The sequence below is a fragment of the Methyloparacoccus murrellii genome (assembly GCF_054657115.1).
Genome location: NZ_BAAHXD010000026.1, coordinates 1 through 46209 on the forward strand (window position 1 = coordinate 1; position 46209 = coordinate 46209).

The following is a 46209-nucleotide window of genomic DNA, read 5'->3' on the forward strand; positions in this document are numbered from 1 at the left end:
GTTAACCTTTCTGTGACCGATTCTGGAAACGACCGTGAAGGTGGTCGGCAAAGCCGGTTGCGTGGCATCGCAACGCGCGCCGGGCGCATTGGAATCGCACAGCTTTTTCGAGAATGACACAAGGCGATTGAGGGGCGCCGCGGGTGCGGTTCCCGGGGACAGGCTACCCAACAGGAGGCTGCTGGCGATTATGGCTTTTGCGGCAATGCGGTGGCTTGGCATGAGGTTCTCCTTTGTGTATGGCGGCATGATGATTGCCGTTCTTGGATGGCCCGCCCATGCGGCTGTGGGCGAGCGCTTCCGGCAAACGAATTCCCTGCTGAAATGGCGCGATGATTCTCCTTCGGGGTTACGGACAGGTAATGCGCCGCAGATGGGCGGGCGGGTATGGCGTGTCTGCTGGCGGCGATGCTCCCGTTTCTCCCGCATCCCGGCTTGTCCCCGTGGGCGGCGACCGTGGGGTCGATTGCCGGGCCACAGACCCGCCTGGCATCGGCATTGCCGGGAACGGCGGATGCTTCATGCCACGACCGGATGACGATTCGCTGCGGTCGGCACGGGATCCTTGGCATGGGGTTCGCGGAAATTTCGGCGGCATGGGCCTGGGGCTGGCTCAGTTCTGCGTGTCCCCTATTCTAGACTGTGGTCATTGATGTTCAATGAAGGTTCTTATGCAAAAAGCGGAACCGTTTATGCGGAAAGTGACGTCCCCCGGCATCGCCGTTTCGCGGCCACGGTACCGCGCGGGGAGTCCGTGACGGCGCAGATGAACATCCGCTGGCTCAGCGAACCGGGTAGCGAGCCGATGCTGATCAAGGCAGGCCGGAAGGAACCGCGCAGAACCGAGTTGCCGTTCCGGCAAGGCGAGGGGCACGGCTGGGTCGAAATGCTGGACCTGCCGTTCGGGATTCACCTGTGCCGGGTTGTGCATCATTTCGAGCCGGGGGAGGCGGCAGGCCTGCGGCCGGTGTCGGAAGTGGTGACCGAGTTCAGCGAGCCGGTGCTGTTCGTGCAGACGGCTCGGCAGGGCCGGGGGTACTGCATGACCGCCGGCTGGATGTCTGGCTGGCACACGATCCCGGCGCGTGCGTCTTTCAGCACATGGACCGCATCGATCACCAGCACTGGGCGGATACGTCGACGACAGTGGAGGTGGGGGTGAGGGCGTCCAGGCTGCGGCGTTACCTGGGGCAGCCAACCGTGGGGAACCTGTTGGCGAGCCTGGGCCTGGGCCAGCCCCCGCCGGCCAGCGTGCGCACTGTGCCGAAATACATCACGGCGATACTGCAATCCTGCTTCGCCGATCATCTGGCCGGCAACTTGCGCAAACTGCATGCCCAGGCCAGGGTGCTGGACTTCATCGTGGCGTTGGCCGACCATCTGGCCCGCGATACCGGGCGGGAAGCGCGCAGGATCCGGGTCGTCAGGCGGCTGCGCGAGGAACTGGACCGGCTGGAGGGGGCGGTGCCGTGTCTGGACGCGCTGGCCAGGCGTTATGGCCTGTCGGAGCGGTCGATGAACGCGCTGTTCAGGCAGCAATACGGGCAGTCGATCCATGCCTACGCTACCGGCCAGCGGCTGGAGGCGGCGCATGCGGCCTTGCGGGGCAGCGACACGCGGTTAAAGGTGCTGGCGGCCCGCTTGGGCTATTCCAGCGTCAGTCATTTCAGCAATGCCTTCACCAGGAAGTACGGCTATCGCCCGGGGAGCCTGAGGCGGGAGAAATCCCGCAACTAGGTGCCGACGGGTCGCCGGGACCGGCCGGCCGGGCCGAAGGCATTCTTGCCAGGTCAAAGACGACCGGATCGATAGCGCCCCAGGACAATGGTGAGTTGCTGGATGTCCAGCGGCTTGGTGAGGAAATCGTCCATGCCGGCGGCCAGGGCGGCGTCGCGCTCCTCGGGTAGCACTCCGGCGGTGAGGGCGATGACGGGCAGATGGGTCAGGGCGTCGTGCTGGCGTATGGCGCGGGTCGCCGCCAGGCCGTCCATGACCGGCATCTGGATGTCCATCAGCACCATGTCGAAGGCCTCCGGATTCGCCCGCAGGTGTTCCAGCGCCTCCTCGCCGTTGACGGCCAGCATCACGTCCGCGCCGGTCAGGGCCAGGGCACGCTCGGCCAGCAGGCGATTGGTGCGGTTGTCGTCCACGGCCAGGATCCGCAATCCCCGCAGCTGGCCTTCCGGCGACGGCAGTGCCGGGTGATCGGGCGCGGCGCTTGCCGCCGCGGTCCGGTGGCGGGCAAACGGCAGCTCGAACCAGAAGGTGCTGCCGCGTCCCAGTTCGCTCTCGACACCCAGCTGCCCGCCCATCAGCTCGACCAGCCGCTTGCTGATCGACAGTCCCAGGCCGGTGCCGCCGAAGCGCCGGGTGATGCTGGCGTCGGCCTGGGTGAACGGCTGGAACAGCCGTGCCAGCACCTCGGCGGGAATGCCGATGCCAGTATCGCGGACCTCGAAGCGCAGCCGCGTCTGGCCGGCGTTGTTGTCGAGGGTGACGACAGTCAGGCTGATCGCGCCGCGCTCGGTGAACTTGACGGCATTGCTGGTCAGGTTGATCAGGATCTGCTCCAGTCGCAAGGGGTCGCCTTCCAGGCTGTCGTGGGCGGCGATATCGCCCTGCACCCGCAGCTCCAGTCCCTTGGCCTCGGCCTGCTGGCGCAGCAGCTGCATGACCCGATTCAGCAGCGATGACAGGCTGAAGTGCTGCGAATCGATGCGGAGCTCGCCAGCCTCGATCTTCGAGAAATCGAGGATGTCGTTGATGATGTTGAGCAGAATGTCGCCGGCCTGGCGCATCTTCGTCACCAGCTTGCGCTGCCCGGGCGCCAGGCCGTCCTGCTCGAGGATCTGGGCGAAACCGAGGATCGCATTCATGGGCGTGCGGATCTCATGGCTCATGTGCGCCAGGAACTGGCTCTTGGCGGCGCTGGCGGCGGCCAACTGGGCGGTGCGTTCCTCCACCTTGCGCTCCAGGTTGGCATTGAGGTCGCGGATGGCCTGCTCGGCGCGCTTGCGTTCGGTGATGTCGCTGCTGATGCCTTCCAGGCGCAGCGGGCTGCTCTGCTCGTCGTAGATCACCCGGCCGGTCGAGGCCAGCCAGCGTTCGCTGCCATCGGGCCAGTACAGGCGATATTCCTGCGACAGGTCGGTGCCGCTGGCAATGGCCCGGTCCAGCGCCTGGCGCAGGCGCGTGGCGTCCTCGGGATGGATGCGCGCCCACCATGCCGCGCGGCTGGGCTGCGAGCCGGGCGTGAAACCCGCGAGCGCCAGGGCGGTTGGCGACCATTCGATGACGTCGCTGGACATGTCCCAGTGCCAGGCGCCCAGATGGGCGCCGTCGAGCGCCAGCCGCAGCCGCTCCTCGCTGACCTGCAGCCGCTGCTGGCTGCGGGCCAGTTCGGCGGTCCGCTGCTCGACACGGTTTTCCAGCTCCTGGTTGAGGGTCTGCAAGGCCTTTTCCGCGGCCTTGCGCTGGGTGATGTCGCGGATGAAGGCGCAGTTGTATTCCTCGCCCTGAAAGACGAAGTAGTTGGCGTTGACTTCGACCGGGATCAGCCGTCCTTCCCGGGTTCTGTGCACCGACTCGAAGGTCAGCGAACCCGCCTGCTTGAGGGCCGCCCAGTGCTCTCCCCAGCTGGCGTTGCCGTAGTTGCCGTCGATATCCGGCACCGTCATCCGTTGCAGCTCGTCCAGCCGGTAGCCCAGCAGGCGGCAGCCGGACTGGTTGATATAGGCGATGCTGCTGTCGGGACGTACCCAGCCGATGAGGTCGGAGGCGCTTTCCAGGGCAAACTGGCTGAGCTTCTGTTGCAGGTCCTGGTGCTTGCGCTCGGTGATGTCCTCCGCCACGCCCGCCAGGAGTCTTACCCGACCGTCGGCCTCGACGACCGGATAGCCGCGATCGCGGATCCAGCGGATGCTGCCATCGGGGCGGACGATGCGGTATTCGTGATCGAACGGTTCCGGCTGGGGCCTGGCTAGCACGGCCTCGACGATGGCCCGGTCGTCCGGGTGAATGGCGGTGATCAGGTCTGCCGGATTCCGGCAGACCTGATGCATGGGGCGCTGCCAGATGGTTTCGAAGGCGGGGCTGACGAAGAGCACCCGGGTGAACGGGTAATCGGTCATCCAGAACACCTCGGCAATGGTGTCCATCACCACCTGCAGGGTCTGCTCCCGCTCCCGCAGCGCGTCCTCCATGCGCTTGCGCTCGGTGATGTCACGCAGGATCACGAAACAGCGGTCCGGCGCGAATACCTTGATGTCGATCTCGCTGAGGAAGGTGGCGCCATCCGGGCGGCGATGCTCGCACTCCAGGTGGTGCGAGGCGCCGGGCTGGAAGGATTCGACCGCCGCTGGCAGATTGCCGGGTGCCAGCTGCGGCAGGAGTTCGGGCAGCCGGAGCGACTGCAACGCTGCCTGCGACTGGTCCAGCATCCTGCGCGCGGCGGGGTTGGCATCCAGGAAGCGCTGGTCGCCATCCAGCAGCAGGATGCCGTCCGGGCTCTGTTCGAACAGGGTCTGGAACTGGGCGAGGCTGCGCAGCTTGTCCATTTCCGCGCCCCGCAGGACCGCTAGATGGCGCTTGCTGCGGCATTGCCAGGCCAGCAGGGCGAGGCAGGCCACCAGGGCGACCGCGGTGACCAGCAGGCTGGCGAGGTACAGGGCCTCCCGCCGTCCCTGGGCGTCGACCTCTGCCCGGTCCATCTTCGCGCCCAGTATCCACGATGAATCGGGCACGGGCAGGCTGGCGCTGATCACCGGGATGCCCCGGTAGTCCAGTTCCTTGGCCGCCGCATCCCTTTCGGACGCAGCACCGCTGCCGGCGCTCCCGGTCGCCGGCAGCCGCACGCCGAGCGCCGCGCCGGGCCGGTGCCTGGGGTCATTCAGATACAGCAGCTGGTCGCCGTCGCGGCGGACCAGCAGCGATTCGCCACTCTGGCTGGGCGTCGGCCAGCTGTCGACCAGCGGAAAGAGGTTCCGCCGCGCGTCGATGAGGAAGATGACCGCGCCGACCGGATCCTGGCGATCGAAGACCGGCGCCACCAGGGCCAGATGCGGTTGCGGGTAGGCATCGCTGAGATGAATGTCGGACAGCGTGGCGCGACGATGCTGCCAGGCTTCCCGCACGGCCGCCTCGATTTCTCCGGTCAGCCGGTCGACGGCCGTGGCGCCGGCGCGGAAGTGGATGGAGCCGCCGGTATCGACAACCAGCACGTCATGGTAGCCATGCTGCTGGATCAGCGCCTCGAAATAGCCGCGGAGTTCCTCCAGCAGCCGGTTGTCGCGGGTGCCCTGCAGGCAGTGGCGCAGCTTTTCCATCACCGGCGCGTGCGCGCGCATGACCTCGGCGTCGGCCAGGCGATCGCGGCGCCAGCGCACCAGATGCTCGACCTTCAGGCGCACGATCCCCTGGAGCAGATGCCGGGTTCGGCCGCGCGCCTGGTCGAGATGGGCGTCGAAAATCTCGAACGTGCTCCACGACAGGGCGGCCAGCAGCAGGATCGCGGTCAGTAGCTTGCTCATGTTCCGCCGCAATGGCCTGGAGGCCGCAGGAGTCCGGTAGCAGGAAGGAAAGGGTGCGGACGATGGTCCGTCCCGGGCGAGGCAGGCGCCGAACCGGTCGACGCGGTGTCGCCGCCCGGTTCGTCCATGGGGTCAGAGCGTCTTGTGGGTTCCGTCGCAGAGTGCGCCTTTATGGCTGTGCTTGCAGCCGCAAAACCAGACCTTGCCGGTCTGCTCGGGTACGAACTGGACCGGCGCGAAGGCCGACCCCTTGTGGCTGCCGTCGCAGAAGGGCTGTTTGGCGCTCTTGCCACAGGCGCACCAGTAATAGGTTTTGCCGGCCTCGACGTCGACGGGGCAGGGGGCTTTCTGCGCGATGGTGGGTTCGTCGGTCATGGGATTTTCTCCTTGCTCGGTGGGGATCAAGACGGTTGCCGCCCGGCGGCGGGATCGGCTCAGGGCCGGATGTTCACGTAAATCGGCAGGAAGGCCTCGCAGCCCTCCCGGCTTCTGGCGCGCAGGGTGATGCGAACCCGGCCGGCGGTCGCGATCGGTGATGCCGGCCGAAATTCGATCCGCGTGTCGCCCGAGCGCTGCGGCGTGATGGTGGGCTGTACCTTATCACCATTGACGCGCAGGTCGAGGCTGGCGAGGTCGGTGTTCTCGGACGCGCTGATGCTGAACTCGGTCAGCGCCGTTACCACGGCGTCGTTGGCGGGCGTGGCGCGGAAAAACTGCGGCTCGGGGCAGCTGTCGCCACCGCCACCGCCGCCACCATAGGCGAGCAGGGCGGAGCTGATGCCGCCAAGCAGCAGCGCAAGCGACCAGCAGCGAATCGTTTTCATCGGATGTCCTCCCGGTGAAGTTTGAGGGTGTGATCGGGTCGGCGGTCTGGGCGGCGGCCGTGCCGGATGTCGGCAGCGACTATAGCGCACAAAAAACCCGGCGCGGGGACCGGGTTTTCTGTGACTCGAGAGAGGAGCTTACGAACCCTTCGACTGCCCATGTCGCAACAGGTTCCGTGGTGTGCACCGGAAGTTGCGGCAAATTCCGGGACGCGGCGCTGTTGTTGCCGCGCCATGGGGCGGCATCCCGGAGGATGCGCAACGGCGAACGGAAGCGATGGTTCCCGCTCGCCATTGGGTCGGTGGTGTCGGCGGACGGCCGGTCAGATCAGAACGACTTTTCCGCGGCTTTCAGGTGGGTGGCCGCGGCGTCGGCAGCCTCGCCGGCGATGTCGGCGTGCCCCATCTTGGCATGCTCGATGGCATCGTTGAGGTTCTTGATGCCGGCATCGAGGTGCGCGTTGGGCTTCTCGGCCTGCGCCGCCTCGGCATGGGTCTTCGCCGCGGCGGCGTGCTCGCCAACGGCGGCCGCATCGCCCTTCTTGCCGCTCTCGGCGGCGGCCAGGGCATGCTTGGTGGCCTCGGCCTTGTGGTCTTCGGCCAGGACCTGGGTGGTGCCCAGCAGGCCGGCAATGAAACCGGCGGTCAGCAGGGACAACAGTTGCTTCCTCATGACATTCTCCTGTGCGGTGAGGTGGACATGGCGCCGGTACCACCTGTCGGACCGGCGCTCGGTTATGGCGAGCCGGCAGGGCTCGCACCCCGCGGGCAGCGGTAGGACCCCGGGCGGGCGCAAAGGTTGCCCGGAGGCCGGCCGCCGGCGCGTGGATCTCAACGTCCCAGCAGCACGATCCCGAGCATGGCGAGCACGCCCTTGAGCTTCTGCCAGGGTTTCAGGTCCGGCCGGATGGGATCGACGCCGGGCAACTTCAATCCCCAGGCCAGACGACGCAGCTTCTGCTTGACCGGCGGTTCCAGCTTGCCGTCCGCGGCCAGTTCCATGAACAGGGCCTTGACGTTGCCGAGGTCGAAGAAGTCCTTCTGCCAGGCCCATTGATAATCGCCGCCATAGCGGAACCAGCTGCCGCCCAGGCCGGCCACCTCATAATCACTGCCGTCGTCGCGCTTGACCGGCGCGACCTGCCGCCAGATGCCGATGACCTCGCCGCGCTGTTCGTCGATCAGGATGCTGTCGTAGGGATAGCGCCACTTCTCGAAGCCCTCCATGTGCGCGCCCAGCGCCCATTCCTCGATCTGCCGGCGGCCGCGGGCGACGAACTCGCGGTTGGGGCCCATGTTCCAGCTGTATTCGGCGTCCTCGGCATACATCTGGCCCAGGCTTTTCACCCAGTCGCCGGCACGTTCGGAGTCGCGATTGGCGGCGAGCCAGCGTTCGACCATGGCTTCGAGTTCTTGGCGGGGATAGGCGGGCATGGCGGTTTATCCTGCGGAGACTGAGAGGCGGGCATGTTACACCAGCCGCCGGCGGGTTCCCGCTGTCATCGGCCCCGGGTTTATTGCTTGATGGCGCCGTAGCCCTGTTCCGCTTCCTGCATGATGCGCCGGCCTTCATCGATCAGGCGCCGGCCCTCGGCGATCTGCTGGTTGGCCTGCTCGATGAGCTTCTCGCCCTCCTGCGCCATGCTTTCCCCTTCCTTGTAGCGCTGGCCCAGCTGGGCCATGCCCTGGCTCTCGCGCAGGATCTGCTCGCCGGACAGGGGTTTGGGCGCCTGGGGTGGAGGCAGGGGCTTGTCGCTGGCGCAGCCCGCCAGGAGGGCGGCGAAAGCCAGGCAACAGAGGGGCATGATGGTCGGGTGGCGCATGATGGACTCCTGATTGTGTGTGCCGTTGTCGAAAAGAACAGGGAACGGGACCGGCCCCGCCCCCGCCCCGCCAGGGAAACCCGCTCCGGGGCACCCTGTCGGGCGGGGTGGCCGGCGGGACGGTGTACATTATCCTTCAGCCGGGTGGCGGGCAGGCATGTCGCCGCTCCGGCATGGATGATGTCGCTGGCCTGGCGGCCGGCTTTCACACACGATCCGCAATGCACCAGGAGGCCTGACATGGCGACGCGAGCAGACTTTTCCACCGCCGAATGGCGCACCGTCCGCAATGCGCCGCACTGGGTCGTGGCGGCCGCGACCACCGCCTCCGGCAGCGGTCTGCTCGGGACCCTGAAGGAGACCATCGCCCCGGCCGGTGCCCTGGTCGAGGCGCTCAAGGGCAACAATCCCTTGCTGCGGGCGATCTGCGACCAGGAAGAGATGCGGGCGGCCGTGGAGGAGGTCCGGCAGGACGCGCAGTCGATCGATGCCGGGGAAATGCCGGCGTATCTCCAGCAGCAGGCGGTCGGCAAGAGCCGCGCGGCCTTGGCCATCGTGCAGGCCAGGCGTGGCACCGACGACGCCAAGGCCTACGCCGGATTCCTGATGGATTTGGCGCAGCGCGTGACCCGGGCTGCCAGCGAGGGCGGCATCCTGGGGTTTGGTGGCGAGCGCGTCAGCGAGGGCGAGCGGGTGTTCCTGAGCGAACTGACCGAGGCGCTCGGCTGGCCCGGCGAGCGCACCTTCGCCGCTTGAGTCCGGGCCGACGGCGCGGATGCGGGTCGCTCACGGGAGCCGTGGCTCGCCGATCCAATAACCCTGCAGGCCATCCACGTTGAGCGCCTTCAGCTGGCGTTCTTGCTCCGCCGTTTCCACCGCCTCGGCGATCAGTCGCGCGCCCATGGCATGGGCCAGCCCGGCCAGCGCCTGGATCAGCAGCCCGCTGTCGGGGTCGTCCGGCAGGCTGCGCGTATGGCTGCCGTCCAGTTTCACGTAGGCCGGCTTGAGCGGACGCAGATCGTTGAAGGAGGACAGCCCGAGCACATGATCGACGGCCAGGGCGCTGCCCACTTTCGCCAGTTTCCCGGCGAAGTCGCGGACCTGCCGGGGATGGCGGGTCACGCCTCGCTCCGGCAGCTCGAAAACCAGCTGGCCGGCGATGTTCCGGGCCGCCACGAAGCCGGTCAGCCAGTCGACGAAGTGCGCGTCGGCGATGGCGGCGGGATTGAGGTTGATGGCGATCCGCCCGGGCACAGGCGGCTGCGCCGACGCCAGCCAGTCGGCGGCCAGCTCGACGACCCGCCGGTCCAGGGCCTGGCTCAGGCCGGTTCGCTCGGCCATGAACAGGAAGGCGCCGGCCGGCACCAGGCTGCCATCGGTCTCGCGGGCCCGCAGCAGCACCTCGTGATGCAGCCAGCCGCCCGCCTGGCGGGTATCGGCGACCGGTTGCAGGGTGATGCAGAGCGCATGTTCCACCAGATAACGCTGTATCCGCTGGCGCCATGCCTGCGCGCCGGCGCTGCCTTGTGGTGCCATCGGGGCCGCTTCGTGGGCCCAGGCGAAGGCATCGGCGCCGCCTTGCTGCGCGGCGCGCAGCGCCTGATCCGCCCGTCCCAGGATGATGCCGGCCGGTTCGCCGGGATGGCAGAGGGTCAGGCCGATGTCGGCGAGGTGCCGACCGGGCGCGGCGCCATGCTCCGTTGCCGGCCGCAGCCCGTGGAGGATGCGCTGTGCCAGTTCAGTCACCGCTGGCCGCCCGGTTTCGTTCACCAGGACGGCAAAGTCGGCGCCACCCAGGCGGCACAGCAAGCGGGCAACCGGGCCGCAGGTCGCGCCCAGCACCTCGGCCGTCCGGCGCAGCAGGGCATCGCCGGCGGCATAGCCGTGTTCGTCGTTGTAGGCCTTGAAGTCGCGCCAGGCCAGCAGCAGGAGGCTGCCGCCGGCGAACTCGTCGGGCGAGCGCAGCAGGTGGTCAAGCTGCTGGTCGAACTGGCGGCGATTGCCGAGGCCGGTGACCGGGTCGATGTAATTGTCGTGCTGGAGTCTTTCGATCAGCGCGGCCTGGGCCCTGAACAGGTGGCCGACGCGCCGCGACAGGTGGTTCATGGCATGCACGACGCGCCGCAGTTCCCGGGTTCCGGGCAATTTTTCCTGCACCGGGTACTGGCGGCGGGCAATGGCCAGCGCCTGTTTTTCGACGGCCCGCAGGGGTTTCAGCAACAGCCGCAGCAGCCCGCCGCCCACCGCGAAGCCGACCAGGGTACAGGCCAGAAACCATGCCAGGGTACCGCTGGCATCGCGCCAGAGCTGCTGGTAGGCGTAGCCCGGATGGCTGGCCACCTGCAGGGTGCCGATCTGGCTCCAGCCCCTCATGACCTGCGCCTCGGCCGTCGGCGTCTCCAGCGGGAATCCGCGCACGAACCAGTCCGGCACCCGATCGATGACGAGCGGGGCCAGCCGCTCGTAGAGGGTGCGCCCGGCGGTATCCTGCACCCGGATGATGCGGTAGTCGCCGCGATCGAACACCGCGTCCACCATCGATTGCAGCGTGGCCTGATCCTGCTTGGCCAGCTGCGTGGAGACGGAAAGGCCCAGCGACGTGGCGGTATCCTGCGCCGTCGAGGCCAGCTGCAGGTTGAGGTAGGCGCGGGTGTTGTTCAGGCTGATGGCGAACGAGCCGATGAATACCAGCAGCAGGAGCGCGCCCAGGAGCAGGTAGAGCTGTCGCGACAGGGTCATAGGTCTTACTTGGATGGATTCCCCGACCTGACCGGCGTCATCGCCGCGACCGGCCGGGAGAGTCGTAGCAGCAAATCTTGCCATAGTCCCACCCGGTCGGCGTCGCCGGCGCGCTTGCCCTGTCCCCGTTCGCGGGCCAGCCATAGGCCGGAACCGTTGAAGCTGTAGACCGGCGCCAGGTCGTTGCGCTCGCTGGCCGGACGGATGGCGTCGGCGAGGTTGTCGAGCACCAGTGGCATGGCCTCGGGCGTGTCGTAGTAGGTCACGACCATATGCGGCTGGTTCAGCGTCAGGGCCTTGACGTAGGTCATGCGCAGCTTGGCCTCGTCGACGCCCATGGCCTTGAGGGTGAAGTATTTGGCGATGGCGAAATCCTCGCAGTCGCCGCCACCCGAGGTCAGGAACTCCAGCGGCGTGGCCCAGTAGTCGGCCTGGCGCCAGTGGCGGAGGTCGTCGATGAAGACCAGCTCGTTGAAGAAGTCGTTGACGGCCAGCAGCTTTTTTCCCTCGTCCCACGCCTGGCCGGCGGTCATCAGTGTCCGCCAGCGTTCGACACGCTGGCGCGTCTCGGTTCCGTGCCGCTGCTCGATCCAGGCCAGCAATTCGGCGCTGATTTCCAGGCTGAAGCTCCAGGCGAACAGCGGAAAGGCGAGGGCGACGGCCAGGAGTCCGCCCAGCCGCCAGCGGCGCTGCCGGCGGGACAGCGGCATCTTCGGGCAACGAGACGTTAAATGTCGCCACATGCGGGTTAATATGGGGCTGACGGACGGGATCGGGTGATGTTTGCTGCCGGGCATTCTACCGGGGCCGGCGCGAACGGCTTCCGGCTTGCGACGGGCTGTGCCGTTGCCGTGTTCCGTCCGTCCGGTGCTGCCTGTCGCCATCATCCGAGGATCCCCACATGTCCCTGCACGAAACCCGCGAGATCGCTCCCTGCCATTTCGTCATCTTTGGCGCCACCGGCAACCTGGCCAAGATCAAGCTGCTGCCGGCACTCTACCACCTGGACGTGTCCGGCCACCTGCCGCCGGAGATGACGGTCGTGGCGCTGGGGCGGCGGCCCTGGACCGACGAGCAATGGCAGGAGAATCTGCTCGAATCGATCCGCGCGGCGGTCGGCGGGCATCTCAACAGCCGCGTATACGAGCGGTTCGCCAGACGCTTCCGCTATCTCTCGGGCGAGGTGCAGGATCCGGCCTTCTACCAGAAGCTGGCCGAGATGACATGCAATCAGGATGCCTGCGCCAATACGGTGTTCTACCTGTCGATCAAGCCTTCCGATTTCGGCACCGTGATCGGCCGCCTGGACGAGGCCGGTCTGAACAAGCCGCGCGGCCGTCACCGGATCGTCGTCGAGAAGCCCTTCGGCGAGGACATCGAGAGCGCGCGGCTGCTGAACCGGGTCCTGCACGAGCATTTCGACGAGGAACAGGTGTTCCGCATCGATCACTACCTGGGCAAGGAAACGGTGCAGAACCTCCTGGTGTTCCGTTTCGCCAACACGCTGGTCGAGCCGCTCTGGAACCGCAACTTCATCGATCACGTGCAGATCACGGTGGCGGAGGATGTCGGCATCGAGACCCGGGCCGACTACTACGAGCGGGCCGGTGCGCTGCGCGACATGCTGCAGAACCACCTGCTGCAGCTGCTGACCCTGGTGGCGATGGAGCCGCCGCCGGCGCTGGAGGCCGATGCCCTGCGCGACGAGAAGGTCAAGGTGCTGCGCTCGATCCGGCCGATTCCCAAGCAGGCGCTGCATGCCCATGCCTTTCGCGCCCAGTACGGGCCGGGCGTGGTCAACGGCGTCTCGGTGCCCGGCTATCAGGACGAGGCCGGCGTCGAACGCAACTCGGTGACCGAAACCTATGTCGCCGCCAAGTTCTATGTCGACAACTGGCGCTGGCGCGGAGTGCCCTTCTACCTGCGCACCGGCAAGCGGCTGGCGAAGTCGCAATCGATGATCGCCATCCGCTTCCGCCATCCGCCGCAGCAGCTGTTCCGCGAGACGCCGCTGGAGTTCCTGGAGCCGAACTGGATCCTGCTGTCCCTGCAACCCTCGGAAAGCATGCATGTGGAGATCCATTCCAAGCAGCCCGGTCTCGGCATGCAGACCCATACCGTGCAGCTGAACGCCTCCTATCGCCATGGCCACGAGGTCAAGCTGGATGCCTACCAGACCCTGCTGCTCGACATCATGGAGGGCGATCGCACGCTCTTCATCCGCTTCGACGAGGTGGAATGGGCCTGGCGGGTGGTCGATCCGATCCTCAAGCACTGGGCCACGCAGCGGGAGTTCATCCACACCTACCCGGCGGGTTCCTGGGGCCTGGCGGAGGCCAACCGCCTGTTCGACAAGGAGGAACAGTACTGGCGCAACGAACTGTGAGCGTTGCCGCCGCGGCGCGGCACCCCGGGGTACGGGCGGCCCTGGCTAGCCGAACGGGCGGGTTCGTCCCGCGGGAGGCCGGCAGCCGGGTGGCAAGTCCCGTCCCATCCGGGCCATCGTCAGGGGACAGGACCTGTCAGGGATGCGGAGCACGCTTCTGTATCGCCTCGCCTTCACGTTCGCGGCACTGACCGCCGCGCTGCTCGGCGTCTTTTTCCTCGTCGGCATCGGTGACGGCTCGGTGTCGGCATTCAATATCGAACTCTGGCTGTTCCTGCTCGCCGGTATGGCGGCCATCCTCGCGATCGGCCATGCGCTTCGCGCCCGTGGCCGGAGCGGTGCCGCCATCGCCGTGCTGGCCATCGCTGCCGTTCCCGGCCTGGCTTACGGGCTGTTCGTCCTGCTCCTCATCGTCATGCAGCCATCCTGGCATTAGGCCCGTCGGCGGCTGGATGGCCAGGGTCCGGCCGGCGGGCGGACTGCCTCAGTCGTTGAACACCAGCCGCAGCTCGCATTGATCGCCGGTCGCACGGATGTCCACGCGGTCGGCCAGCCGGCGCAGCATGTAGCCCGCCATCTGCAATACGGCGAGGTCGCTTTCCAGCAGTTCCTCGTGGGCCGGCGGGTGCATGGCCAGGGGCACCGCGGCGCCATGGTAGTGCAGCACGACGGTGAAATAGAACTCGTTGAACACGGTCTCCAGCTCGATCTGCTTGGTGGCGCTGTCCTCGCTCTGCACCAGTCCGTGTTCCGTGAGGATCTCGAAGGCCTGCCAGGTGGCGTACTCGGAGCGGCGGACGACATCGCCCCGCGCGCCCCAGCTTTTGCCCTGACGCTCCAGGAATTCGGCCACCTCGGCGATCGAGCTGTGCGCGGCATCGAAGGTCCGCCGCCGGCGGGTGTGATCGCCGAGCCGGAACACTGCCGACAGCAGCACGGCCGCCATCACCCCGAATCCCACGCCCGAGAACAGCATGGGCTTGAGGACCTCGGGCGCGTTCTTCATGAAGACCTCGCGCAGCGGCTCATAGCTGATGCCCAGCAGCAGGCCGACGCCGATGGTCAGGATCTTGCGATTGTCGAGCAGGCGCGAGGCGATGATCTGCAAGCCGGCCATGGTCGTGAAGCAGGCCAGGAAGATCATCGCCGAGCCCATGACCGACTCCGGCAGCAGTTCCCAGAACAGGATCGCCTTGGGCATGAAGGCCAGCAGCGTCATGATCGCCGCCAGCCAGTAGGCAAGGTAGCGGCTGGTGCAGCCGGTGGCGGCCGCCAGGCTGACGGCGCCGCCGCTAGAGGTGATCGGCACGCCGTTGAGCACGGCGGCGACGACATTGGTCAGCCCTTCGGCCACCACGCCCTGCCGGACCAGCGGCATGTCGGGCCGTTTCCAGTCGGCGTCGTTGAAGCGCTGCGCGGCGGTGATGCCGCCGAAGCCATGCAGGGCCAGAAACAGCCCGGTGAGGACCACCGGCGCGATGGTCTCGATTTCCAGGCGCCAGCCGATGCCCAGTGGCCGGGGTGCCAGAAACAGCGGGGTTTTCGCCAGCAGTTCCCAGGATGCGGCCGGAATGGTCTCCAGCCACAGGCTGGCGGCGACACCGACGCTGAGACCGATGAAGGCCGAGAACAGCCGCAGATACCCCGCGGACCAGACATTGCAGGCGATCATGGTGCCCAGCGTCAGGCAGCAGATCCAGAGGTCGTTGCCGGTGGCTATCCTGCCCGGGTGTGGCTCCATGATCAGCTTGAGCCCGTTGTGCCCCAGGCCCAGGCCGATCAGCATGACCGCCACGCCGGCCACCTGGATGTTGAAGATGCCGCGCAGCCGGGAAAACATGTGGCCGAAGACGATCTGGCTCAGGCCGATCACGCTGACCGCGCCGAAGATCGCCTCGATGCCGCCGATGATCTTGGCCATGGCCAGGGCGCCGAAGGTGGACGAGGTCGCCTGCAGCGGGCAGAAGTAGCCTGAGCCGATGCCCCAGCGGCCCCAGGATTGCAGCACCACGCCGATACCGGAGGCCAGCAGGGTGCCGGAAATCAGCTGCAGGGTCTGCTCATGGCTCAGGTTCAGGGTATGGGCGAACAGCGGCGATACCACCAGATAGACCGCCAGGAAGGACATCTGCTGCATCGCCAGGATCAGGGCGATCTGCAACGGTGGCTTGTCGTCCAGCCAGTACTGGATGTTGTCGGGCTTGCGCATGCGGGGCTATCCGGCGATGTTGGCGGGGGGGGGGGAAGCCGGCCCTCCCGTAGGGCCGGCCGGTGGCTCATGGCAGGTGTTGCCGCACCCAGCGGACGATGTCCTCGGCGCCCAGGGCGCCGGACTGGCGGGCGATTTCCCGGCCACTGCGGAACAGCACCAGGGTCGGGATGCTGCGGATCCGGAACTCCCCGCCGATGTCGGGTTCCGCCTCGGTATCGAGCTTCGCCAGGCGCACCTGCGGCTCCAGCCGCCTGGTCGCCTCGGCAAAATGCGGGGCCATCACCTTGCAGGGCCCGCACCAGGGCGCCCAGAAGTCGACCAGCACGGGGATGTCGTTGCGGCCGATCTGGCGGGCGAAACCGGCCTGCGTCAGTTCCACGGGCTGGCCGCTGAACAGCGGGGCGCGGCACTGTCCGCATCTCGGCTGCTGGTCGAGCCGGCTGGCCGGCAGGCGGTTGACGGCGTGACAGGCCGGGCATACGAGATGGAGGGCATCGCTCATGGTCGAGGATCCTGAAGTGGCGGATGGCCATCAGTGTCGGGTTTTCCGGCGCCCGGGGCAACCCGGGCAGGCCACCGTTCAATCCCCGGCGGTCCCGGTGGATTGGTATCCCCGCACCTTGAGATGGACGCGCAGGCGCCGGAACGACTCGGGGTCCACCGCGTCGCGCCAGATGGGCACGGCCAGCCGGCACCGGTCGGTCGACCGCAGATGCAGGATGACCAGCCAGGGCGTGACCACGGTGCCAGGTTCCAGTTGCGCCATCAGGGTCTGGCCGGGCAGCACGATTTCCCACTCAGCCTCCGCCGTCAGGGTCAGGCCGCGCACCCTTGCCGGCTGTCGCCCCTGACGGTGGAGACTGAACAGGATGCCAACCGCGCCGAACGCCTGCGCCGACAGCGGCAGCGGCGTCATCAGGCAGGCCAGGATCGCCAGGCCATGGGTCAGCCGCAGCAGCACCCGCAGTGTCGGTGACGCCTCAGGGATGAGGTGCAGCGGTGCGGCGGATCTTGTCGACAAGCTCGGTCAGCCGGGCTTCCGCAGGCGCCGCCTGTTCGAACAGGTAGCGCCACAGGTCCTCGTCGGGGTGCTCCAGCAGGGCCTCGAAGGCAGCCTGCTCCGCCTGGCCGGCGCGGTCATAGGCGGTATCCAGGTAGCGCGTCAGCAGCAGATCCAGCTCGCGCATGCCGCGCCGGCAGCGCCACCGCAGCCGCCCGGGACTCATTCGCCGCGCGGCCGGCGCACCATCAGGGACTTGATTTCGGCGATGGCCCTGGCGGGATTCAGGGACTTGGGGCAGGTATCGGTGCAGTTCATGATGGTGTGGCAACGATACAGCCTGAAAGCGTCCTCCAGGCTATCCAGCCGGTCCTGCGTGGCCTGGTCGCGGCTGTCGCGCAGCCAGCGGTGGGCCTGCAGCAGCACCGCCGGGCCGAGATAGCGGTCGCCGTTCCACCAGTAGCTGGGACAGCTGGTCGAGCAGCAGGCGCACAGGATGCACTCCACCAGCCCGTCGAGCTGCGCCCGCTCGGCATGCGATTGCAGGCGCTCCCGGTCGCCGGGCGGCGACGCGTTCTTGAGCCAAGGTTCGATGGCGGCATACTGCCGGTACACCTGCGACAGGTCCGGCACCAGGTCCTTGATCACCGGCAGGTGGGGCAGGGGGTAGACCTTGACCACCGGGCGGCAATCGGCGATGGCCTGGGTGCAGGCCAGGGTGTTGCGACCATCGATGTTCATGGCGCAGGAACCGCACACGCCCTCGCGGCAGGAGCGGCGGAAGGCGAGGCTGCTGTCGGTCTGGCTCTTGATGCCGAGCAGGGCGTCCAGCACCATGGGGCCGCAGCGGTCGAGATCGACCGTGAAACGGTCCACCCGCGGGTTGCCGCCGCTGTCGGGATCGTAGCGGTAAACCTCGAAGCGCCGCGTCCGCGTGGCGCCGGCCGGGGCTGGGTGATCCTGGCCCTTGACGACCTTCGCGTGCGCAGGGAGGGTGAACTGCACCATGGGTATGGCCTTGTTGCGTGGGCGTTGACAGGATCAGTAGACCCGTTTGGCCGGTGGCACCGCGGCCACCTCCGGGGTCAGGGTATGCAGATGCACCGGCCGGTAATCGATGCGCAGCCGCCGGCGCGGGTCCAGCCAGGCCAGGGTGTGCTTCAGCCAGTTGTCGTCGTCGCGTCCGGGAAAATCCTCCCGGGCATGCGCGCCGCGGCTTTCCTGGCGGTTGAGGGCGCTGGCCACGGTGACCAGGGATTGCTGCAGCAGGTTCTCCAGTTCCAGGGTTTCGACCAGGTCGGTGTTCCAGATCAGCGAACGGTCGCTGACGCGCACCGCGTCGAAGCGCTGGGCGATCCCGGCCAGTTGCAGCAGGCCCTCCTGCAACACCTGGCCGTTGCGGAACACGCTGGCATGGCCCTGCATGGCGCGCTGCATGGCCAGGCGGATGTCGGCGGTCGGTTCCTGGCCACTGGCATGGCGCAGGCGATCGAAGCGATCCAGGCAGGCGGATTCGGCTTCCTGGGCGAGTGCCGGATGTGGCTGGCCCGGGCGAATCAGCTCGGCGCAGCGGTGGGCCGCGGCGCGGCCGAACACGACCAGGTCCAGCAGCGAATTCGAGCCCAGCCGGTTGGCGCCATGCACCGAGACGCAGGCGGCCTCGCCGATGGCCATGAGGCCCGGCACCACCGACTCGGGGTCGCCGTCGCGCAGGGTGACCACTTCGCCATGGCAATTGGTGGGAATGCCGCCCATGTTGTAGTGCACGGTCGGCAGGACCGGCATCGGCGCGCGGTGCACGTCGATGCCGGCAAAGACGCGGGCAGTCTCGGCGATGCCCGGCAGGCGCTCGTCGATGATGGCGGGATCGACCTGCTCCAGGTGCAGGAGCACATGGTCCTTGTGCGGCCCGCAGCCACGCCCTTCGCGAATCTCGATGGTGATGGCGCGGCTGACGACATCGCGCGAGGCCAGGTCGCGGGCATGCGGCGCATAGCGCGCCATGAAGCGTTCGCCATCGGCATTGGTGAGATAGCCGCCCTCGCCGCGCACACCCTCGGTGATCAGGCAGCCGGCGCCGTAGATCCCGGTCGGGTGGAACTGCACGAACTCCATGTCCTGCAGTGGCAGTCCGGCCCGTAGCGCCATGGCGTTGCCGTCGCCGGTGCAGGTGTGCGCCGAGGTGCAGGAAAAGTAGGCGCGGCCATAGCCGCCGGTGGCGAGGATGACCTGATGGGCGCGGAAGCGGTGCAGGCTGCCATCCTCCAGGCACCAGGCGAGCACGCCGTGGCATTCGCCCGATTCCATGAGCAGGTCGAGGGTGACGTACTCGACGAAGAATTCCACCCGGCGCTTGAGTGACTGCTGGTAAAGCGTGTGCAGGATGGCGTGGCCGGTCTGGTCGGCCGCGGCGCAGGTGCGCTGCGCCGCGCCCTGGCCATAGTGCGTGGTCATGCCGCCGAAGGCGCGCTGGTAGATCTTGCCCTCGGCCGTGCGCGAGAACGGCACGCCGTAATGTTCCAGTTCGACGATGGCGGGAATGGCTTCGCGGCACATGTATTCGATGGCGTCCTGGTCGCCCAGCCAGTCGGACCCCTTGATGGTGTCGTACATGTGCCAGCGCCAGTCATCCTCGCCCATGTTGCCGAGCGCGGCGCTGATGCCACCCTGGGCGGCCACCGTGTGGCTGCGGGTGGGGAACACCTTGGTGACACAGGCGGTCCTGAGCCCCCGTTCGGCCAGGCCCAGCGCGGCCCGCAGCCCGGCCCCGCCGGCGCCGACGACCACGACATCGTAGTGGTGCTCGATCGGATCGTAGGCCCTGGGCATCAGCCTGTCCCGGCCCGTACGTAGAGGGCGGCGGCCGACACCAGCAGCACGGCCAGCAGCAGCAGGCGGATGGCGCCGAGTCCGAGCCGCTTGACCAGCGGCCCATGCACGTAATCGTCCAGGATGCAGCGCAGGCCGAGATGCGCATGCAGCAATGTCAGCGCCAGGAAGGCCAGCAGCGGTCCGTAGTGCATGGGCCTGGTCATCCAGATCCCGAGCGTGGCGGCATCGCAGGCGGGCAGGGCGGCCAGGTTGAGGGCAAGCCAGACCGTCAGCGGCAGCAGCAGCAGGGCGGTCAGGCGCTCACCGAGCCATTCCCGGGTGGCGGGATGCGGCCAGCGGCGCTGGCCTCGGGCGAACGGCGGGGCGGCGGCACGCATGATGCTCATCCACCCGGCAGGCTGTGCAGCCGGGCGAACAGGAACAGCCCGCCCGTCAGCGCCAGGGAAGCGGCGATTTCCAGGATGTTGTGCGTCAGCAGGCCCTGCCGCTCCAGGCCGAAGCCCAGATCCCACAGCAGATGGCGGATGCCATGGCAGACATGAAACATCAGCGCATACAGCCAGGCCCACCAGACGACCTGTGCCGGTCCCGTGCGCAACAGTGCCAGCAGCGCATCGAGCCGTTCCGGCCACCAGGCGGCGGCGGCGAGGCCGGCCGGTATCGCCAGCAGCCCCAGCGACAGCAGTACGCCGGTGATGCGGTGGCTGATGGACAGCAGGGCGGTCAGCGGCAGTCGGTAGACCTGCAGGTGTGGCGACAGCGGGCGATTCGGTAGGCTGGCCATCAGGGTGTCCTGGGATGCTCGGGCCGGTTCAGAAATCGATGCAGCGGCCGGCCTTTTCCCAGTCGCCGTAGCGGGTGGGATCCGGCGCGGGCGGAACCGCCGGGGAGGTTGGGGCGGTTCCGGGTGTCGGGGATGCGGCCTCGGGGGCGTGGTCGTCGGGAATCTTGCGCGGGTCCATCGTGACCATCGTCGTCTCTATGCTTTGCGACTTTATACCGTGACGGTTCACCCTTCACAACCAATCCGGGCCGGGCCGGATCCCGGGGGGCGTCTCGCACGGGCCCGTAAGGGCAGCTTGCCGGGCGTTTCGGCCGGGCGCGGCAGAGCGGGGAAACAGTCTGTCCCCGGGTGGGGACAGAGGATTTCCAGGGACCCCAGGCCGGCGATCTGCTACGCTTCGCGCGTGCATCTGTCACGCCCCGTCCTGTCCCGCCATCGCTTCATTGCCCAATCGCCGCCTTCATGAAGAAAAGCCTGCCCTGGTTGACTGCCGTCCTGCTGTTGGCCAGCCCGCTGGTGCTGACCCTGCCCTGGCAGGAATGGCTACAGGCCGGCATCGGCCTGAGAGCCACGATGCGGGCTTTCGGTTCCTGGTCGGCCCCGCTGTTCGTGCTGGCGACGGCGCTGGCGACGGCGCTGGGCCTGCCACGGCTGGTGTTCTGCGTCATGGGCGGCTGGCTGTTCGGCTTCGCGTGGGGCTTTGCCTGGAGCCAGCTCGGCAGCCTGCTGGGCGCCTATGGGCTGTTCGTGCTGGCGCGGCACACCCGTCCCGAGACCCTGCTGGTCAAATACCCGCGGCTCCGCGCGCTGAGCGCTCCGGTCGGCCGCGGCTGGTTTTCCGTGCTGGTGGTGCGCCAGTTGCCGCTGGCGGGGCTGTACAACGACATTCTCCTGGCCTGGAGCCCGGTCAGCCATCGTGATTTCTGGATCGGCAGCTTCATTGGCTTCCTGCCGCTGGGCATCACCGCCAGCCTGATGGGCGCCGGCGCCATCCAGGCGGATCTGGCCGTGGTCGGCCGTTACCTGGCCATGGGCGCCCTGCTGTTCGTCACGTTCTCGCTGGCCCTCAAGTGGCTCGTGCAGCGGCGGGTCACGGCATCGCCCACCGAGTGGGTCTGATCCGCTTCCCGGCGCGCCCTCAGTCCGGACACTGTCTGAGCAGCCGGTAGAAGCCGTCCCGGACCTTGGGGCTCAGCGGCACGATGTAGAGCTGCGGGCCGATCTTCAGGGTGAACTGCTCGGTCGCCGTTGACGCCCGGACCAGGGTGTTCTTGAAACCGGGCAAGCCCTCGATGTCGATGGCGTAATGCTCGTCCTCCGTGCCGGTGCTGCTGGCGATGCGGGATGCCGTGAGGCTCTCTTCCCCTGCGGCGGTGGCGAAATGGACGCTATCGCTGGCGAGCAGCTCCTCGAGGAGGCGCCCGCGCGCCCGGCGGTCGAAGGGGCCGATGCTGATGCCGCGCACGGCCGCGGCGCAGACCAGGCTGAGGCTGGGCATCTGCTGGTAGCAGAGCAGCGGACATTTCATGTGCTGCGGGGTCAGGCAGGGATAACAGGCGCTACCGGGCGGGCCGAAGTCGAGCGCGCGGTAGAACTCGACCCGGTCCACCCGCTCGATGACATGGTCCAGCACCAGGGGTGGCGGCGGCTCCGGCGGCAGGCTCTCGTCCGGTTCCTCGGCCCGCAGGGGCGTTCCCGCGAGCAGCAACAGCAGTGCCATCAGCCAGCCGGCGCCGCATCGCGAACGGATTCGGCCGCGTCCCGGTGGTCGTGCGGCAGGGGGGAGAGGGCGGGTCATCATGGCGGCTGGCGATGCGGTGCGACAACGCCGCATCATACCGCAGGGGGATCGGCCCGGGCCGGACGCCTGGCGGCAGGCCGCCATGGCCCGCGACCCTCCGCGCCAGGCGGTCGGCGCCCGCTGGAGGAGGCCTTCCCGGTCGCGGGCCGCCCCGGCAAACCTGCCAGGGCCGCTTTGCTACCATGCCGGCTTTTGCGGGATTTTGGGTCAGGCGGGTGAAACGATCGTTTCGGGCAAGACGGCCAGGGGAGCGTCAGCCGGGCAAGCCGCTGCCGGCCAGACCGCGCCCGCAGCGCACGACCTGGGCGCCCCCGCCGGTCAGGCCGGCCGCGCGGGCGCCGGTCTGGCAGAGCGGCCTGCGCCTGTTCCTGGAAGGCCTGCTGCTGGCGTTCACGGGGCTGATCGCCACGATGGCCGTCATGGGCCGGGCGGCAGGCTGGTTTGGCGGTACCGGCCTGACCGACAGCCTGTTGCCCTTTACCGGCACGGTGCTGCTGCTGGCCATCGCCGGCTCGCTGTTCCTCTGGGCCTGGTCGCGGCTCCGATCCCGCTGGCTGCGGGCGGGCCCCTGGCGGCCCGCCTTCGCCGCGCTGCTGGTGGCCCTGGGCGGCGTCCTGTTCGCCTGGCGAGCGGATTTCCAGGCCGACCTGCGCAGCCTGCGCACCCTGGTCGGCGGGGTCGAGCAGGCCGGCCGCGCGGCCGTCGCCCATCAGGTCTATGCCGCCTACCGCCGGGCCAATCTCGCCGCCATGCAGACCATCCTGCGGCGGACGCCCCCCTACGGGCAGCCCATGCGCGAAGCGGCGCGGCGCAACCGTATCGATGTCGGCGTGCTGGTCGGCATCGGCGTGGCCGAATCATCCTTCGTGCCGCGCGACAGTCGCGACGGCGGCCGCGGCCTGTTCCAGATCACCGCACCGCCGCAGGCGGCGGCGGCGCGGGTTCGCCGTCTGCTCGGCGTCGACACGCTGGATTACCGCAATCCGCGGCAGAACGCCTGGCTGGCGGCCGCCACCTTGCGACATTACCTGGACGAGATGCGCGGCGACCTGTTTCTGGCGCTGCTGGCCTACAACATCGGCCCGCGCAATGGCGGCCTGCTGTCGATCATGCGCCAGTACGGCGCCCGCGATTTCTTCACCATACAGCCCTACCTGCAGCACCTGCCGCGCGATTATCCGATCCGCGTGCTGACGGCGGCGCTGGCCTACCGCCTGTGGGATCGCCTGGGCGCCTTGCCGCGCTACGAGGACGGCGACAATGCCCGCGTGATCCAGTCGCTGGGCATCCCCGGGCTGGAAGACTGAGGCCGGAACTCGCCCGGGGATGGCCTTCTCCAAGTCCGGGTCCTGGGGCATGCGAGGGAAATCACCATGAAACAACTGGCCCGCTGGGGGATGGCCGGCGGACTCTATCTGGCGCTGGCGGCGCCGGCCGTGGCCGGGTTCGACGCTGCCGTGTCCCGCACGGTGGTGCAGATACGCGGCATGGACGCGGCCGGCAAGCTGTATTTCGGCTCCGGCGTCATCGTCGGCCCGGACACGGTGGCGACCAACTGTCATGTGGTACGGACCGGCGGCCGCATCGGCGTGTTCCGCGGGGCGGAAAGCTATCCGGTCCGGGCCGAGCGGGTGGATGTGAGCCGCGATCTCTGCCTGCTGCAAGCGCCGGGGCTGGCCCCGCCATCGGCGAAACCGGCGCCGCTGGCCGCGCTCAAGGCCGGCCAGCCCCTGTCCTTCTACGGTTTTCCACGGGCCCTCGGGCTGTCCTACTCGGAAGGCCGGCTCAAGCGGCTGCATCCCTTCGGCGGCAGCCGTGTCATCGAGACGACCGCCTTCTTCACCCTCGGTGGCAGCGGCGGCGGCCTGTTCGATGCCCGCGGCCGGCTGGCGGGACTCGCGACCTTCCTGGCGCCGGGGCATGGCGGTGCGTATTTCGCCATCCCGGCGGACTGGATCAGGGCGCTGACCTCGCGCCCCTGGTCGGCGGTGGCGCCGTTGCCGGGACGCTCGTTCTGGGAGGAAACGTCGCACGGGCCGGCCTTTCTGCAGCGACCGGGCGCGCCGGGTCGCTGACGGCCGGATGCCGGATCGGGACGCAGGGTCTGTCGCGCCGGGCCGACGCATGCCGGGGGATGCTCAGCCCCCCGGCCGGCAGCGGAGGAGGTGGTGTCAGGCGGATTTCGCGGCGTCCAGCGCGGCTTGCAGCTTGGCCTCATCCTCGTGCGAGAGCGAGGTCTGGATGATGCGGCCACCGGCACCCCGGAGTTCCTCCAGCACCTTGTCCGGCGTCGCCTTGCGCACCAGCACGAACAGCGCCGAGGTGCCGGGCTGGAAGCTCTGGGCCAGATCCTTCATGAACGTGTCGTTGATGCCGACATCCGACAGCGCCCCGGAGATTGCCCCGGCGCCGGCGCCAACGGCGGCACCCAGCAGGGGATTGAGGAACAGCATGCCGATCAGCGCGCCCCAGAAGCCGCCGCCGACGGCGCCCATCTGGGTCAGCGGGTAGGCCTGGTTGAGCCGGATCTTGCCGTCCCGGTCCTTGACCGCCACCACGGCATCTTCCAGGTCGATCAGATAGCCCTTCTGCATCTTCGCCAGCTTCAGCCGGGTTTCCTCGGCCTTGAACGGGTCATCGTAGCCGATCACGATCAAGTCGCTCATCTCGCAGCTCCTGTGCTTTGGGTTTGGGAAAAGGAAGCGCAGATTACAGGAGAAGCCGGCCAGCCGCCCGCAAAAACCCGCCAGGCGCCACCCGGCCGGGCGACCGGCGAGATCCGTAGCGACCGCGGGGGCGCCTGTTGCCCTGGGCGGCGCCACCGGGGCCGGTGTCGGCGAGACGACACGGCCGCCATCGGAGCTTGCTACACTGCGCGGGCTTAATCATCGGTTCCGGGCGGGTCCCGGAAGCTGTTCAACGGGACCGGACGCGGTCCGCGCCATTAGGGACGACATGAAGACACTGACACGCACTGCGCTGCTGGCCTTGACGCTGGGACTGAACACCGCCGGGCCCGCCGCCGCCGATCCGCCGACCTCCGCCAGCACCTATGACGACAGCGGCAACTACGGCAATGCCTATGGCTATGGCCGTGGCCGTAACCTCGGCGCGCCCGGCGTGGTGGCCGACCTCCTGCTGCTGCGCCCGTTCGGCCTGGCCATGACCATCGGCGGGGTAGGGCTGCTGGTGGCGACCTCGCCCTTCACCGCCATTGCCTCTGCCGCGCCGCCGCATGACGCCTTCCTGCGCGTCGGCAACGCGCTGGTGGTGGGACCGGCGGGCTTTACCTTCAACCGCCCGCTCGGCGAGTTCAGCTATCAGCGCAGCGGTGTCTATCCCGTGCTGACCAAGCCGGAGGATCGCCCGGTGCGGACCCAGGCGCCGGTCCCGGTCGCCCCGCGGCCGGTCACCACGACTACCCGCGCCCCGAGCCAGCCGCTCTATCGGTATGCGCCGGATCGCCTGGAATATCCTGCTGACGCCAGGGAAGAAGCCGAAAAGAGGCAGTAGGGGCGCGGGAGCCTGGTGCTTTCCGGGCTGGCCCGGTGGCTTCCGGCTTACCGCTGCCGCGCAGCGGCAGGATCGATGAGCCGGGACAGCCGCGCTGCGCTACTTCCGGGCGATGACGCGAGGAGCATTACCGGGATGTCGTATCGGTCCTCTGTGGAAATAAGGCGGTATGCAGGCAAATGGCGGGCTCGGCTGTTGGCTGCCTCGTGGCTGCTGTTGGCGAAGATCGCCTGGGCCACCGGGTGCCGTTCGGACCTGGACTGCCCCAACCGCCATTGCCTGTATCTGCCGGGCGCCTATGCCCAGGGGCAATGCGCCGATTGGGTGCCGTCGACGGATTTCAGGGTATCGAAACCGGAGGCGCGTCCGCGGCCTCTGGCAACGCGCAAGCCGGGGGACAGCTGCGAGTTGGGGGTGGACTGCCTGCCCGGCTATCGCTGCTATTTCAAGACGGCGTTCACGCCACCGGGGATCTGCCTGCCCGCCGCCCCCGCCACCGAGGAGACGGGCAAGCGCTAGGCGCGCCGGGAACGCGCCTCAGTTGACCAGGCCGGGGTAGTAGCCGATGAACAGCTGCCTCTGCATGGGGATGAGCTTGTCGACATACTGGGACACCCGGACATCGGCCTCGGCGATGTCGGACCGCGGTACGAAGACCACGTCGAAACGGTGCAGGGGGATGTCGGCCGCGGGCGTCTTGCCTTCTAGGATGTCCTTGAGGTTGAGGGTTTTCAGCATCGACGTGTTCCGGGGCGTGCGACGCAAGAGGATGATTTGCTCCAGGTTGGCGGTTTCCAGCAGGCCGCCGGCCTCCATGACGCCCTGCAGCACCGACATGCCATGGGCCAGCTTGAGCATGCCGGGCTTGTTGACTTCGCCGGCGACGAAGATCGCCTGCGAGCCGAAGATGCGCGGCGTCACGTTGACATCGGGGTGCCTCAGCTCCCGGGCATAACGCTGCCGCACGTCCTCCGCGATCTGTCCCGGCGTCTTGTCAAGCACGTTGACCGCGCCGATCAGGTCCAGGTGCACCAGCCCATCGGGCGCCACGATCACGCGGTCGCTGAATTCCGGGTTGTACAGGAGCTTGATGTCCAGTTCGTCGCCGGGCAGCAGGGTGTATTCGGCCTCTCGCTGGTTCCAGGCCTCGGGTTTTTCCGGCGGTCGTTCCACGGGCTCCAGGTGGGCGCACCCGCCAACCTCTAGCAGCAGGGCGAGCGCCGGCAGCCAGTGGATACGGCGGAGGTGGGCAATGAGCGAAGGCATGGGTCGGTCCCTGTTCAATCGGCGCGGTTATCGTGGAGGCTTCGTCGCTGGACCGCGAATCGGAGGGTGCCGTCGAGGGTGACGATCTCCAGCTCCAGGGGAATGTGACGGCTGGCGATGCTGCCGTCATCGCCGATGAAGAGGTCGACGACGCTGGCTCCCACGGGGCGAAAGTCGGCGATGGAGCCATCCGCGCGGTTGACGACACGGCCCTCCGAGACCACCTGCAGCACGGGGTGCTGGCTGCCGGGCAGGGTGTCCCATTGCTTGTAGGGTAAGCCACCCCGGGTATACAGACGCATGGACTGGATGGCCGGCCAGCGCGGTGTTCCCGAGCCCTGCTTGAGGGCGAACTTCAGGTTGCGCGGGTAGAACCGCAGCCAGGTATCGAGGATCTGGTCTTCCTGCTGGAATCTGTGCACGCCGGCCAGATCGCGCCGCTTGCGTCCGACCAGGTAGACGAAGGGCGGCGGTGGATCCTGGATGTTATCCGTGGCCGTGTAGGAGTGCGACGGTGGCGACGGCGCGTCGGCGTCCGGTTCCAGCCAGCCGCCGTGCGCCTCTTCCGGTCGCGCATGGCCATAGGATGGCGGGGTGATGAAATAGCCGCCGGGATGGTCGTCGCCGGGTCCGCCCCAGGCCAGCGGGGATAGCGCGCCGAGCGTCAGGATCAGGGGGCAGCGGATCGGCGCGAACGGCTTGCCGCCAGGTCCGCTCAGGCGCGTCCGGCCAGGTTCGCCATGCCCTGGCGAAGGGTGGGCGGGCCGCAGCGCCATCTACAGCCTCTCCAGCCACTGATAGACGCGCTGCGGGATGTAGAACCGCCGCTTGTTCAGTACCGTGCCGATCAGGGGGGCATCCTGGGCCCGCAGGCGCTCGCTGAGCGAGGCCACCACGGGCGCGCGGGTGGCTTCGGCGGCAACGACGATGACCACCGCATCCATGCTGCCGCTGACGCTGATGCCATCGAAGGACGCGGAGGCCGGCGGCGAATCGACGATGGTCAGCACGAACCGTTCGCGCGCGGCCGACCAGAAGTCCGGCGAGTTGGCCAGGTAGAGGGCATCGGGCTTGTACCCCCGCAGGCGGCTGTAGTACAGGGCGCTGTTGCCGGTGGCGATGAAGTCGAGGCGGTAATCGCGGTCATGGCCGCCGGCCTGGTACAGCAGCCCGGCATCGATCGCCGCCGGCCTGGCCAGTGGGTCAACGGTATCGGCTGGCTGACGCACCAGGTCGCCGAAAGATTGCTCGTGCGCGCTGTCGTTCAGGTCCAGGTTGAGCAGCAGCACCGGGTAGCGGGTATGCTGGCTGGCGACCAGGGCGAAGTCGCGGGACAGGGTCGAGGTACCCTCGCCCGGCGTGGCCGCGATGAACTGGATGACCAGGCCGGCGCCGGGAACGAGGCGGGGATTCAGCAGGGCAAAGAGATTTTTCGCCTCAGTTTCCAGCAGCATGCGGGTATCGCGGCAAGGTGCGTCTCGATGGCGTGAGGCCCATGGGGTGGGGTATGCGGGCCGGCCGGTGGCCGGGTCGATCCAGGCTCGGGCAGACAAGCTCATACGTTACGTGACCGGCCGCCACCGCGCAAGGCGTGGGCTTTCCGCCGCGGCAAGGCCCGGGTTTCGCGTCCGGCCGGCCAAGCTCCGCGGCAAACCCCGCTGTAACAGCGGTGCCGGTGGGTGTAAAAAGTCTGTTACCGGCTGATATGCCCAAAATTGGGGGGTTTGAGGTCCCCTTTCCGGGGCATCGCCTTCATAATTGGGGTTTTTTGCACACCCGTCTCCCTACCCTGGGGCGGGCTGTCACGTTTCCATGACATTCATGGCCTTGCCCGGCTCAAAATTACGGTAATACGCATGCCTGTCGTCCATCACGCGCTTGTCCTCAACCTGCACCAGCCACACGGCAATCTCGAACAGCTCCTGGCCAGCAAGCCCTGGGAGGCTCGCGAGATTCTCTACGCCTACGACCGCATCGCCCGCTTTCTCTGGGCTTACGAAGACACGGCCCGCGTTCACCTGTCGCCGTCCGGCAGCCTGCTGGAAACCCTGTCCTGTTCCGCCTTCCAGCAGAATGTCTACGGTATCGTCGATTGCGGGGCGCTGCTCTGGCATCTGCAAAACCGGAGCATTATCGACATTCTCGGTACCGCTTATTACCACCCGATCCTGCCGCTGATTCCCGAGGCCGATCGCGAGGAGCACCTGCGTCGCTGGCAGGGAATTGCCCAGCATTTGTTCTGGCGGGAGGCGTTCCCGGGTTTCTGGCCACCCGAAATGGGATTCTCGATGACCCTGATTCCGCTGCTGAAGCGCCTCGGCTATCGCTATGTGCTGGTCGACTGCGAGCATGTCCGCGCGCTGACGCCGATGACCGAGGCGGAACGGCTGTACCGCCCGCATATTGCCCGCCTGGGCAGCGATGAGATCATCGTCGTCGTCCGCGATCGCCAGCTCTCGGGCGCCATGGCCGACGGGCTGGACTACCCGGCCTTCCAGCAGCTGGTGGCCGAGCGCACCGGCCACTGCGATTTCGAGCCGCTGGTCACGACCGCCTGCGATGGCGAGAACGGCGCCTGGTTCCGCAATACCGACGACGAGGCCAATTTCTGGGGCGGGTTCTACCGTCACCTGCTCGACGATGCGCGTGACGGCGGCGACATTCGGCCGGTCTTCCTGTCGGATTACCTGGATCGCTTCGGCACCCTGGGCGAGGTCACCGTCACCACCGGCGCCTGGAACACCGAATGGCACGACGGGCGGGAGTTTGCCCAGTGGACCGGCTCGGAAGCCCAGCAGCACACGCTGGACCGCTTGGCCGTGGTCAGCGCCGAGGTGCACGATGCCATGCAGGCCGCCGGCCAGCGCGAGCTGGGCGGGCAGGAGCAATCCGTCCTGGAGGAGGCCCACTGGCGCCTGCTGCGCGCCGAGACCTCCTGCAACTTCTACTGGGACGAGGACTGGGTGGCCCGGGCCAATCGCGATCTCGACGATGCCGAGGCGACCCTGCGCCGTTTCCGTGCCAAGAAATACCTCATCGACGCCGATCCCGGCTGGCACGATGCCGGGGAGCCCTCCTGCGGCGTGGCGGGCTCAATCGCCGATTAGCTCGAAGCTGTTGCCGTCCGGGTCCTTGCAGAAGACGACCGGGCGGCCCGAACGGCTGGCCTCGAAGGCGATGCCGGCCGCCGCCAGCTTCTGCCGCAACCCGTCGAGATCGCGCACCCGCAGGCCCACATGCCGCTGCATGCCGGGGTAGACGTCGCGGATTTCCGCTTGCAGCGCCTCGGGGCAGATCAGCAGGTGGATCTGCTGCTCGCCGACCTGGTACCAGGCGCCCGGGAACGGCTTGTCCGGCCGCATCGGCGAGATGGCCAGGCCGAGGATGTCCTCATAGAAGGGTCTGGCAACGGCAAGGTCGCGGACGACCAGGGAGGCATGGTGGATCGCGTAGGCACTCATGGGCTAGGTTCCGACGTGGGGGAATCAGTCAGCCGAAACGGCTGGGCGGCGAATTTTTCCCGCAGGAAGCGTCCGTGGACGAGCAGGCCCGTCGCGTCCCTTTCGAACAGGCTTTTTGCGAGGTCGTGCAGGGTGCTGTCGAGCAGGCGCAGCTGATCGCCCAGGGCCTCCTCGGCGGTCTTGCCGCCCCGGAGCCTGGCGGTGCGGGCCAGGTCGGCGGGCAGCCGCAGATACTCGTTCAGCGCGTCGGGGAGATATTCGAAGGCGATCTTGCGTATCTCGTGCGGGCGCAGGTCGAGGACGTCCCGGTCCTCCGGGCGCTGCTCCAGCCGCTGCAGCAGGAAGCCGAGCTTGTCCGCGATGCCCTCCAGCACGGCCACGGTGTCGGTGCCGCTGCGCGCCCGCAATTGTGCCTCCAGGGGCGCCAGCGTCTGGCGCCAGGCCGCGAGTTCCGGCGTGTCCGGCCGTCGCTGGCCGAGGTTGGCGAGGAAATCCCGTTCCACGACCGCGCGGGCCGCCGCCTCGAAGCTCTGTCCCAGCGCGGCCAGCTGTTCGAGCACGGCCTCGGCGGCGGCGGACGGCGGCTCGCGGAACGGCTGCGCTGGCATCGCCAGGATCCTGTCTAGCAGCCAGGGGAATTGCCGCAGGGCGAGCTGCCGCAGCCGGTCGTCCGCGGGGTGCGGGCTGTCGGCCTCGAAGTCGGCGGCGATCAGCTTCACCGATTCGAAGCAGGCCAGGACCGGGTCGGCGACCAGGGCGTCGTGCTTGCGACTGATGCGCCTCACCTGCTTCCGCAGGCGCCCGAGTTGGCGCCGCAGCGACCAGGACACCCGCGGCAGCGGTAGTTCCTCGGTGTTGGGCAAGGCCAGCCAGAGCGCCAGGTAGATGCCCATGCCCAGGCCGCCGAAGAACATCGACAGCAGGAACAGGAAGCGGATCAGGTTGACGTCCCAGCCCGTATAATCGGCGAGGCCCGCGCAGACGCCCCCCAATCGCCGGCGGTGGGTGTTGCGCTGGAGTCGGCGGGGCCGGTCGGGGGGACGGGGGCGGTAGGTGTCGGGCGTCATCGCTGCGCTGTTGCCGGATTCGGTCAGCGAATTGTATACCGCCGACAGGCTATCCCGGCCCGGACCAGGGGCTGGCCCTGGCTCGCACAGTGCCGGCATCCGCATTCACCCGATTCACGATGACCCACATGCATTTTCACCGGCTGGCGAGCGACTGCCTGCTGCAACCCGAGATCGAGGCCAAGCTGGCGGCGACCCATGTGGCGGAAGGCTGGCTGGCGGGTGGCGAGCTCCGTTTCGATGTCCCCGAACCACCGGTTCCGGCGGATGCCGTGCGTTTTCCGCCGCGCCCGCTGCTGGTCGAGCCGCGTGAACTGCCGCGCCGGTCGCTGCATACCCCGGAGGGACGCATCGCCTTCCTGCATGCCGTGGCCCATATCGAATTCACCGCCATCCTGCTGGCCTGGGACATCGCCTACCGTTTCCGCGGACTGCCGGACGCTTTCTACCGCGACTGGCTGGGCGTGGCGATCGAGGAGGCCCGCCATTTCAAGGCTGTGCGCGCGCGCCTGCGATCGCTGGGCGCCGATTATGGCGACCTGCCCGCGCATCGCGGGCTGTGGGAACTGGCCGGGCAGACCGCCGGCGATGTCCTGCACCGGCTGGCGCTGGTGCCGCGCTTCATGGAGGCGCGCGGCCTGGATGTCACACCGGCCATGATCGACAAGCTGCGGGCGGCGGGCGATGCGGATAGCGTGGCGGTGCTCGAACTCATCCTGCGCGAGGAGATCGGCCACGTGGCATTGGGCAGCCGCTGGTTCCGGCATGTCGCCGGCGCGCGCGGGCTGGATGCCGAGCACACCTATTTCGCACTCATCCAGCGTTATATCCATGGCGGGGTGCGGGGTCCCTTCAACCGGGCGGCCCGGCGCCAGGCCGGTTTCAGCGAGACCGAGCTGGCGCGGCTGGACGGGCTGGGCGCTGCCGCGCCCTAGACGGTTCTGGACGCTTGCCGGTCAGGCCAGGGGCTCTTCCCGCAGGCCGCGGCGATCGGCCACCAGCAGCCATTCCCGCCCATTCCACTCCGGCAGCACCCACCGTTCCGCCGCCATGCCGTCGATGGTGATGACCTGGCGGCCGGGCCGGTGGGTATGGCCGTGGATCAGACGGCGTACCCCGTGCCGGCGAAAGGCCTCGGCCACGGCGTCGCCATTGACGTCCATGATTTCCCGCGTCTTGCCGCCCTTGTCCAGGCCGCTCTTGAAACGGTACCAGCGGGCGTAGAGCTGGCGCAGCCACAGCGGCTTGCCCAGCGCCTGGGCCTGCCAGGCCGGCGAGCGGACCCGTCGCCGGGCCGCCTGGTACTGGAGGTCGTCGGTGCAGAGGAGGTCGCCATGCTGGAGCAGGGCGGGAGTGCCGTAGAGGTCGACCACCGCCGCCTCCGGCAGCAGGGTCGTGCCGGTTGCGCGGCAGAAGCGCTCGCCGAGCAGGAAGTCGCGGTTGCCATGCTGGAAGAAGACCGCCGTGCCGGCGTCGCTCAGGCGCCGCAGGGCCATGCGGATGGCGTCGTGGGGCCAGGCCTCGTTGTCGTCGCCGAGGTAGGCGTCGAACAGGTCGCCGAGAATGTAGAGCCGCTCCGCGCCCGCCGCCCGGCCGTGGCAGAAGCGCAGGAAGCGCTCCACCACGGCCGGGCGGTCGGCCGTCAGATGCAGGTCGGAGATGAACAGCGCTTCCGGCCGCAGGGCCATACGGTCGCCGTACCGATCCCGCGGCGCGCTAGTGGGCCGCGACGACGCTGGCCTTCCTGATCACGATGGCGGTCTGCGGAACGTCGCTGGGCATGGGGCCGCCGCGGCCGGTCGGCACGCTGGCCATCTTGTCGACCACGTCCATGCCCTGGACGACCTCGCCGAACACGGCGTAGCCCCAGCCCTGCGGCGTCGGGCTCTTGTAGTCGAGGAAGGCGTTGTCCGCGTAGTTGATGAAGAACTGCGCGGTGGCCGATTGCGGGTCGGAGGTGCGCGCCATGGCGATGGTGCCGCGCTTGTTGTGCAGGCCGTTGTCGGCCTCGTTCCGGATCGGCGCCCGGGTCGGTTTCTGCGCCCATTGCTCGGTGAAGCCACCACCCTGGGCCATGAAACCGGCGATCACACGATGAAAGATGGTGCCGTCGTAGTGGCCGTCCTTGACGTAGCCGAGGAAGTTCTCGACCGTCACCGGGGCCTTGCCCGCCTCCAGCTGAATGACGATGTCGCCGAGGCTGGTTTCGAGTTTGACTTGGGGAGCGGGGGTGGTCACAGCTTGTTTCTCCGGTTTCTTGGGTGTGGCCAGGACGGGCCCGGCGAGTGAAAGGCTCAGGATACAGGACAGGGGCAAAAGCAGGGATCGCATGGTTTCCTCGATGGCTGGGAAGCGGATGGCCGGGTCAGGGCCCGCTGGCCGGTGTGCCGGCAGGGGGCAGCGGCATGGGCAGGTAGCTGATGCCGTTGACGTTTTTCAGCTCGACCCGGATGTTGTTGTCGACCGCGTTGACGATGAAATCCTCCAGCGTTTCCAGGATGTCGTGGTCGATGAACTGGGCGCGTGTCCCGTCGATGATGACGTAGCTGTTTCCGTCGACGCGGTCGAGCGCCTGCCGCAGCGGCGCCTTGTTCAGGAAGGAGACATCCTTTTGCAGCCGCAGCAGATAGTGACGGCCGTTCTGGGTCAGGACGATGGCGGAATGGAAATTGCTGCGGATCACGTAATAGACGCCGAACACCATGCCGATGGTCATGCCCTTGAGCAGGTCCGTCAGCAGGATCGCGACGACCGTGACCAGGAAGGGCACCAGCTGGCTGGCGCCCTTGGCGTGCATCTCACGCAGCAGGGCCGGCTTGCACAGCTTGTAGCCGGTCAGGAGCAGGATGGCGGCCAGGCTGGCCAGGGGAATCTGGTTCAGGTAGCGGCCAAGGAACAGCACGCTCAACAGCAGCAGCGAGCCGTGAACGAAGCAGGCGATCCGGGTCTTGCCGCCCGCCTGGATGTTGGCCGAGCTGCGGATGATCACGGCCGTCATGGGCAAGCCACCGAGCAGGCCGCTGACCAGGTTGCCGATACCCTGCGCCTTGAGCTCGCGATCGGTCGGCGCTACCCGTTTCAGGGGGTCCAGCTTGTCCACGGCCTCCAGGCTGAGCAGGGTTTCCAGGCTGGCGACGATGGCGAGGGTCAGGGCCAGCTGGTAGACGCGTGGATTGCGCCACTGGCTGAAGTCCGGCCCCGGCAACTGGCTGGCGACGTCGCGCAGTCCGCCGACGCTGGGCAGGTTCACCAGATGGGTTTCGGCGATGGCCCATGCCGGCGCGTGGATGCAGCTGAAAGCCTGCCAGCAGACGCCCCAGACGACGGCGACCAGTGGCCCCGGCACCAGGGCCAGCCAGCGCTGGCCACGAATACCCCGGGTTTCCCACAGCAGCAGGATGGCCAGGGCAACACCGCTCACCAGCATGGCGCCCGGTGAAAGGGCCTGGGCCGAATACAGCAGTTCGGTCAGCGTGGTGTGGTCGTCGCTTTGCAGGAAGGTCTCGTCGCCCTCGAAGTCGGCGTCGTAGCCGAGCGCGTGGGGGATCTGCTTGAGGATGAGGATCAGGCCGATCGCGGCCAGCATGCCTTTGATGACCGCCGAGGGAAAATAGGCCCCGATCACGCCGGCCCGCAGGAAGCCCAGCAGCCATTGGATCATGCCGGCCAGCACCACCACGGACAGGAACACCGGGTAGCTGCCCAGCGCGTCGATGGCTTGCGACACGATCATGGTCAGGCCGGCGGCGGGGCCGCTGACGCTGAGCTGCGAACCGCTGAGCCAGGCGACCAGCACGCCACCGACCACGCCGGTGACGATGCCCGCCATCAGCGGCGCGCCCGAGGCCAGGGCGATGCCCAGGCACAGCGGCAGCGCCACCAGGAACACGACGATGCCGGCCGGTATGTCGTCGGCCAGGTGTCGCAGGTAATGGACGGGCTGCCGGTGGACCATGCCGCCAGTCGGGGAGAGGCGCCGTCCGGCCTATTGCCGGCCCTTGCCGGAGACCGCCTTCCAGCTGCCGTCGTCCTCGTGGCAGAAGGCGATGCCGGTGACCCGCCGGAGTCCGCGGGCCATGCCGATGACCTTGACTTGCCGGCAGTCGCGATCGCCACGCTTGACGGTCTTCAGTACGGTGAATTCGCCGGACGCCTTAGTCGCCGGGTTGGACCAGGCGATCGGCTGGCCGTCCGGCGCGGTGTCCAGGGTTTTCTGCAGCGCGCTTTCGAACAGCTGCCAGTCCTCATTGGTGAAGTTGCCGGACGGCGTGTTCCAGAGCGTCGCGCCATAGGTGCCCCAATAGGCGATGGCATGCGCCGGGTGGGGCAGGACAGGGCTGGTCAGCAGCAGGCAGAGGGCGAGTTTCCGGGCCAGTTTGGCGTGCATGGGCATAGCTCCAGAGTCGGGTGCGGCAGTTCGCGGTCTTGGGGTTCGGGTTGGGGGTAGGGTGCGCGCCAGGCGGCCCGCGCTGCCGGCTCGGGCCCGATCCCGGGGGGACGCCGAGGCAACGCTGTCGCTGGCAAGGCGGGGCGCAAGATTCGCTCCCCGCCCAGCGTCACTGTTAATATCCTACCAGCTAACCATCGGGCTGAACGCAAACCGGGCTGAATCCGCATGTTCCGACTTCCCATCAATGAACAGGGCTGGGGACTGTTCCATCGGCTGATCGCCAATTTCCGGCGCTCCGAGTACGGCAACACGGCCCTGACGCTGTTCATTGCCCTGATCGCGCTGCTGGTGGGCGTGAACGTGCTCAACATCCTCAACAGCTATGTCGGCCGCGATTTCATGACCGCGCTGGCGGATCGCAACACCGACGTGTTCATGCGCGAGGCGGTCTACTACGTCCTGGTGTTTGCCGCCTCCACGGTAGTGGCCGTGGTGCTGCGCTATTGCGAGGAAAAGCTTGGCCTGGTCTGGCGCCAGTTCATGACCACCGAGTTCATCAAGCTGTATGTGACGCCTCCCACCTATTACCGGATGAACGATGACCTCATCCGCCAGAGCGGCGTCGAGCATCCGGACCAGCGCATCGCCGACGATGTGAAGGCCTTCACCACCGTGACCCTGTCGTTCATCCTCATGGTGTTGAACGGCGTCTTCACGGTCGTGGCGTTCTCGGGCGTGCTGTGGATGATCAACCCATGGCTGTTCGGCGCGGCCCTGTCCTATGCCTTCGTCGGTTCCTACGTCACCGTCCGGCTGGGCAGCCCGCTGGTCGATCTCAACTACAAGCAACTGGACAAGGAGGCCGCCTTCCGTTCCTGCCTGATCCACGTGCGGGAAAAGGCCGAATCCATCTCGCTGCTGCACCACGAGGCCGGCATCAGGCCGCGCCTGCTGCGGCAGTTCCAGGAACTGACGGACAATTTCCTGGCCATCATCGGCGTCAATCGCCGGCTCGGCTTTTTCACCACCGGCTACAACTGGCTGATCCAGATCATCCCGGTCCTGCTGGTGGCGCCGCTCTATATCCAGGGCCGGGTGGAGTTCGGCGTCGTCACCCAGTCGGCCATGGCCTTTGCGACGCTGGTCGGCGCCTTCTCGCTGATCGTCACCCAGTTCCAGTCGCTGTCCTCCTATGCCGCGGTGATCCAGCGGCTGATCAACCTCTGGTACGTGATCGAGCTGGCCCAGACGGAGACGGTGTCCGGCCTCGATGTCCGCGAGGAAGACGGCGAAATCGTCTACGAGAAGCTGACCCTGCTCTCGCCCAGCGACAAGCGCGTGCTGGTCAAGGACCTCAATGTCCGCATTCCCCATGGGACATGGGTCCTGGTGACCGGCGACGAGGTTGCCCGCGATGCGCTGTTCAAGGCGACGGCGGGCATCTACGATGCCGGCAAGGGCCTGGTCCGGCGGCCGACGCTGGACGCCATCCTGTTCCTGCCCGAAAAGCCCTATCTGCCGCCCGGCACCCTGCGGCAGTCGCTGACGCCGGTACATGCGCAGGTGTCGCCCAGCGACGCGCAGATCCACGCCATGCTGGGATTGCTCAACGCCGCGGAAATCATCGGCCGCGCGGGCGGGCTGGATGTCGAGCACGACTGGGACACGTTGCTGTCCGCCCACGAGCAGCGCCTGGTGTCCTTCGCGCGCATCCTGCTGGCGAAACCGCGTTTCGCGGTGATGGCCAATCCCGGGCGCGATCTGGCGGTCGAGGTCCGCGACCTGATCTTCAAGCTGATGCAGGAGCACGACATCACCCTCATCACCATGGGCCATCTCGGCAAGCGCGACCGCGACGACCACGCCAAGCAGTACGATGCCGTGCTGGAACTCGGCGAGGCCGGCCACTGGCGCTGGCGCAAGACCTGAACCGGCCGACCGCCGCAAGATTCACCCGAAACGGACCCGCCATTGCGCCGCCGCCGCGATCATTGCTAGATTCCGCCTCCCAGCCCGCACCAGCCACCATGACCGCCGCCAAGACCCGCTTCGCACCCAGCCCCACGGGCCTGATCCATATCGGCAATGCCCGCACCGCCCTGTTCAGCGCCCTCGCCGGCGAGTCCTTCCTGCTGCGCATCGAGGATACGGACGGGGAGCGCAGCCGCCACGAGTTCGTCGAGGAACTGCTGCAGGATCTGCGCTGGCTGGGCCTCCACTGGGACGAGGGGCCGGATAGCGCGGACCCCGACCCGCAGTGGTTCCAGTCGCAGCGGGGCGCCCTCTATGCCGGGTATTACGCGGCTCTGGCCGAGCAGGGGCGGGCCTACCCCTGCTATTGCTCGGCCACCGAGCTGGAGGTGTCGCGCAAGGTGCAGCTGGCGTCCGGCAAGCCGCCGCGCTACAGCGGCAAGTGCGCCCAGCTGTCGGCCGGGGAGGGGGCACGACTGGCCGCCGAAGGTCGCCAGCCGACTCTGCGCTTCCGGGTGCCCCGGGGCGAGACGGTGCGTTTCGAAGACGGCGTGCGCGGCACCCAGACTTTCCGGAGCGACGATATCGGCGATTTCATCGTCCGCCGCGCGGACGGCAGCGCCGCCTTCTTCTTCTGCAACGCCATCGACGATGCCCTCATGGGCGTGACCCAGGTGGTGCGCGGGGAGGACCATCTGGCCAACACGCCGCGCCAGATCCTGGTTCTGGAAGCCCTGGGGCTGCCCGTGCCGGCCTATGCCCATACCGCCCTGATCCTGGGCGACGACGGGACGCCGCTGTCGAAGCGCAATGGCAGCCGCAGCCTCGGTCAGCTGCGCGGCGAAGGCTACTTGCCCATCGCCCTGCTCAACATGATGGCGCGCCTCGGGCATCATTACGAAAGCGAGGTGCTGCTGGATTTCGCCGGCCTGAAGGCCGGTTTCGCCATCGCCCACCTGGGCAAGTCGCCCGCCCGCTTCGATCCCGCGCATCTCCTGCACTGGCAGTCGCTGGCCATCCGCGCGGCCGGCGACCGCACGCTGACGGACTGGCTGCGCACCGAGACCCGGGTGCTGGTGCCGGCCGCGCGGATGGCTGATTTCCTCGACCTGGTGCGCAGCAACTGCCTGTTCCCCGGGGAGGCGGATGCCTGGGCGCGCATCCTCTTCACCGACGAGCCGCTGGCGCTGGAGCCGGCCGCGGCCGATGCCGCCCGGCAGGCCGGCGAGGGCTTTTTCCTCGCCGCCATCGATGCCGCCGAGCAGGCCGGCGCCGATGGCGACCGGTTTCTCGCCGTGCTCAGGCAGGCCACCGGAGCCAAGGGCAAGGCCCTGTTCATGCCGCTGCGGGCCGCGCTCACCGGGCGCCACGATGGACCCGAACTGGGCTTTCTCTACCGCACGCTGGACGCGCAACGCTTGCACCGGCGGCTGGCCGAATTCACCTACCCCTCCCGATAATGCTGCACATCTACAACACGCTGACCCGCCAGAAGGAAGCCTTCACCCCCATCGTCCCCGGCCAGGCCCGCATGTATGTGTGCGGGATGACGGTCTACGACTACTGCCATCTGGGGCATGCGCGGGTGATGGTGGCCTTCGACGTGGTGGCGCGCTATCTGCGCCATCTCGGCTACCGGCTGACCTATGTCCGCAACATCACCGACATCGACGACAAGATCATCCAGCGGGCCCGCGAGAACGGCGAGGACATCGGTGACCTGACCGCGCGCTTCATCGACGCCATGCATGCCGACGAGCGTGCCCTGGGTGTCCTGCCACCCGATCTGGAGCCGCGTGCCACCCAGTCCATCGACGACATCCTGGCCATGATCCAGACCCTGATCGGCAAGGGGCTGGCCTATGTCGGCCGTAACGGTGACGTGTTCTATGCCGTGGCCGGCTTCAAGCCCTATGGCCGGCTGTCGGGCAAGCAACTGGACGATCTGCGCGCCGGCGAGCGGGTGGATGTCGACACCGCCAAGCGCGATCCCCTGGATTTCGTGCTGTGGAAGATGGCCAAGCCGGGCGAGCCCGCCTGGGATTCGCCGTGGGGCCCGGGACGGCCGGGCTGGCATATCGAGTGCTCGGCCATGTCCACCCGTTGCCTCGGCCACCACTTCGACATCCACGGCGGCGGCATGGATCTCCAGTTTCCGCATCACGAGAACGAGATCGCCCAGTCCGAGGGCGCCACCGGCGAGCCCTTCGTCAATGTCTGGATGCACAACGGCTTCGTGCGGGTCAACGAGGAGAAGATGTCCAAATCCCTGGGCAATTTCTTCACCGTCCGCGACATTCTCGCCCGCTACCGGCCCGAGGTTGTGCGCTTCTTCATCCTCAGCGCGCACTATCGCAGCCCGCTGAATTATTGCGACGAGCATCTGGAGGAGGCGCAGACCGCCCTGACCCGTCTCTACACCGCCCTGCGCGGGCTCGACCTCGCAGGCGTCGACCCCGGCCTGGCGGGCCGCGAGGGCGACCGCCAGGCCGAGCGCTTCCAGGCCGCGATGGACGACGATTTCAACACCGCCGAGGCGATCGCGGTGCTGTTCGAGATGGCCCGCGAGCTGAACCGGCTGAAGGCCGACGATACCGAAGCCGCCCGGCGGCTGGCGGCGCGCCTGAAGGCATTGGCCGCCGTGCTGGGGCTGTTGCAGTCCGATCCCGAGGCCTTCCTCAAGGGTGCCGGGGCGGCCGCCGGGGACGGGCTTGGCGATGCCGAGATCGAGGACCTGATCCAGCGGCGGTTGGATGCCCGCCAGCAGCGCGACTGGGCCGAGGCCGACCGGATCCGCGATCTGCTCAAGGCCGGTGGCGTGGTGCTGGAGGATGGCCCCGGCGGCACCACCTGGCGTCGTGCCTGAAGTCCGCTCCGCGGCCGGAACCCCTTTCCGTCGTCCGGTCTAACCGGCGTTTTTTCCATACTCCGAGAACCCACCATGCTTCAGCTGTTACTCCTCCTCGTGGCCCTGTCTCCCGTTGTCTTTCTGGTCGGCCTGGTCAAGCCCAAATGGATCCTGTTCTGGATGAAGGAGCCGGATCGTCTCTGGGCCTCCTCGCTCGGCCTGGTGATGTTCATGGCGACCTTCACCGCCTATTCGGAGATGCGGGTCCGGCACAAGGCGGCGCTGGATGCCGCCATCAAGCAGCAACGGGAGCGCGGCTCGCCGGATCGCCAGAACGAGTTGCAGCTCGACCGGCTGCGCTACTGAACCCGACACCCTTTCGACCGCCGGCGCCCGCTCTCGCCAACCCGGCCCCTCACGACGACGGAGCACGCATGACCCTTCAGCAACAGGACGTGGAAAACAGCCTCAAGGGATGGATCGATCCCTATCTGGGCAAGGATCTGGTCAGCGCCAGGATGGTCAGGGCCATCCATGTCGACGGCGACCGGGTGCGGGTCGAGCTGGCCCTGGGATACCCCGCCCTGGGCTTTCATCCGGTGATCCGCGAGGCTCTGACCGAGCGCATCCGGACCGATACCGGCGTCGAGCGCGTGGACATCGGCTTCGCCCTGCATGTCGTTTCCCATGCGGTGCAGAAGAATCTCAAGCCCCTGCCGGGCGTGCGCAACATCGTCGCCATCGCCTCCGGCAAGGGCGGGGTGGGGAAGTCCACCACCGCCATCAACCTGGGCGCGGCGCTGGCGGCGGAAGGCGCGCGGGTCGGCGTGCTGGATGCCGACATCTACGGGCCCAGCCTGCCGCACATGCTGGGTCTTGCCGGGCGTCCGGAGGTGCGCGAGGGCAACCGCATCGTGCCATTGCAGGCCTTCGGTCTCCAGGCCATGTCGATCGGCTTCCTCATCGACGAGGACCAGCCGATGATCTGGCGCGGCCCGATGGTGACCGGCGCCCTGCAGCAGCTGCTGAACAATACCGCCTGGGACGATCTCGACTACCTGATCATCGACTTGCCCCCGGGAACCGGCGACATCCAGCTGACCCTGTCGCAGCAGATACCGGTTTCCGGGGCCGTCATCGTCACCACGCCGCAGGACATCGCCTTGCTGGACGCCCAGAAGGGGCTGCGGATGTTCCAGCAGGTCAGCGTGCCGGTGCTGGGGCTGGTGGAGAACATGAGCATCCACGTCTGTTCCCGCTGCGGTCATGCCGAACCGATCTTCGGCCAGGGCGGCGGCGAGAAGATGGCGCAGAAATACGGGACCGAGCTGCTGGGTTCGCTGCCGCTGGACATTCGCATCCGCGAGCGCGCCGACGCCGGTCATCCCATCGTGGTCGCCGAGCCGGACGGTCCGGCGGCAGTCGCCTACCGCGAGATCGCCCGCCGGCTGTCCGCCCGTCTGGCGCTCAAGGCCCGCGACTACAGCGCCCGCTTCCCGACCATTGCCGTGGTGAACGACTGATGGGCATCAAGTCCGATCGCTGGATACGCCGCATGGCTCAGGAGCACGGCATGATCGAGCCCTTCGAGCCCGGTCAGGTGCGCGAGGGGGCCGACGGACGCAGCATCTCCTACGGCACCTCCAGCTACGGCTACGACGTGCGCTGCTCGAACGAATTCAAGATCTTCACCAACATCAACTCGGCCATCGTCGATCCCAAGCAGTTCGACGCCAGCAGCTTCGTCGATGTGCAGCAGGATGTCTGCATCATTCCGCCCAACTCATTCGCCCTGGCGCGCACCGTGGAGTATTTCCGCATTCCCCGCGACGTGCTGGTCATCTGTCTCGGCAAGAGCACCTACGCCCGCTGCGGCATCATCGTCAACGTGACCCCCCTGGAGCCGGAATGGGAAGGGCACGTGACGCTGGAGTTCTCCAACACCACGCCCTTGCCGGCCAAGATCTACGCCAACGAGGGCGTCGCCCAGATGCTGTTCATCGGCGCCGACGACGTCTGCGAAACCTCCTACCGTGACCGTGGCGGCAAATACCAGGGCCAGACCGGCGTCACCTTGCCGAGGGCCTGAGCCACCGGCCTGCGGTGGCGGCATCACGGGACCACTCAAACCATCACTTGGCTGAACCTATGTCCATGACCGACGAACAACTCTTCCAGCAGGCTGCCGCCGTCATTCCCGGCGGTGTCAATTCGCCCGTGCGGGCCTTCAAGGGAGTCGGCGGTACGCCCGTTTTCGTCGAGCGGGCCGAGGGGCCTTATTTCTGGTCCGCCGAAGGCCGTCGCTATATCGACTATGTCGGCTCCTGGGGGCCGATGGTGCTGGGCCACGCGCATCCGGAGGTGCTCAAGGCGGTGCATGCCGCCGTCGACCGGGGCTTGAGCTATGGCGCGCCGACGGCCATCGAAACGGCCATGGCCGAGCGTATCTGCCAGCTGATGCCGGGCATCGAAAAGGTACGCATGGTGAGCTCGGGCACCGAGGCCACCATGAGCGCCATTCGCCTGGCGCGCGGCTTTACCGGCCGCGACACGCTGGTCAAGTTCGAGGGCTGCTATCACGGGCATTCCGATTCGCTGCTGGTCAAGGCCGGTTCCGGCGCACTGACCCTGGGCGTGCCCAGCTCGCCCGGCGTGCCGGCCAGCCTGGCCGGGCACACGCTGACGCTGCCCTACAACGACAGCGGCGCGGTGCGCGAGCTCTTCGCCCGTCGCGGCGGCGAGATCGCCTGCATCATCGTCGAACCGGTGGCCGGCAACATGAACTGTATCCCCCCGGTTCCCGGCTTCCTGGAGACCCTGCGCGAAGTCTGCGACGAGCACGGCAGCGTGCTGATCTTCGACGAGGTCATGACCGGTTTCCGGGTCGCGCTGGGAGGTGCCCAGGCCCTGCATGGCATCCGGCCCGATCTGACCACCCTGGGCAAGGTCATCGGCGGCGGCATGCCGGTCGGCGCCTTCGGCGGCCGCCGCGACATCATGGACTGGCTGGCGCCGCTTGGCCCCGTCTACCAGGCCGGTACCCTGTCCGGCAACCCGGTGGCGATGGCGGCGGGGCTCAGGACGCTGGAACTGATCGGTGTCCCCGGGTTCTTCGAGCGGCTGACCGACGTGACGCGCGATCTCGTCGAGCGGCTGCGGCAGCGTGCCTACGCCGCCGGCATCCCGCTGGCGGTCAACGCGGTCGGCGGCATGTTCGGCCTGTTCTTTACCGACCAACCCCACGTGACCGGCTTCGACGCCGTCATGGCCTGCGATGGCGAACGGTTCAGGCGCTTCTTCCACGGCATGCTGGAGGAGGGGGTTTATCTGGCGCCTTCCGCCTTCGAGGCCGGTTTCGTCTCGGCCAGTCATGGCGAGGACGTTATCGAGGCTACCCTGGAGGCGGCCGGCCGTGTGTTTGCCCGCCTGCCGTAACGCCTGTCCACGGCCAGACGGATCCGTCGATGCGGAGACAAATTGGCTGTTGCACCTGGCCGGGCGCAGCGGAGGCTCTGCCATGAGCTTCCGGCGTTTCGGGCGCCCTCCTGCCTGGGGCAACTGGCGAACGGGGTTCCCGGCCGCGCCTGATCGGCCTGGGCTTCGCGGAAGCCCGGTTGGGCGGTACCCTGGATGCAGCCGTCGGGGCTCATGAGGAACAGCGCCCGGACCAGGCTTTCCCTGGTGGTACCCGTCTACAACGAAGCGGAGTCCATCGCGCTGTTTCTGGATGCCATCCACCGGATATTCGCCTCGCAGACCGGACTGGATGTGGAACTGGTGTTCGTGAACGATGGCAGTCAGGACGATACGCTGGACAGGCTGCTCGAAAGCCAGGGCAAGGATGCCAGGATCAAGATCGTTGACCTGAGCCGGAATTTTGGCAAGGAAGCCGCCTTGAGCGCGGGTTTGCAGGTGGCGACGGGCGAAGTTGTCGTGCCCATCGATGTGGATCTGCAGGATCCCCCGGAACTGATTCCGGCCATGCTGGAAAAATGGCGGGAAGGCTATGAGGTGGTCCTGGGCAAACGTGTCAACCGCGATTCCGACAGCTGGTCGAAGCGGATCTCCGCGCGGTTTTTCTACCGTATCCACAACCTCATCGCGGAGCCTGGATTGCCGGAGAATGTCGGCGATTTCCGCCTCATGGACCGCAAGGTGGTGGAGGCCTTGAACCAGTTGCCGGAGTCCCGCCGCTTCATGAAGGGCCTGTTTGCCTGGGTCGGGTTCAGGACGGCGATGCTGGACTACGTCCGGCCAGGCCGTGCCGCCGGAGCGACCAAGTTCAATGGCTGGCGGCTGTGGAACTTTGCGCTGGAAGGCTTCACCAGCTTCAGCACCTCGCCCTTGCGGGTATGGACCTACATTGGCTGCCTGGTGGCCACGATGGCGCTGGGTTTTGCGGTTTTCATCGCGATCAGGGTGTTTGTGCAGGGGGTGGATGTACCCGGCTATGCCTCGCTGATGGTGGCGATTACCTTCCTGGGTGGTCTGCAACTCATCGGCATTGGCGTCATCGGGGAATATCTCGGCCGCACCTATATCGAGTCGAAGCACCGCCCTATCTATATCGTTCGACATATCTACGAACCCTAGCGAGGCTGCCTTGGATATCAAGGAATCCGATATTCTGGGCGATGCCATTGACCACCATTGGTATTATGCTTCCAAGGCGAAGGCCCTGACACGCCTGCTCCAGAATTCGCCTGTCGCTGTCGTCATGGATGTCGGGGCGGGTTCGGGTTTCTTCTCCAGATACCTGCTGGAGCATGCCGGGGCGGAGGAAGCCTATTGCATCGACCCCGCCTATCCGTCGGACAGCCACGCCAGCCTGCATGGCAAGACGATGCATTTCCTCAGACATCCTGCCGGTCAGCGGGCGGACCTGATCCTGATGATGGATGTCCTGGAGCACGTGGAGGACGACGGGGATTTTCTGAGGGCTTATGTTGCCAGGGCAGAGGCGGGTACCCGGTTTCTCATTACCGTGCCGGCTTTCCAGTTTCTCTGGAGTGGACACGATGTCTTTCTGGAACATCGGCGGCGGTACTCCCTGAGGCAACTCATTGCGCTCGTCGACAGTTCCGGCCTGCGGGTACGGAACAGCTGCTACTACTTCGGCCTGATCTTTCCCTTGGCCGCCATGTTGAGGTTGGGGCAGAGGCTGCTGGCACGCGGTCTCGTGCCGCGTTCACAGCTGACCCGGCACAGTGCCACCCTGAATGCCATCCTCGCCGGGCTCTGCGGCCTGGAACTGCGCTACATGCACCGCAACCGATGGGCTGGCCTCAGCATATTCTGTCTGGCTGAAAAATGTTGATGGACCGGCAGGGCCTGATTGGCAAGGTGTTGCGTTTTGCCATGGTTGGGGGGGCTGGTGACTGCGCTGCATTTTGCGATAGCCATCGGCATCGTCGAGAAGGTCGTGAACAATCCGCCGCTTGCCAACGGGATTGCCTATACCATCGCGACGGTTTTCAATTATCTCCTCAACGCCACCTGGACATTCACCTGTCCACTGCGGAAGACCAATCTGGTCCGCTTCCTGGCCGTATCGATCCTGGCTTTGGGCATGGCGGCAGGATTGTCCTGGATGGTGGACAGGGAAGGCTACCATTATTTTTGTGGTATCCTTGCGGTCGCTTTCGTGATACCGCCTGCAACATTCCTGCTTCATCATGCCTGGACGTTTGCGGTGAGATAGTTGCCTTGCAATAAGGTAGCGTGGCATTGCTTGATTCGATAGTCTCCAGAAAATTCTATGCCT

51 protein-coding genes are annotated in these 46209 nt (G+C 67.4%); 22 read left to right on the forward strand and 29 right to left on the reverse strand.

Going from position 1 to position 46209, the window contains the following annotated elements:
* A partial coding sequence (locus ACYQ1H_RS08925) for a hypothetical protein (RefSeq protein WP_460027694.1) occupies positions 1–222 on the reverse strand: 222 nt, incomplete at its 3' end.
* A 430-nt stretch (positions 223–652) separates the two neighbouring features.
* On the opposite strand from ACYQ1H_RS08925, the gene ACYQ1H_RS08930 reads away from it, so the two are divergent.
* On the forward strand, positions 653–1162 hold the full coding sequence (locus tag ACYQ1H_RS08930; protein ID WP_460027695.1) for a hypothetical protein: 510 nt from the start codon (positions 653–655) through the stop codon (positions 1160–1162).
* 38 nt (positions 1163–1200) lie between these two features.
* Positions 1201–1737: a helix-turn-helix transcriptional regulator gene (locus tag ACYQ1H_RS08935; protein ID WP_460027696.1), complete on the forward strand. Its 537-nt coding sequence runs from the start codon at positions 1201–1203 to the stop codon at positions 1735–1737.
* Positions 1738–1790: 53 nt separating this feature from the next.
* Here the strand turns inward: ACYQ1H_RS08935 and ACYQ1H_RS08940 are convergent, their stop codons facing one another.
* The 6 genes from ACYQ1H_RS08940 to ACYQ1H_RS08965 form a co-directional block, all read right to left on the reverse strand.
* The gene (locus tag ACYQ1H_RS08940; protein ID WP_460027697.1) at positions 1791–5528 is read right to left on the reverse strand and encodes a PAS domain S-box protein; all 3738 of its coding nucleotides are present in this window, start codon (positions 5526–5528) and stop codon (positions 1791–1793) included.
* A 132-nt stretch (positions 5529–5660) separates the two neighbouring features.
* On the reverse strand, positions 5661–5903 hold the full coding sequence (locus ACYQ1H_RS08945; protein ID WP_460027698.1) for a CDGSH iron-sulfur domain-containing protein: 243 nt from the start codon (positions 5901–5903) through the stop codon (positions 5661–5663).
* Between the two features lie 59 nt (positions 5904–5962).
* A complete protein-coding gene (locus ACYQ1H_RS08950) occupies positions 5963–6352 on the reverse strand; it encodes a hypothetical protein (RefSeq protein ID WP_460027699.1) in 390 nt (129 codons plus the stop codon).
* A gap of 328 nt (positions 6353–6680) precedes the next feature.
* Positions 6681–7025 (reverse strand): small metal-binding protein SmbP, encoded by a 345-nt coding sequence (gene smbP / locus ACYQ1H_RS08955; RefSeq protein WP_460027700.1) that lies wholly within the window; start codon positions 7023–7025, stop codon positions 6681–6683.
* A 158-nt stretch (positions 7026–7183) separates the two neighbouring features.
* Positions 7184–7786 (reverse strand): nuclear transport factor 2 family protein, encoded by a 603-nt coding sequence (locus ACYQ1H_RS08960; RefSeq protein ID WP_460027701.1) that lies wholly within the window; start codon positions 7784–7786, stop codon positions 7184–7186.
* Positions 7787–7866: 80 nt separating this feature from the next.
* On the reverse strand, positions 7867–8175 hold the full coding sequence (locus ACYQ1H_RS08965) for a hypothetical protein (RefSeq protein ID WP_460027702.1): 309 nt from the start codon (positions 8173–8175) through the stop codon (positions 7867–7869).
* A gap of 240 nt (positions 8176–8415) precedes the next feature.
* Between ACYQ1H_RS08965 and ACYQ1H_RS08970 the strand changes: the two genes are divergently transcribed.
* Positions 8416–8931, forward strand: a complete 516-nt coding sequence (locus ACYQ1H_RS08970; RefSeq protein ID WP_460027703.1) for a hypothetical protein — start codon at positions 8416–8418, stop codon at positions 8929–8931.
* 30 nt (positions 8932–8961) lie between these two features.
* Here ACYQ1H_RS08970 and ACYQ1H_RS08975 read toward each other — a convergent pair whose 3' ends face one another.
* On the reverse strand, positions 8962–10914 hold the full coding sequence (locus tag ACYQ1H_RS08975) for an EAL domain-containing protein (RefSeq protein WP_460027704.1): 1953 nt from the start codon (positions 10912–10914) through the stop codon (positions 8962–8964).
* A gap of 5 nt (positions 10915–10919) precedes the next feature.
* Positions 10920–11657, reverse strand: a complete 738-nt coding sequence (locus tag ACYQ1H_RS08980) for a transglutaminase-like cysteine peptidase (RefSeq protein ID WP_460027705.1) — start codon at positions 11655–11657, stop codon at positions 10920–10922.
* A 158-nt stretch (positions 11658–11815) separates the two neighbouring features.
* Between ACYQ1H_RS08980 and zwf the strand changes: the two genes are divergently transcribed.
* Positions 11816–13300, forward strand: coding sequence for a glucose-6-phosphate dehydrogenase (gene zwf / locus ACYQ1H_RS08985; protein WP_460027706.1), 1485 nt, complete (start codon positions 11816–11818; stop codon positions 13298–13300).
* A 142-nt stretch (positions 13301–13442) separates the two neighbouring features.
* Positions 13443–13736 (forward strand): hypothetical protein, encoded by a 294-nt coding sequence (locus tag ACYQ1H_RS08990; protein WP_460027707.1) that lies wholly within the window; start codon positions 13443–13445, stop codon positions 13734–13736.
* A 48-nt stretch (positions 13737–13784) separates the two neighbouring features.
* Here the strand turns inward: ACYQ1H_RS08990 and ACYQ1H_RS08995 are convergent, their stop codons facing one another.
* From ACYQ1H_RS08995 to ACYQ1H_RS09035, 9 genes are all read right to left on the reverse strand, one after another.
* Entirely contained in the window at positions 13785–15509 is a 1725-nt protein-coding gene (locus tag ACYQ1H_RS08995) for a solute carrier family 23 protein (protein WP_460027708.1), read from the reverse strand.
* 67 nt (positions 15510–15576) lie between these two features.
* Positions 15577–16014: a thioredoxin TrxC gene (trxC, locus tag ACYQ1H_RS09000; protein WP_460027709.1), complete on the reverse strand. Its 438-nt coding sequence runs from the start codon at positions 16012–16014 to the stop codon at positions 15577–15579.
* Between the two features lie 78 nt (positions 16015–16092).
* Positions 16093–16533 (reverse strand): protein YgfX, encoded by a 441-nt coding sequence (locus tag ACYQ1H_RS09005; RefSeq protein WP_460027710.1) that lies wholly within the window; start codon positions 16531–16533, stop codon positions 16093–16095.
* Complete coding sequence (locus tag ACYQ1H_RS09010; RefSeq protein WP_460027711.1) at positions 16493–16699, reverse strand: FAD assembly factor SdhE; 207 nt, start codon at positions 16697–16699, stop codon at positions 16493–16495. Before ACYQ1H_RS09010 ends, ACYQ1H_RS09005 begins: the two co-directional genes overlap by 41 nt.
* Positions 16700–16734: 35 nt before the next feature.
* On the reverse strand, positions 16735–17520 hold the full coding sequence (locus tag ACYQ1H_RS09015; RefSeq protein ID WP_460027712.1) for a succinate dehydrogenase iron-sulfur subunit: 786 nt from the start codon (positions 17518–17520) through the stop codon (positions 16735–16737).
* Positions 17521–17553: 33 nt separating this feature from the next.
* Positions 17554–19341, reverse strand: coding sequence for a succinate dehydrogenase flavoprotein subunit (gene sdhA / locus ACYQ1H_RS09020; protein WP_460027713.1), 1788 nt, complete (start codon positions 19339–19341; stop codon positions 17554–17556).
* Positions 19341–19721, reverse strand: a complete 381-nt coding sequence (sdhD, locus tag ACYQ1H_RS09025; protein ID WP_460027714.1) for a succinate dehydrogenase, hydrophobic membrane anchor protein — start codon at positions 19719–19721, stop codon at positions 19341–19343. The genes sdhA and sdhD overlap by 1 nt, the downstream gene beginning before the upstream one ends.
* Positions 19722–19726: 5 nt before the next feature.
* Positions 19727–20128, reverse strand: a complete 402-nt coding sequence (gene sdhC / locus ACYQ1H_RS09030) for a succinate dehydrogenase, cytochrome b556 subunit (RefSeq protein ID WP_460027715.1) — start codon at positions 20126–20128, stop codon at positions 19727–19729.
* 28 nt (positions 20129–20156) lie between these two features.
* Positions 20157–20315, reverse strand: a complete 159-nt coding sequence (locus tag ACYQ1H_RS09035) for a DUF1674 domain-containing protein (RefSeq protein WP_460027716.1) — start codon at positions 20313–20315, stop codon at positions 20157–20159.
* 275 nt (positions 20316–20590) lie between these two features.
* On the opposite strand from ACYQ1H_RS09035, the gene ACYQ1H_RS09040 reads away from it, so the two are divergent.
* On the forward strand, positions 20591–21247 hold the full coding sequence (locus ACYQ1H_RS09040; protein WP_460027717.1) for a TVP38/TMEM64 family protein: 657 nt from the start codon (positions 20591–20593) through the stop codon (positions 21245–21247).
* A gap of 19 nt (positions 21248–21266) precedes the next feature.
* Here ACYQ1H_RS09040 and ACYQ1H_RS09045 read toward each other — a convergent pair whose 3' ends face one another.
* Positions 21267–21848 (reverse strand): hypothetical protein, encoded by a 582-nt coding sequence (locus tag ACYQ1H_RS09045; RefSeq protein ID WP_460027718.1) that lies wholly within the window; start codon positions 21846–21848, stop codon positions 21267–21269.
* Between the two features lie 296 nt (positions 21849–22144).
* On the opposite strand from ACYQ1H_RS09045, the gene ACYQ1H_RS09050 reads away from it, so the two are divergent.
* Together ACYQ1H_RS09050 and ACYQ1H_RS09055 are read left to right on the forward strand one after the other, a co-directional pair.
* Positions 22145–23236 (forward strand): lytic transglycosylase domain-containing protein, encoded by a 1092-nt coding sequence (locus ACYQ1H_RS09050; protein WP_460027719.1) that lies wholly within the window; start codon positions 22145–22147, stop codon positions 23234–23236.
* A 66-nt stretch (positions 23237–23302) separates the two neighbouring features.
* Positions 23303–24004 carry a S1 family peptidase gene (locus tag ACYQ1H_RS09055; protein ID WP_460027720.1) on the forward strand — a complete coding sequence of 234 codons (702 nt, stop codon included), beginning with the start codon at positions 23303–23305 and terminating at the stop codon, positions 24002–24004.
* Positions 24005–24100: 96 nt separating this feature from the next.
* Here the strand turns inward: ACYQ1H_RS09055 and ACYQ1H_RS09060 are convergent, their stop codons facing one another.
* Positions 24101–24595, reverse strand: a complete 495-nt coding sequence (locus ACYQ1H_RS09060) for a DUF1269 domain-containing protein (protein ID WP_460027721.1) — start codon at positions 24593–24595, stop codon at positions 24101–24103.
* Between the two features lie 289 nt (positions 24596–24884).
* On the opposite strand from ACYQ1H_RS09060, the gene ACYQ1H_RS09065 reads away from it, so the two are divergent.
* Both ACYQ1H_RS09065 and ACYQ1H_RS09070 read left to right on the forward strand, forming a co-directional pair.
* Positions 24885–25442 carry a hypothetical protein gene (locus ACYQ1H_RS09065; RefSeq protein WP_460027722.1) on the forward strand — a complete coding sequence of 186 codons (558 nt, stop codon included), beginning with the start codon at positions 24885–24887 and terminating at the stop codon, positions 25440–25442.
* Between the two features lie 195 nt (positions 25443–25637).
* Entirely contained in the window at positions 25638–25961 is a 324-nt protein-coding gene (locus tag ACYQ1H_RS09070) for a hypothetical protein (protein WP_460027723.1), read from the forward strand.
* Between the two features lie 18 nt (positions 25962–25979).
* On the opposite strand, the gene ACYQ1H_RS09075 is transcribed toward ACYQ1H_RS09070, so the two are convergent.
* From ACYQ1H_RS09075 to ACYQ1H_RS09085, 3 genes are read right to left on the reverse strand one after another with little or no spacing between them, the layout of a single operon-like run.
* A complete protein-coding gene (locus ACYQ1H_RS09075) occupies positions 25980–26708 on the reverse strand; it encodes a polysaccharide biosynthesis/export family protein (protein WP_460027724.1) in 729 nt (242 codons plus the stop codon).
* A 14-nt stretch (positions 26709–26722) separates the two neighbouring features.
* Positions 26723–27484: a hypothetical protein gene (locus tag ACYQ1H_RS09080; RefSeq protein ID WP_460027725.1), complete on the reverse strand. Its 762-nt coding sequence runs from the start codon at positions 27482–27484 to the stop codon at positions 26723–26725.
* The gene (locus ACYQ1H_RS09085; protein ID WP_460027726.1) at positions 27485–28162 is read right to left on the reverse strand and encodes a P-loop NTPase family protein; all 678 of its coding nucleotides are present in this window, start codon (positions 28160–28162) and stop codon (positions 27485–27487) included.
* 402 nt (positions 28163–28564) lie between these two features.
* Between ACYQ1H_RS09085 and ACYQ1H_RS09090 the strand changes: the two genes are divergently transcribed.
* A complete protein-coding gene (locus tag ACYQ1H_RS09090) occupies positions 28565–29815 on the forward strand; it encodes a glycoside hydrolase family 57 (RefSeq protein ID WP_460027727.1) in 1251 nt (416 codons plus the stop codon).
* On the opposite strand, the gene ACYQ1H_RS09095 is transcribed toward ACYQ1H_RS09090, so the two are convergent.
* Positions 29801–30169, reverse strand: a complete 369-nt coding sequence (locus ACYQ1H_RS09095) for a VOC family protein (RefSeq protein WP_460027728.1) — start codon at positions 30167–30169, stop codon at positions 29801–29803. The genes ACYQ1H_RS09090 and ACYQ1H_RS09095 overlap by 15 nt on opposite strands.
* Positions 30166–31236, reverse strand: coding sequence for a PspC domain-containing protein (locus ACYQ1H_RS09100; protein WP_460027729.1), 1071 nt, complete (start codon positions 31234–31236; stop codon positions 30166–30168). Before ACYQ1H_RS09100 ends, ACYQ1H_RS09095 begins: the two co-directional genes overlap by 4 nt.
* Positions 31237–31355: 119 nt before the next feature.
* Between ACYQ1H_RS09100 and ACYQ1H_RS09105 the strand changes: the two genes are divergently transcribed.
* Positions 31356–32171 carry a ferritin-like domain-containing protein gene (locus ACYQ1H_RS09105; RefSeq protein WP_460027730.1) on the forward strand — a complete coding sequence of 272 codons (816 nt, stop codon included), beginning with the start codon at positions 31356–31358 and terminating at the stop codon, positions 32169–32171.
* Between the two features lie 21 nt (positions 32172–32192).
* Here ACYQ1H_RS09105 and ACYQ1H_RS09110 read toward each other — a convergent pair whose 3' ends face one another.
* The 4 genes from ACYQ1H_RS09110 to ACYQ1H_RS09125 are packed head-to-tail and all read right to left on the reverse strand — an operon-like array spanning position 32193 to position 35623.
* Positions 32193–32924, reverse strand: a complete 732-nt coding sequence (locus ACYQ1H_RS09110; protein ID WP_460027731.1) for a UDP-2,3-diacylglucosamine diphosphatase — start codon at positions 32922–32924, stop codon at positions 32193–32195.
* Positions 32925–32952: 28 nt separating this feature from the next.
* Positions 32953–33567, reverse strand: a complete 615-nt coding sequence (locus tag ACYQ1H_RS09115) for a peptidylprolyl isomerase (protein ID WP_460027732.1) — start codon at positions 33565–33567, stop codon at positions 32953–32955.
* 34 nt (positions 33568–33601) lie between these two features.
* Positions 33602–35191 (reverse strand): SulP family inorganic anion transporter, encoded by a 1590-nt coding sequence (locus ACYQ1H_RS09120; RefSeq protein ID WP_460027733.1) that lies wholly within the window; start codon positions 35189–35191, stop codon positions 33602–33604.
* 30 nt (positions 35192–35221) lie between these two features.
* On the reverse strand, positions 35222–35623 hold the full coding sequence (locus ACYQ1H_RS09125; protein WP_460027734.1) for an RT0821/Lpp0805 family surface protein: 402 nt from the start codon (positions 35621–35623) through the stop codon (positions 35222–35224).
* A gap of 228 nt (positions 35624–35851) precedes the next feature.
* Between ACYQ1H_RS09125 and ACYQ1H_RS09130 the strand changes: the two genes are divergently transcribed.
* The 10 genes from ACYQ1H_RS09130 (at position 35852) to ACYQ1H_RS09175 (ending at position 46146) form a co-directional block, all read left to right on the forward strand.
* Positions 35852–37555: an ABC transporter ATP-binding protein/permease gene (locus ACYQ1H_RS09130; protein ID WP_460027735.1), complete on the forward strand. Its 1704-nt coding sequence runs from the start codon at positions 35852–35854 to the stop codon at positions 37553–37555.
* Between the two features lie 98 nt (positions 37556–37653).
* Positions 37654–39057 carry a glutamate--tRNA ligase gene (gltX, locus tag ACYQ1H_RS09135; RefSeq protein ID WP_460027736.1) on the forward strand — a complete coding sequence of 468 codons (1404 nt, stop codon included), beginning with the start codon at positions 37654–37656 and terminating at the stop codon, positions 39055–39057.
* On the forward strand, positions 39057–40463 hold the full coding sequence (gene cysS, locus ACYQ1H_RS09140; RefSeq protein ID WP_460027737.1) for a cysteine--tRNA ligase: 1407 nt from the start codon (positions 39057–39059) through the stop codon (positions 40461–40463). Before gltX ends, cysS begins: the two co-directional genes overlap by 1 nt.
* Before the next feature lie 75 nt (positions 40464–40538).
* Entirely contained in the window at positions 40539–40811 is a 273-nt protein-coding gene (locus tag ACYQ1H_RS09145) for a hypothetical protein (RefSeq protein ID WP_460027738.1), read from the forward strand.
* Positions 40812–40879: 68 nt separating this feature from the next.
* Positions 40880–41968, forward strand: coding sequence for an iron-sulfur cluster carrier protein ApbC (gene apbC, locus ACYQ1H_RS09150; protein WP_460027739.1), 1089 nt, complete (start codon positions 40880–40882; stop codon positions 41966–41968).
* Positions 41968–42534, forward strand: a complete 567-nt coding sequence (gene dcd / locus ACYQ1H_RS09155; protein WP_460027740.1) for a dCTP deaminase — start codon at positions 41968–41970, stop codon at positions 42532–42534. Before apbC ends, dcd begins: the two co-directional genes overlap by 1 nt.
* A gap of 65 nt (positions 42535–42599) precedes the next feature.
* Positions 42600–43880: a glutamate-1-semialdehyde 2,1-aminomutase gene (gene hemL / locus ACYQ1H_RS09160; RefSeq protein ID WP_460027741.1), complete on the forward strand. Its 1281-nt coding sequence runs from the start codon at positions 42600–42602 to the stop codon at positions 43878–43880.
* Positions 43881–44093: 213 nt separating this feature from the next.
* A complete protein-coding gene (locus ACYQ1H_RS09165) occupies positions 44094–45038 on the forward strand; it encodes a glycosyltransferase family 2 protein (protein ID WP_460027742.1) in 945 nt (314 codons plus the stop codon).
* A gap of 10 nt (positions 45039–45048) precedes the next feature.
* Positions 45049–45762 (forward strand): class I SAM-dependent methyltransferase, encoded by a 714-nt coding sequence (locus tag ACYQ1H_RS09170; RefSeq protein ID WP_460027743.1) that lies wholly within the window; start codon positions 45049–45051, stop codon positions 45760–45762.
* Between the two features lie 57 nt (positions 45763–45819).
* Complete coding sequence (locus ACYQ1H_RS09175) at positions 45820–46146, forward strand: GtrA family protein (RefSeq protein WP_460027744.1); 327 nt, start codon at positions 45820–45822, stop codon at positions 46144–46146.
* Positions 46147–46209: the final 63 nt, after the last annotated feature.

Coding starts and splice junctions, on each gene's coding strand:
- ACYQ1H_RS08930 (WP_460027695.1), top strand. CDS start 653: ATGTTCAATGAAGGTTCTTATGCAAAAAGCGGAACCGTTTATGCGGAA.
- ACYQ1H_RS08940 (WP_460027697.1), bottom strand. CDS start 5,528: ATGAGCAAGCTACTGACCGCGATCCTGCTGCTGGCCGCCCTGTCGTGG.
- ACYQ1H_RS08945 (WP_460027698.1), bottom strand. CDS start 5,903: ATGACCGACGAACCCACCATCGCGCAGAAAGCCCCCTGCCCCGTCGAC.
- ACYQ1H_RS08950 (WP_460027699.1), bottom strand. CDS start 6,352: ATGAAAACGATTCGCTGCTGGTCGCTTGCGCTGCTGCTTGGCGGCATC.
- smbP (WP_460027700.1), bottom strand. CDS start 7,025: ATGAGGAAGCAACTGTTGTCCCTGCTGACCGCCGGTTTCATTGCCGGC.
- ACYQ1H_RS08960 (WP_460027701.1), bottom strand. CDS start 7,786: ATGCCCGCCTATCCCCGCCAAGAACTCGAAGCCATGGTCGAACGCTGG.
- ACYQ1H_RS08965 (WP_460027702.1), bottom strand. CDS start 8,175: ATGCGCCACCCGACCATCATGCCCCTCTGTTGCCTGGCTTTCGCCGCC.
- ACYQ1H_RS08970 (WP_460027703.1), top strand. CDS start 8,416: ATGGCGACGCGAGCAGACTTTTCCACCGCCGAATGGCGCACCGTCCGC.
- ACYQ1H_RS08975 (WP_460027704.1), bottom strand. CDS start 10,914: ATGACCCTGTCGCGACAGCTCTACCTGCTCCTGGGCGCGCTCCTGCTG.
- ACYQ1H_RS08980 (WP_460027705.1), bottom strand. CDS start 11,657: ATGTGGCGACATTTAACGTCTCGTTGCCCGAAGATGCCGCTGTCCCGC.
- zwf (WP_460027706.1), top strand. CDS start 11,816: ATGTCCCTGCACGAAACCCGCGAGATCGCTCCCTGCCATTTCGTCATC.
- ACYQ1H_RS08990 (WP_460027707.1), top strand. CDS start 13,443: ATGCGGAGCACGCTTCTGTATCGCCTCGCCTTCACGTTCGCGGCACTG.
- ACYQ1H_RS08995 (WP_460027708.1), bottom strand. CDS start 15,509: ATGCGCAAGCCCGACAACATCCAGTACTGGCTGGACGACAAGCCACCG.
- trxC (WP_460027709.1), bottom strand. CDS start 16,014: ATGAGCGATGCCCTCCATCTCGTATGCCCGGCCTGTCACGCCGTCAAC.
- ACYQ1H_RS09010 (WP_460027711.1), bottom strand. CDS start 16,699: ATGCGCGAGCTGGATCTGCTGCTGACGCGCTACCTGGATACCGCCTAT.
- ACYQ1H_RS09015 (WP_460027712.1), bottom strand. CDS start 17,520: ATGGTGCAGTTCACCCTCCCTGCGCACGCGAAGGTCGTCAAGGGCCAG.
- sdhA (WP_460027713.1), bottom strand. CDS start 19,341: ATGCCCAGGGCCTACGATCCGATCGAGCACCACTACGATGTCGTGGTC.
- sdhD (WP_460027714.1), bottom strand. CDS start 19,721: ATGCGTGCCGCCGCCCCGCCGTTCGCCCGAGGCCAGCGCCGCTGGCCG.
- sdhC (WP_460027715.1), bottom strand. CDS start 20,128: ATGGCCAGCCTACCGAATCGCCCGCTGTCGCCACACCTGCAGGTCTAC.
- ACYQ1H_RS09035 (WP_460027716.1), bottom strand. CDS start 20,315: ATGGTCACGATGGACCCGCGCAAGATTCCCGACGACCACGCCCCCGAG.
- ACYQ1H_RS09040 (WP_460027717.1), top strand. CDS start 20,591: ATGAAGAAAAGCCTGCCCTGGTTGACTGCCGTCCTGCTGTTGGCCAGC.
- ACYQ1H_RS09045 (WP_460027718.1), bottom strand. CDS start 21,848: ATGGCACTGCTGTTGCTGCTCGCGGGAACGCCCCTGCGGGCCGAGGAA.
- ACYQ1H_RS09055 (WP_460027720.1), top strand. CDS start 23,303: ATGAAACAACTGGCCCGCTGGGGGATGGCCGGCGGACTCTATCTGGCG.
- ACYQ1H_RS09060 (WP_460027721.1), bottom strand. CDS start 24,595: ATGAGCGACTTGATCGTGATCGGCTACGATGACCCGTTCAAGGCCGAG.
- ACYQ1H_RS09065 (WP_460027722.1), top strand. CDS start 24,885: ATGAAGACACTGACACGCACTGCGCTGCTGGCCTTGACGCTGGGACTG.
- ACYQ1H_RS09075 (WP_460027724.1), bottom strand. CDS start 26,708: ATGCCTTCGCTCATTGCCCACCTCCGCCGTATCCACTGGCTGCCGGCG.
- ACYQ1H_RS09080 (WP_460027725.1), bottom strand. CDS start 27,484: ATGGCGCTGCGGCCCGCCCACCCTTCGCCAGGGCATGGCGAACCTGGC.
- ACYQ1H_RS09085 (WP_460027726.1), bottom strand. CDS start 28,162: ATGCTGCTGGAAACTGAGGCGAAAAATCTCTTTGCCCTGCTGAATCCC.
- ACYQ1H_RS09090 (WP_460027727.1), top strand. CDS start 28,565: ATGCCTGTCGTCCATCACGCGCTTGTCCTCAACCTGCACCAGCCACAC.
- ACYQ1H_RS09095 (WP_460027728.1), bottom strand. CDS start 30,169: ATGAGTGCCTACGCGATCCACCATGCCTCCCTGGTCGTCCGCGACCTT.
- ACYQ1H_RS09100 (WP_460027729.1), bottom strand. CDS start 31,236: ATGACGCCCGACACCTACCGCCCCCGTCCCCCCGACCGGCCCCGCCGA.
- ACYQ1H_RS09105 (WP_460027730.1), top strand. CDS start 31,356: ATGACCCACATGCATTTTCACCGGCTGGCGAGCGACTGCCTGCTGCAA.
- ACYQ1H_RS09110 (WP_460027731.1), bottom strand. CDS start 32,924: ATGGCCCTGCGGCCGGAAGCGCTGTTCATCTCCGACCTGCATCTGACG.
- ACYQ1H_RS09115 (WP_460027732.1), bottom strand. CDS start 33,567: ATGCGATCCCTGCTTTTGCCCCTGTCCTGTATCCTGAGCCTTTCACTC.
- ACYQ1H_RS09120 (WP_460027733.1), bottom strand. CDS start 35,191: ATGGTCCACCGGCAGCCCGTCCATTACCTGCGACACCTGGCCGACGAC.
- ACYQ1H_RS09125 (WP_460027734.1), bottom strand. CDS start 35,623: ATGCACGCCAAACTGGCCCGGAAACTCGCCCTCTGCCTGCTGCTGACC.
- ACYQ1H_RS09130 (WP_460027735.1), top strand. CDS start 35,852: ATGTTCCGACTTCCCATCAATGAACAGGGCTGGGGACTGTTCCATCGG.
- gltX (WP_460027736.1), top strand. CDS start 37,654: ATGACCGCCGCCAAGACCCGCTTCGCACCCAGCCCCACGGGCCTGATC.
- cysS (WP_460027737.1), top strand. CDS start 39,057: ATGCTGCACATCTACAACACGCTGACCCGCCAGAAGGAAGCCTTCACC.
- ACYQ1H_RS09145 (WP_460027738.1), top strand. CDS start 40,539: ATGCTTCAGCTGTTACTCCTCCTCGTGGCCCTGTCTCCCGTTGTCTTT.
- apbC (WP_460027739.1), top strand. CDS start 40,880: ATGACCCTTCAGCAACAGGACGTGGAAAACAGCCTCAAGGGATGGATC.
- dcd (WP_460027740.1), top strand. CDS start 41,968: ATGGGCATCAAGTCCGATCGCTGGATACGCCGCATGGCTCAGGAGCAC.
- hemL (WP_460027741.1), top strand. CDS start 42,600: ATGACCGACGAACAACTCTTCCAGCAGGCTGCCGCCGTCATTCCCGGC.
- ACYQ1H_RS09165 (WP_460027742.1), top strand. CDS start 44,094: ATGAGGAACAGCGCCCGGACCAGGCTTTCCCTGGTGGTACCCGTCTAC.